General features: G+C 70.9%; 53 protein-coding genes and 1 pseudogene (2 of these 54 running past the window's edge). 31 read left to right on the plus strand and 23 right to left on the minus strand.

Features of this window, described 5'->3' with window-relative positions:
• A protein-coding gene (locus tag ACX12L_RS05205) for a riboflavin synthase subunit alpha (protein ID WP_459261621.1) crosses the window boundary here: on the minus strand, positions 1-390 show its 5' portion. The gene continues 318 nt to the left of window position 1, outside the view; the window shows 390 of its 708 coding nt (coding positions 1-390); it begins with the start codon at positions 388-390; its stop codon lies beyond the left edge, outside the window.
• 130 nt (positions 391-520) lie between these two features.
• Here ACX12L_RS05205 and ACX12L_RS05210 point away from each other — a divergent pair, with 130 nt between their 5' ends.
• A complete protein-coding gene (locus ACX12L_RS05210; RefSeq protein WP_459261622.1) occupies positions 521-1135 on the plus strand; it encodes a LysE family translocator in 615 nt (204 codons plus the stop codon).
• Positions 1136-1408: 273 nt separating this feature from the next.
• Here ACX12L_RS05210 and ACX12L_RS05215 read toward each other — a convergent pair whose 3' ends face one another.
• The 3 genes from ACX12L_RS05215 to ACX12L_RS05225 all read right to left on the minus strand — a co-directional run bounded on the left by ACX12L_RS05215 (position 1409) and on the right by ACX12L_RS05225 (position 4023).
• Positions 1409-2782, minus strand: coding sequence for an ATP-binding protein (locus ACX12L_RS05215; RefSeq protein ID WP_459261623.1), 1374 nt, complete (start codon positions 2780-2782; stop codon positions 1409-1411).
• Positions 2783-3034: 252 nt separating this feature from the next.
• Positions 3035-3706: a response regulator transcription factor gene (locus ACX12L_RS05220; protein WP_459261624.1), complete on the minus strand. Its 672-nt coding sequence runs from the start codon at positions 3704-3706 to the stop codon at positions 3035-3037.
• Positions 3706-4023, minus strand: a complete 318-nt coding sequence (locus ACX12L_RS05225; protein ID WP_459261625.1) for a PepSY domain-containing protein — start codon at positions 4021-4023, stop codon at positions 3706-3708. Before ACX12L_RS05225 ends, ACX12L_RS05220 begins: the two co-directional genes overlap by 1 nt.
• Before the next feature lie 131 nt (positions 4024-4154).
• Between ACX12L_RS05225 and ACX12L_RS05230 the strand changes: the two genes are divergently transcribed.
• The 8 genes from ACX12L_RS05230 (at position 4155) to ACX12L_RS05265 (ending at position 10950) form a co-directional block, all read left to right on the plus strand.
• Positions 4155-4469: a PepSY domain-containing protein gene (locus ACX12L_RS05230; RefSeq protein WP_459261626.1), complete on the plus strand. Its 315-nt coding sequence runs from the start codon at positions 4155-4157 to the stop codon at positions 4467-4469.
• A gap of 32 nt (positions 4470-4501) precedes the next feature.
• Positions 4502-5878 (plus strand): ferredoxin reductase family protein, encoded by a 1377-nt coding sequence (locus ACX12L_RS05235; protein ID WP_459261627.1) that lies wholly within the window; start codon positions 4502-4504, stop codon positions 5876-5878.
• 76 nt (positions 5879-5954) lie between these two features.
• Complete coding sequence (locus ACX12L_RS05240; RefSeq protein WP_459261628.1) at positions 5955-6509, plus strand: cytochrome b; 555 nt, start codon at positions 5955-5957, stop codon at positions 6507-6509.
• A gap of 48 nt (positions 6510-6557) precedes the next feature.
• Positions 6558-6863, plus strand: coding sequence for a PepSY domain-containing protein (locus tag ACX12L_RS05245; RefSeq protein ID WP_459261629.1), 306 nt, complete (start codon positions 6558-6560; stop codon positions 6861-6863).
• Between the two features lie 23 nt (positions 6864-6886).
• Entirely contained in the window at positions 6887-7366 is a 480-nt protein-coding gene (locus ACX12L_RS05250; protein ID WP_459261630.1) for a DUF2271 domain-containing protein, read from the plus strand.
• 2 nt (positions 7367-7368) lie between these two features.
• The gene (locus ACX12L_RS05255; protein WP_459261631.1) at positions 7369-9576 is read left to right on the plus strand and encodes a PepSY domain-containing protein; all 2208 of its coding nucleotides are present in this window, start codon (positions 7369-7371) and stop codon (positions 9574-9576) included.
• Positions 9557-10534, plus strand: coding sequence for an FAD:protein FMN transferase (locus tag ACX12L_RS05260; RefSeq protein WP_459261632.1), 978 nt, complete (start codon positions 9557-9559; stop codon positions 10532-10534). The genes ACX12L_RS05255 and ACX12L_RS05260 overlap by 20 nt, the downstream gene beginning before the upstream one ends.
• Positions 10535-10635: 101 nt before the next feature.
• A complete protein-coding gene (locus ACX12L_RS05265) occupies positions 10636-10950 on the plus strand; it encodes a hypothetical protein (protein ID WP_459261633.1) in 315 nt (104 codons plus the stop codon).
• Between the two features lie 9 nt (positions 10951-10959).
• On the opposite strand, the gene ACX12L_RS05270 is transcribed toward ACX12L_RS05265, so the two are convergent.
• Positions 10960-11427 carry a hypothetical protein gene (locus ACX12L_RS05270; protein WP_459261634.1) on the minus strand — a complete coding sequence of 156 codons (468 nt, stop codon included), beginning with the start codon at positions 11425-11427 and terminating at the stop codon, positions 10960-10962.
• Positions 11428-11498: 71 nt separating this feature from the next.
• Between ACX12L_RS05270 and ACX12L_RS05275 the strand changes: the two genes are divergently transcribed.
• Together ACX12L_RS05275 and ACX12L_RS05280 are read left to right on the plus strand one after the other, a co-directional pair.
• Positions 11499-14045 (plus strand): cation-translocating P-type ATPase, encoded by a 2547-nt coding sequence (locus ACX12L_RS05275; protein ID WP_459261635.1) that lies wholly within the window; start codon positions 11499-11501, stop codon positions 14043-14045.
• Between the two features lie 124 nt (positions 14046-14169).
• A complete protein-coding gene (locus tag ACX12L_RS05280; protein WP_459261636.1) occupies positions 14170-15744 on the plus strand; it encodes a diguanylate cyclase in 1575 nt (524 codons plus the stop codon).
• Between the two features lie 79 nt (positions 15745-15823).
• Here ACX12L_RS05280 and ACX12L_RS05285 read toward each other — a convergent pair whose 3' ends face one another.
• Positions 15824-16525, minus strand: coding sequence for an NAD(P)H-dependent flavin oxidoreductase (locus ACX12L_RS05285; RefSeq protein ID WP_459261637.1), 702 nt, complete (start codon positions 16523-16525; stop codon positions 15824-15826).
• Here ACX12L_RS05285 and ACX12L_RS05290 point away from each other — a divergent pair.
• The 3 genes and pseudogenes from ACX12L_RS05290 (at position 16517) to ACX12L_RS05300 (ending at position 18011) form a co-directional block, all read left to right on the plus strand.
• The gene (locus ACX12L_RS05290; RefSeq protein ID WP_459261638.1) at positions 16517-16984 is read left to right on the plus strand and encodes a CoA transferase; all 468 of its coding nucleotides are present in this window, start codon (positions 16517-16519) and stop codon (positions 16982-16984) included. The two genes, ACX12L_RS05285 and ACX12L_RS05290, sit on opposite strands and share 9 nt — an antisense overlap.
• A 143-nt stretch (positions 16985-17127) precedes the next feature.
• Positions 17128-17295 (plus strand): annotated as a pseudogene (locus ACX12L_RS05295) (alcohol dehydrogenase catalytic domain-containing protein); the annotation flags it as partial.
• Positions 17296-17678: 383 nt separating this feature from the next.
• Entirely contained in the window at positions 17679-18011 is a 333-nt protein-coding gene (locus ACX12L_RS05300; protein ID WP_459261710.1) for a hypothetical protein, read from the plus strand.
• A 219-nt stretch (positions 18012-18230) separates the two neighbouring features.
• On the opposite strand, the gene ACX12L_RS05305 is transcribed toward ACX12L_RS05300, so the two are convergent.
• From ACX12L_RS05305 to ACX12L_RS05315, 3 genes are read right to left on the minus strand one after another with little or no spacing between them, the layout of a single operon-like run.
• Positions 18231-19463, minus strand: coding sequence for an acyl-CoA dehydrogenase family protein (locus ACX12L_RS05305; protein WP_459261639.1), 1233 nt, complete (start codon positions 19461-19463; stop codon positions 18231-18233).
• Between the two features lie 13 nt (positions 19464-19476).
• The gene (locus ACX12L_RS05310) at positions 19477-20463 is read right to left on the minus strand and encodes a Bug family tripartite tricarboxylate transporter substrate binding protein (protein ID WP_459261640.1); all 987 of its coding nucleotides are present in this window, start codon (positions 20461-20463) and stop codon (positions 19477-19479) included.
• 37 nt (positions 20464-20500) lie between these two features.
• Positions 20501-21361 (minus strand): IclR family transcriptional regulator, encoded by an 861-nt coding sequence (locus tag ACX12L_RS05315; RefSeq protein ID WP_459261707.1) that lies wholly within the window; start codon positions 21359-21361, stop codon positions 20501-20503.
• Between the two features lie 84 nt (positions 21362-21445).
• Here ACX12L_RS05315 and ACX12L_RS05320 point away from each other — a divergent pair, with 84 nt between their 5' ends.
• Entirely contained in the window at positions 21446-22681 is a 1236-nt protein-coding gene (locus ACX12L_RS05320; RefSeq protein ID WP_459261641.1) for a CaiB/BaiF CoA transferase family protein, read from the plus strand.
• Here the strand turns inward: ACX12L_RS05320 and ACX12L_RS05325 are convergent.
• Positions 22678-23619, minus strand: a complete 942-nt coding sequence (locus tag ACX12L_RS05325; RefSeq protein ID WP_459261642.1) for a LysR family transcriptional regulator — start codon at positions 23617-23619, stop codon at positions 22678-22680. The genes ACX12L_RS05320 and ACX12L_RS05325 overlap by 4 nt on opposite strands.
• Positions 23620-23725: 106 nt before the next feature.
• On the opposite strand from ACX12L_RS05325, the gene ACX12L_RS05330 reads away from it, so the two are divergent.
• Positions 23726-24712: a Bug family tripartite tricarboxylate transporter substrate binding protein gene (locus ACX12L_RS05330; RefSeq protein ID WP_459261643.1), complete on the plus strand. Its 987-nt coding sequence runs from the start codon at positions 23726-23728 to the stop codon at positions 24710-24712.
• Between the two features lie 11 nt (positions 24713-24723).
• Positions 24724-26343 carry a gamma-glutamyltransferase gene (gene ggt / locus ACX12L_RS05335; protein WP_459261644.1) on the plus strand — a complete coding sequence of 540 codons (1620 nt, stop codon included), beginning with the start codon at positions 24724-24726 and terminating at the stop codon, positions 26341-26343.
• Between the two features lie 9 nt (positions 26344-26352).
• Here the strand turns inward: ggt and ACX12L_RS05340 are convergent, their stop codons facing one another.
• From ACX12L_RS05340 to ACX12L_RS05375, 8 genes are all read right to left on the minus strand, one after another.
• Positions 26353-27015 carry a hypothetical protein gene (locus ACX12L_RS05340; RefSeq protein WP_459261645.1) on the minus strand — a complete coding sequence of 221 codons (663 nt, stop codon included), beginning with the start codon at positions 27013-27015 and terminating at the stop codon, positions 26353-26355.
• Positions 27016-27136: 121 nt separating this feature from the next.
• Positions 27137-27964, minus strand: a complete 828-nt coding sequence (locus tag ACX12L_RS05345) for a siderophore-interacting protein (RefSeq protein ID WP_459261646.1) — start codon at positions 27962-27964, stop codon at positions 27137-27139.
• 16 nt (positions 27965-27980) lie between these two features.
• Entirely contained in the window at positions 27981-28502 is a 522-nt protein-coding gene (locus ACX12L_RS05350) for a PadR family transcriptional regulator (protein ID WP_094439610.1), read from the minus strand.
• A 94-nt stretch (positions 28503-28596) separates the two neighbouring features.
• Positions 28597-30261 (minus strand): FAD-dependent oxidoreductase, encoded by a 1665-nt coding sequence (locus tag ACX12L_RS05355; RefSeq protein ID WP_459261647.1) that lies wholly within the window; start codon positions 30259-30261, stop codon positions 28597-28599.
• The gene (locus tag ACX12L_RS05360) at positions 30261-31898 is read right to left on the minus strand and encodes a polyamine aminopropyltransferase (RefSeq protein WP_459261648.1); all 1638 of its coding nucleotides are present in this window, start codon (positions 31896-31898) and stop codon (positions 30261-30263) included. The genes ACX12L_RS05355 and ACX12L_RS05360 overlap by 1 nt, the downstream gene beginning before the upstream one ends.
• A 13-nt stretch (positions 31899-31911) precedes the next feature.
• A complete protein-coding gene (locus tag ACX12L_RS05365; protein WP_459261649.1) occupies positions 31912-32133 on the minus strand; it encodes a DUF350 domain-containing protein in 222 nt (73 codons plus the stop codon).
• Between the two features lie 36 nt (positions 32134-32169).
• Positions 32170-33654 carry a DUF4178 domain-containing protein gene (locus tag ACX12L_RS05370; RefSeq protein ID WP_459261650.1) on the minus strand — a complete coding sequence of 495 codons (1485 nt, stop codon included), beginning with the start codon at positions 33652-33654 and terminating at the stop codon, positions 32170-32172.
• Between the two features lie 68 nt (positions 33655-33722).
• Positions 33723-34760 carry an SPFH domain-containing protein gene (locus tag ACX12L_RS05375; protein ID WP_459261651.1) on the minus strand — a complete coding sequence of 346 codons (1038 nt, stop codon included), beginning with the start codon at positions 34758-34760 and terminating at the stop codon, positions 33723-33725.
• A gap of 169 nt (positions 34761-34929) precedes the next feature.
• Here ACX12L_RS05375 and ACX12L_RS05380 point away from each other — a divergent pair, with 169 nt between their 5' ends.
• Positions 34930-35238 (plus strand): DUF2061 domain-containing protein, encoded by a 309-nt coding sequence (locus ACX12L_RS05380; protein WP_459261652.1) that lies wholly within the window; start codon positions 34930-34932, stop codon positions 35236-35238.
• Here the strand turns inward: ACX12L_RS05380 and ACX12L_RS05385 are convergent.
• Both ACX12L_RS05385 and ACX12L_RS05390 read right to left on the minus strand, forming a co-directional pair.
• Entirely contained in the window at positions 35160-35462 is a 303-nt protein-coding gene (locus ACX12L_RS05385; RefSeq protein ID WP_459261708.1) for a flagellar basal body protein, read from the minus strand. The two genes, ACX12L_RS05380 and ACX12L_RS05385, sit on opposite strands and share 79 nt — an antisense overlap.
• An 82-nt stretch (positions 35463-35544) precedes the next feature.
• Positions 35545-36489, minus strand: coding sequence for a LysR family transcriptional regulator (locus tag ACX12L_RS05390; RefSeq protein ID WP_459261653.1), 945 nt, complete (start codon positions 36487-36489; stop codon positions 35545-35547).
• Between the two features lie 86 nt (positions 36490-36575).
• Here ACX12L_RS05390 and aptA point away from each other — a divergent pair, with 86 nt between their 5' ends.
• From aptA to ACX12L_RS05405, 3 genes are all read left to right on the plus strand, one after another.
• On the plus strand, positions 36576-37931 hold the full coding sequence (aptA, locus tag ACX12L_RS05395) for an omega-aminotransferase AptA (protein ID WP_459261654.1): 1356 nt from the start codon (positions 36576-36578) through the stop codon (positions 37929-37931).
• A gap of 69 nt (positions 37932-38000) precedes the next feature.
• Complete coding sequence (locus tag ACX12L_RS05400) at positions 38001-39518, plus strand: CoA-acylating methylmalonate-semialdehyde dehydrogenase (protein WP_459261709.1); 1518 nt, start codon at positions 38001-38003, stop codon at positions 39516-39518.
• Positions 39519-39641: 123 nt separating this feature from the next.
• Positions 39642-40757 (plus strand): sensor domain-containing diguanylate cyclase, encoded by a 1116-nt coding sequence (locus tag ACX12L_RS05405; protein WP_459261655.1) that lies wholly within the window; start codon positions 39642-39644, stop codon positions 40755-40757.
• Between the two features lie 24 nt (positions 40758-40781).
• Here the strand turns inward: ACX12L_RS05405 and ACX12L_RS05410 are convergent, their stop codons facing one another.
• Positions 40782-41618, minus strand: coding sequence for a FadR/GntR family transcriptional regulator (locus ACX12L_RS05410; RefSeq protein ID WP_459261656.1), 837 nt, complete (start codon positions 41616-41618; stop codon positions 40782-40784).
• Between the two features lie 239 nt (positions 41619-41857).
• On the opposite strand from ACX12L_RS05410, the gene ACX12L_RS05415 reads away from it, so the two are divergent.
• From ACX12L_RS05415 to ACX12L_RS05460, 10 genes are all read left to right on the plus strand, one after another.
• A complete protein-coding gene (locus tag ACX12L_RS05415; RefSeq protein ID WP_459261657.1) occupies positions 41858-43063 on the plus strand; it encodes an ABC transporter substrate-binding protein in 1206 nt (401 codons plus the stop codon).
• Between the two features lie 33 nt (positions 43064-43096).
• The gene (locus ACX12L_RS05420) at positions 43097-43957 is read left to right on the plus strand and encodes a branched-chain amino acid ABC transporter permease (RefSeq protein ID WP_459261658.1); all 861 of its coding nucleotides are present in this window, start codon (positions 43097-43099) and stop codon (positions 43955-43957) included.
• Between the two features lie 5 nt (positions 43958-43962).
• The gene (locus tag ACX12L_RS05425) at positions 43963-44946 is read left to right on the plus strand and encodes a branched-chain amino acid ABC transporter permease (RefSeq protein ID WP_459261659.1); all 984 of its coding nucleotides are present in this window, start codon (positions 43963-43965) and stop codon (positions 44944-44946) included.
• Positions 44943-45722, plus strand: a complete 780-nt coding sequence (locus ACX12L_RS05430; protein WP_459261660.1) for an ABC transporter ATP-binding protein — start codon at positions 44943-44945, stop codon at positions 45720-45722. Before ACX12L_RS05425 ends, ACX12L_RS05430 begins: the two co-directional genes overlap by 4 nt.
• The gene (locus ACX12L_RS05435) at positions 45719-46432 is read left to right on the plus strand and encodes an ABC transporter ATP-binding protein (protein WP_459261661.1); all 714 of its coding nucleotides are present in this window, start codon (positions 45719-45721) and stop codon (positions 46430-46432) included. Before ACX12L_RS05430 ends, ACX12L_RS05435 begins: the two co-directional genes overlap by 4 nt.
• Before the next feature lie 13 nt (positions 46433-46445).
• Positions 46446-47702 carry a Zn-dependent hydrolase gene (locus ACX12L_RS05440; protein ID WP_459261662.1) on the plus strand — a complete coding sequence of 419 codons (1257 nt, stop codon included), beginning with the start codon at positions 46446-46448 and terminating at the stop codon, positions 47700-47702.
• Entirely contained in the window at positions 47699-49165 is a 1467-nt protein-coding gene (locus ACX12L_RS05445) for a M81 family metallopeptidase (RefSeq protein WP_459261663.1), read from the plus strand. The genes ACX12L_RS05440 and ACX12L_RS05445 overlap by 4 nt, the downstream gene beginning before the upstream one ends.
• 147 nt (positions 49166-49312) lie before the next feature.
• On the plus strand, positions 49313-51622 hold the full coding sequence (locus tag ACX12L_RS05450; RefSeq protein ID WP_459261664.1) for an NADP-dependent malic enzyme: 2310 nt from the start codon (positions 49313-49315) through the stop codon (positions 51620-51622).
• Positions 51623-51767: 145 nt separating this feature from the next.
• Positions 51768-52172: a guanyl-specific ribonuclease gene (locus ACX12L_RS05455; protein ID WP_459261665.1), complete on the plus strand. Its 405-nt coding sequence runs from the start codon at positions 51768-51770 to the stop codon at positions 52170-52172.
• Positions 52173-52309: 137 nt separating this feature from the next.
• Positions 52310-52735, plus strand: a complete 426-nt coding sequence (locus ACX12L_RS05460) for a barstar family protein (RefSeq protein WP_459261666.1) — start codon at positions 52310-52312, stop codon at positions 52733-52735.
• A 195-nt stretch (positions 52736-52930) separates the two neighbouring features.
• Here ACX12L_RS05460 and rsmA read toward each other — a convergent pair whose 3' ends face one another.
• Positions 52931-53698 carry a 16S rRNA (adenine(1518)-N(6)/adenine(1519)-N(6))-dimethyltransferase RsmA gene (gene rsmA, locus ACX12L_RS05465; RefSeq protein ID WP_459261667.1) on the minus strand — a complete coding sequence of 256 codons (768 nt, stop codon included), beginning with the start codon at positions 53696-53698 and terminating at the stop codon, positions 52931-52933.
• A protein-coding gene (locus ACX12L_RS05470) for a peptidylprolyl isomerase (RefSeq protein ID WP_459261668.1) crosses the window boundary here: on the minus strand, positions 53695-54801 show its 3' portion. Its footprint extends 309 nt past the window's final position; 1107 of the gene's 1416 nt are visible here — the last part of the coding sequence; the start codon falls outside the window, past its right edge — the gene reads right to left on this strand; the stop codon is at positions 53695-53697. The genes rsmA and ACX12L_RS05470 overlap by 4 nt, the downstream gene beginning before the upstream one ends.

Here is a 54801-nt window from a genome sequence, read left to right on the forward strand (position 1 = left end):
GAACGGCCCGGGCACCGACACGCGCCACACGAGGTTGTTCTCCAGCTCGCGCCGCTCGGCCAGCGTGCCGGTGAAGTCGATGTGGCCCGAGAGCGGGTGGCCGCCGATCTCGGCCCCGTCCCTGGCAGCGCGCTCCACGTTCACGCGCGCGCCCACGGCATAGCCGCCCAGCGTGGTGATGTTCAGGCTTTGCAGCATCACGTCGAAGGTGGCGCGCGTGGGCGAGAGGATCTCGGTCACCGTCAGGCACACGCCATCGACGGCCACGCTCGCGCCGATGGCCAGGTCCTGGCAGAAGCCTTCGGGGAAGTCGATGGTGAAGGTGCGCAGGCCTGCGCGGTCCTCGATCGCGGCGATGGCGGCGGTGGCCTGGACGATGCCTGTGAACATGGCTGCTGGCTGGAGGTGGTGCGAAAGCCTGGGATTGTGCCAGCAGGGGTCTTCGGCAGGCCCGCCCAGCGCCATCCATGCGGCCGCGCGGGTTTACGATGGCGCACCGTTCAAACAGAGGAGACGACGCATGGCTTTGCACACCTGGCTGCTGTACCTGGTGGCGGCGCTCGGCCTGTCGCTCACCCCGGGGCCCAACAGCCTGCTGGCGCTGACCCACGGCGCCTTGCACGGCCACCGCCGCGCGCTCTACACCATCGCCGGCGGGGCGCTGGGGTTCGCCTGCGTGATCGCGCTGTCCATGGTGGGCATCGGGGCGTTGCTGCAGGCCTCGGCCCATGCGCTGCTGGTGCTCAAGTGGGTGGGCGGGGCGTACCTGGTGTGGCTGGGGGTGCAGCTGTGGCGCGCGCCGCCGCTGCGGCTGGAGGCGTCCGCGGACGCGGCCCGCGCCTCGCACCGCGGCATGATGTTCCGCCAGGGCCTGCTGGCGGCGGTGTCCAACCCCAAGGCGCTGCTGTTCTACGGCGCCTTCCTGCCCCAGTTCATCGACCCGCAGCGCAGCCTGTGGTGGCAGTTCGCCATCATGGCGGGCACGTTTTGCGCGATCGAGTGCCTGTTGGAATACCTGCTGGCCCGGATGGCGCACCGCATCCGCCCGGCCCTGCAGCGCTTCGGCAAGCGGTTCAACCGCGTCTGCGGCGGCGCCTTTGCAGTCATGGGCGCGTCGCTGCCGCTGACGCGCTGACCCTACAGAGCCTGTTCAAAGTCTTTTCATGGAGCCCGTTGCCTCGCTTGGGGCTCGGCTGCAAGGCGCAAACCGCAGCTGGGCTGGTGGCCCAGCGAGGATTTGCAACGCCGCAGACGGGCTTCAAGCGAGGCAACCCTTCGGGCATGGCAGCAAACCGCCACGCTCGTCGTTGCCCCCCTTGCCCAGGCCGCCAGCATGGGCTGCGGCAGGCGCCTGGATCGTGGCGGTTTGCTGCCATGCGGGCTCCATGAAAAGACTTTGAACAGGCTCTCAGGCCACCACCGGCAGGCACAGCCGCAGGCGCGCGCCGCCCAGGGGCGACTGCCCGGCCTGCACGCTGCCGCCATAGGTGTCGGCCAGGGCCCGCACGATGTCCAGGCCCAGGCCGGAGCCGGGGCGCCGTTCGTCGAGCTGCACGCCGCGCTCGAACATGCGCTCGCGCTCGGCCTCGGGGATGCCGGGGCCGTCGTCGTCCACCGTGAAGCACAGCTGGCCCCCTTCGCGCCGCACGTCCACCACGACGCGTGAACGCGCCCATTTGCCGGCGTTGTCGATCAGGTTGCCCAGCAGCTCGTACAGGTCCTGCGGCTCGCCGCGGAACGCCGCGTCCTGCGCGCCCTGGGCGAGCTTGAACGTCAGGCCGCGCCCGGCATGCAGGCGCTGCATGGTGCGCAGCAGCGCCCGCACGGGCTCCAGCACCGGCGTGGCCAGGCCGGTGGCGCGCACGGCGGCGGCGGCGCGCGCACGCGCCAGGTGGTAGTCGACCTGGCGGCGCGCGGCGTCCACCTGTTCGCGCACCAGCGCGCCCAATGGGCCCGGCTCCTGGGCGGCGGCGTTGGCCAGCACGGACAGCGGCGTGTGCACCGCATGCGCCAGGTTGCCGGCCTGGGTGCGGGCGCGCTGCACCATGTCGGCGTTCTCGGCCAGCACGCGGTTGAACTCGGTCACCAGCGGCTGCAGCTCCTGCGGGAACGGCCCCTGCAGCTGCGCGGCGGCGCCGCCGCGCACGGCGGCCAGCCGCTGGCGCAGCAGCTGCAGGGGGCGCAGCGCGAGCTGCAGCTGCAGCACCACGGCCAGCGCCAGGCCGGCGGCCAGCACGCCCAGGGCGATGAGCAGCATGCGGGTGAAGCCCTGCAGCGGCTCGGCCAGCAGGGCCTGGTCGCCCGCCACCACCAGGCGCAGGGGCGGGGCGGCATCGTCGGGCAGCTGCAGCGTGCGCGCCACGGCCAGCAGCCGGTGGCCCTGGGCGTCGTGCAGCGAGAGCACGCGGTAGCCCCGGGCGGGGTAGCCCTCGGGCGCGGGCGGCAGGGCCAGCGTCTGGTCCCACAGCGAGCGCGAGCGCGCCACGGCCGCACGCGGCTCGTCGCCCAGGCGGTCGATCTGCCAGTACAGGCCCGACAGCGGCTGCTTCAGACGCGAGTCTTCCGCCGTGGGGGACACGACGAGCTGTCCGTCCGCCCCCCAGTCCACCACGGCGCTGAGCTGGTCCAGCTGCAGCACCAGCTGCGCCTGCAGCTGCTGCGTGATGTGGTCCAGGAACAGGGTGCGCAGCCCCCAGCCGGCGGCGGCGATGCTGAACAGCACCCAGGCCAGCGTGCCGGCCAGCAGGCGCAGGCGCAGGGAACGTGTTGATGGTCTTTTCATGGTGCCCGTTGCCCCGCAAAGGCAGTGGATGCAAGGCGCCCACCGCAAGCCGCACTGATGTGCGGCGAGGATGGGCAACGCCGCAGACGCTGCCTTTGCGGGGCAACCCTTCGGGCAAGGCAGCAAAAAGCCGCACTCGTCGTTGCGCACCTTGCCCAGGCCGCCAGCATGGCCCGCGGCGCGCGCCTAGATTGCGGCTTTTTGCTGCCTTGCGGGCACCATGAAAAGACCATCAACACGTTCCGTCGCCCTTCATGCGCCGCCGTCCACGTCCACCAGCCGGTAGCCCAGGCCGCGCACGGTTTCTATGCAGCCCTCGGGCAGCTTCTTGCGCAGGCGGCCCACGAAGACCTCGATGGTGTTGGAGTCGCGCTCGCTGTCCTGCGGGTAGATGTGCTCGGCCAGCTCGGTGCGCGACAGCACCTCGCCCTTGCGCTGCATGAGCAGCGACAGCAGCTTGAACTCATGGCTGGTGAGCGTGAGCGGCCGGCCATCGACCAGCACGCGCATCTGGCGCGTGTCCAGCCAGATCGGGCCGCACTGCCACTGCGCGCTGGCGTGCTCGCCCACGCGGCGCAACAGGGCGCGCAGGCGCGCCAGCAGTTCCTCCATGTGGAAGGGCTTGGCCAGGTAGTCGTCGGCGCCCGCGTCCATGCCGGCCACCTTGTCCTGCCAGCTGCCGCGCGCCGTGAGGATGAGCACCGGCATGTTGCGCCCGGCGGCGCGCCAGCGGCGCAGCACCGACAGGCCGTCGAGCTGGGGCAGGCCCAGGTCGAGCACCACGGCGTCGAAGCTCTCCACGTCGCCCAGGTAATGGGCCTGCACGCCGTCGCCGGCGGACTCCACCGTGTGGCCGGCGCCGGCGATGGCCTGCACGAGCTGCGCGCACAGGGTGGGTTCGTCCTCCACGACCAGGATCCGCATCAATGGTCTCCCTTGCGCTTGATCTTCAGCACGCGGCCATCGACCGCGTCCACCTTGAGCTTGGCCATGCGTCCGTCCTTTTGCAGCAGGCGGATTTCGTAGACGTAGCGCCCGTCGTCGCGCTCGAACTCGATCTTGAGCACCTGGCCCTGGTATTCGCGCTCGACCTTGTCCAGCACCTGGCGCAGCGGCAGCACCTGGCCCTGCTGCAGCGCCTCGCGGGCCAGTTCGTGGTCGCGCTCGTCGGCATGCAGCGTGCCACCGGCGCCCAGGGTGCCGAGGACGAGTGCGAGCAGTGTGGCGGTACGGCGGTACATGGCCCTACCTTATACGCACCGCGCGATGAACCGCCGATGAATGCCGCCTTCAGCAAGGGTTCAGGGTGATTTTTCGAGAATTCCCGGCAGGCCAGGCACCGTGCCGGGCCATCCACCAAGGAGTCATCGCCATGCCACAGAACATCCGCCGCTTCCTCGCCGCCCTCGCCGCCGGCACCGCCGTGACCTGGGGCATCGCCCAGGCACAGGCCCCGGCCACGCCGGCGGCACGGGCCCCCGCGGCCGCCACCGCTCCCACGGCGGCGCAACTGACCATCCGCGACGTCTACGACCGCGTGGAGGCCGCCGGCTACCGCGACATCCGCGAGATCGAATGGGACCACGGCCGCTACGAAGTCAAGGCCAGCAACGCCCAGGGCGAACGCGTGAAGCTGTACGTGAACGCCACCACCGGCGCCGTGGAGAGCACCCGCACCCGCCGCTGAGGCACCACCCCATCCACCACGAGGAGAACGTCATGCGCATCAAAGCGGTCCTGGGCACCTGGCTGCTGGTCATCGGCCTGGCATGGATGGCGGTGGCCGGGCTGGGCGTGCAGCCGCTGGTCGATGCCCAGGGCGTCGCCTCGGGATGGTGGCGGCTGCGCCAGCATGCCCTGTACCTCACGGGGCTGTGGAGCATCGGCCTGATGGCCCTGGCCATGGTGCTGGCGCTGCGCCTGCCCTGGCTGGAGCGCCCGCTGGGCGGCATGGACCAGGTCTACCGCCTGCACAAGTGGGCGGGCATCGGCGCGGCCGTCACGGCCATCGCGCACTGGGGCGCCAAGGAATCGAGTGGCTGGATCAAGGCCCTGTGGGGCCGCGCCGGCAAGCCCGGGCACGACGCCGTGCTGCCCTGGCTCACCGACGCGCGCGGCTTCGCCAAGGACCTGGGCGAATGGGCCTTCTACCTGCTGCTGGCCATGGTGGCCGTCACGCTGCTGACCCGGCTGCTGTCCTACCGGCCCTGGCGCCTGCTGCACCGCGCCATGCCCATCCTTTTTCTGGCACTGGCGCTGCATACGGCGGCCCTGATACCGCTGGCCTTCTGGGCACTGCCGCTGGGCCTGCTCATGGGCACGCTGCTGGCGCTGGGCAGCCTGGCGGCCCTCTGGTCGCTGGCGGGCCGGATCGGCCGCGCGCGCAGCCACCAGGGGCGCATCCATGCCGTGCGCGCGCTCGGCGACGGCGGCCCGCTCGCACCCGTCGAGGTGGTCTGCGCCCTGCCCGCCAGCTGGCCGGGCCACCGCGCGGGGCAGTTCGCCTTCGTGCGCTTCAACCGCGCCGAGGGGCAGCACCCCTTCACCATCGCCAGCGCGCCCGGCAGCCTGGGCACGAGCGAGGCGGGCGAGCCGCTGCTGCGCCTGGTGATCAAGCCGCTGGGCGACTACACCCGCACCCTGGGACAGCTCCTGCGCGCGGGCCAGCGCGTGGACATCGAAGGCCCCTACGGCCGCTTCGACGGCCGGGGCCGCCGGCGGCGCCGGCAGATATGGGTGGCGGGCGGCGTGGGCGTGACGCCCTTCCTGGCGCTGCTGGAGGCGCGCCAGCCGGGCGCGGCCCCCGCGCTCGCCCATGCGCAGCCCGTGCACATGCACTACTGCACCCGCGACGCGGCGCGCGACCCGCTGCTGCCGCGCCTGCGCCAGCTGTGCGCGCAGGCCCAGCCGCCCGTGCAGCTGAGCGTGCACGACGACGCGCGCGGCCAGCGTCTCACGCCCCGGGCCCTGGAGGCCACGGCCGGGCCGCTGGACATCTGGTTCTGCGGCCCGCAGGGCCTGGGCGAGCTGCTCGCCGCGCACGCCGGCGGCGCGCGACCCTGGCGGCTGCACCGTGAATCGTTCGCCATGCGTTGACCCCGTGCAACAGGCCGAGGCCGGAAACGCAGTTATGTTTTGGACTGCGAAGCCGCATGCCCCCATTGGAGAGACCATGAAACCGCTCGACAACCGCTACCACCCCCTGCTGATCGGTGTGCACTGGGTGACCCTGGCGCTGCTGATCGCCGTCTATGCGCTGATCGAGCTGCGCGGGATCTATCCCAAGGGCAGCGCGGCCCACGACCTGATGAAAACATGGCACTTCACGCTGGGCCTGGCCGTGCTCGCCCTCGTCCTGGTCCGCCTGCCGCTGCGCCTGGCCTGGCGCGCGCCACCGATCACGCCTGCGCCACCCGCCTGGCAGCATCGCCTGGCGACGGCCATGCACGTGGCGCTGTACGGGCTGCTGCTGGTGCTGCCAGTGCTGGGCTGGCTCACGCTCTCCGCCAAGGGCAAGACGATCCCATTCTTCGCGCTGCAACTGCCGCCCCTGATCGGCGCGGACAAGGCGCTGGGCAAAAACCTGGAGCAGATCCACGGCTTCATCGGCGACATCGGCTTCCTGCTGATCGGCTTGCACGCCGGCGCCGCGCTGTACCACCACCACCTGGTGCGCGACGACACGCTGCGGCGCATGTGGCCTTCGCGCCCGGCGGCGCGGCGCTAGCGCCTTCGCCCAACGACCTGGTTCCGCTTGCAAAGAAAGGGCTCGACCATGAAATCCCTCATCCCCTGCCTGTTCGCCCTGTCCCTGGGCACCACGGCCTCCCCGGTGCTGGCCGACGACGATTGCGATGCCCCCGTCGGGCGCTGGCAGCCACGCGATGCCGTGCTGCAGCACGCGGCGCGCCAGGGCTGGCAGGTGCAGCGCCTGAAGATCGACGACGGCTGCTACGAGATCCGCGGCCAGGATGCCCAGGGGCGCGCCTTCAAGGCCCGGCTCGACCCCGAGACGCTGCGCGTGCTCAAGATGAAACGGCGCGACCACGAGCGCCGCCGCGAGCGCGGCCAGACCGAATAACCCTCCCGTACCGGAGATTCCGCATGTCCACCAAACCCCTGCTGACCACCATCGCCGCCGCCTGCGCGCTCGCCCTGCCCGCCCTGGGCCAGGCGCGCCAGGTCACCCTGACCACCCAGCTCAAGAACTACGGCGGCGACGGCGCCTACCTCGCCGTCTACCTCACCGACGCCAAGGGCACCTACGCCGGCACGCTGTGGGTGGCTGGCGGCAAGGCCAAGTACTACAAGCATCTGTCGGACTGGAACCGCCTGTCCGCCGGCGACGCCAGGCGCCTGAACGGCGTGACCGGCGCCAGCGTGGGCGCGGGGCGCACGCTGAAGGTGACGGCCGACCTGGCCGACGCGCTGATCGACGCCGGCTACGAGATCCGCGTCGATGCCGCCGCGGAGGACATGCGCGACAGCCCCGGCGAGATCCGCCTGCCCCTGACCACGCAGAACGCCGGCAAGCCCCAGCCGGGCAGGCAGTACATCCAGTCGCTGACCTACCAGCTGCAATGACCATGGGCTGGAAATCCGTCCACCGCTGGCTCGGCCTGACCCTGGGCGCCCTGACCATGGTCCTGGGCCTGTCGGGCGCGCTGCTGGCCATCGACCCGGTGCAGCAGGCCTGGCAGGCCCCGGCCGCCGCGCCCGGCCTGCCCGTGGCCACGCTGGCACAGCGGGTGCAGGCCGGCATGCCGGGCGTGGAGGAGATCCGCCGCCTTCCGTCAGGCGCCATCGCCGCCTTCGGTTTTTCCGGCGAGCAGGCGCAGGCGATGTTCGTCGATCCGGCCGACGGACAGCTGCTCGGCCCGTACCAGCCGTCGGGCATGCCGCGCTGGGTCAAGAACCTGCACCGCGCCCTGCTGCTGGGCGACGCCGGGCGCTGGGGCGCGGCGGGCGCGGCGCTGGCCATGGCGCTGCTGTCGGTCTCTGGCCTGGTGCTGCTGCTGCGCCGCATGGGCGGCTGGCGGCAGCTGGCGGGCCGGGTGCGCGGCACGCTGGCGCAGCGCCTGCACGTGCTCGCGGGCCGGGTGGTGCTGGCGGTGCTGTGCCTGTCATCGGTGACGGCGCTGTACATGAGCGCGTCCACGCTGGGGCTGGTGGCGCTCGAGTCCGAGGCCGAGCCCGAGGTGGCGTCCACCGCCGCCGACGGCGCCGCCCCGCTGTCCCCCGAACGGATTCCGCTGCTGCAGGACCTGCGCGTGGGCGACCTGCGCAGGCTCAACCTGCCCGACGCCACCGACCCCGAGGACGCCTGGAGCGTCACCACGCGCCAGGGCCAGGGCTGGATGGACCGCTACAGCGGCCAGACCCTGGCCTGGCAGGACGCGACGGCCGCCCGGCGCATCGACGACTGGGCGCGCGTGCTGCACACGGGCGAGAGCGCCTGGCCCTGGGCCGTGGCGCTGGGCCTGTCGGGCCTGAGCGTGCTGCTGTTCTGGGCCACCGGCGTGCTGATCTGGTGGCAGGAGCGGCAGGGCGCGGTGCGCATCGCGGACAACGGCCCGCCGCAGCAAGCCGACGTGCTGATCTTCGTCGCCAGCGAGGGCGGCAGCACCTGGGGCTTTGCCCAGGCACTGCACGGCGCGCTGGTGCGGGCCGGCCATCGCGTGCACAGCACGGGCCTGGAGCATTTCCAGACCACGCCCGCCACCCGGCAGGTGTTCATCCTGGCCGCCACCTACGGCGAGGGCCAGCCCCCCACGCACGCGCGCCATGCCCTGCAGCGCATCGCCGCGCAGGCCGCAGGCGCCGTGCCGGTGACGGTGCTGGGCTTCGGCGACCGGCAGTACCCTGCCTTCTGCGCCTTCGCCCAGGCCATGGAGCAGGCGCTGCGCGCCCAGGGCTGGCCCGCGCTGCTGCCGCTGGAGTGCATACACCAGCAGTCCAGCCAGCAGTTCGCCCGCTGGGGCGATGCGCTGGCGCAGGCGCTGGGCGAGCCGCTCGCGGTCGACTACCGGCCGCGCCTGCCGCCCACCACGGCGCTCACGCTGGTGTCGCGGCGCGACTACCCCGGGCAGGACGGCCGCCCCACGGCCATCCTGCGCTTCTCCTGGCCGCGGCCGCCATGGCACGAGCGCCTGCGCGGGCTCGGCCTGGCGCGCTTCGCGGCGGGCGACCTGGTGGGCATCGTGGCGCCGGGCAGCGCCGTGCCGCGCTACTACTCGCTGGCCTCCGGCAGCGCGGACGGCTTCCTCGAGATCTGCGTGCGCCAGTGGCCCGGCGGCCTGTGCTCCACGCACCTGCTGGGCCTGCGGCCGGGCGACACCGCCCAGGCCTTCATCCGCGGCAACCCGGGCTTTGCCCTGCAGGGCCGGCCGCGCAGCGTGCTGCTGATCGGCGCGGGCACGGGCGTGGCCCCGCTGGCGGGCTTCATCCGGGGCAACGGCGGCCGCACGGCCATGCACCTGTACTTCGGCGCGCGCGATCCGGCGCGCGACTATTACTTCGAGCCCGAGATCCAGCGCTGGCTCGGCGAGCGGCGCCTGGCCAGCGTGCGGACCGCCTTCTCGCGCGTTCCCGGGGGCGGCTACGTGCAGGACGCGCTGCGCCGCGACCGCGAGCGCCTGCGCGCGCTGCTGGCCGGCGGTGCCGTCGTGCGCGTGTGCGGCAGCCGCCCCATGGCGCAGGCCGTGGCGCAGGTGCTGGACGACATCCTGGGCACGCTGGGCCTGAGCGTGCGCGAGCTCAAGGCCAGGGGGCGCTATGCCGAAGACCTGTTCTGAGCCCGGCGCGCCCCTTGCGCGCCTGCAGCTGCACGGCCCCACCATGGGCACGCGCTGGTCGGTCGGCTGCGACGCGCCCGCGGGGATGGACCGCCGGGCGCTGCATGCCGCCCTGCAGGCCGCCGTGGCGCAGGTGGACGCGCAGATGTCGCCCTACCAGCCGGACAGCGACCTGCTGCGCCTGAACCGCGCACCCGCCGGCGCCTGGACCGACCTGCCCGCCGAAATGCTGCAGGTGCTCGCCCGCGCGCTGGAAGCCTGCCGCCTGAGCGGTGGCGCCTTCGACCCCGCCGTGGGCGCGCTCGTCGATGCCTGGGGCTTTGGCGCCGCGCGCGATGCGCCCGACGCGCAGGCCATCCACGCCGCCCGGGCCGCCCATGCCGCGCCCCGCCCGCCGACGCACCAGGCGCTGGAGCTGGACCTGCCCGCGGGCCGCGCGCGCAAGCACGCCCCGCTGCAGCTCGACCTGTGCGGCATCGCCAAGGGCTACGCGGTGGACCGCATGTGCGACGTGCTGCAGCGGCACGGCGTGCGCCACGCGTTGGCGGCGCTCGACGGCGAGCTGCGCGCCCTAGGCCCCCAGGCCGGCGGCCGCCCCTGGGCCGTGGCGCTGGAGAGCCCCCTGGAGGGCCGCCGCAGCGCGCAGGGCGTGATCGAACTGCAGGACCTGGCCGTCGCCACCTCGGGCGACTACCGGCGCTTCGTGCGGGTGGGCCAGGCGCGCCTGGCGCACAGCATGGACGGGCGCCGCGGCGCGCCGGTGAACAACGGCGTGGCCTGCGTCACCGTGCTCGCCCCGAGCTGCATGGACGCCGACGCCTGGGCCACGGCGCTGCTGGTGGCCGGCCCCGGCGAAGGCCTGGCCCTGGCGCAGCGCCTGGGGCTGGAGGCGCTGTGGCTGCTGCGCCGCGGCGGCGCGCTGGTGCAGCTGGGGCTGGGGCGGTTCGGCGGCGCGTGAACGGCGGATGAACCCGGCATTCAGCACCGGTTCACCGCCCCCGGCGCAGACTGCAGCCACAGTCGATCGCGACTGCAATCCATCCAGCGAAGGAGATCACCATGCGCACCACCGCCATTCTCGCCACGATGGCCATGCTGGCCGCCGCCGCCAGCCCCGCGCTCGCCGCAGACCATGGCCGCGACCGTGGGCACGGGCACGGGCACCAGCAGGCCAGCATCCGCAGCGCCGGCGGCTTCGACCACGGCATGCAGGCCGTGCCCAACGACGCCGGGCCGCAGGAACGCGCCCACGGCTGGCGCTATTTCTCCCACCCCGAAGCACGCCGCGCCGTCGTCATCAGCCCGCAGGGCGACTACTACCTCAGCCTGGGCAAGGGCCTGCGCTGGGTGGCCGGGGCGCAGACGCAGGTCTGACGCATGCGCCTACGCGCCGCCGTCCCGCAGCCCGCCCCACACGGCGGCCTGCAGGTCCAGGGGCAGCTCATGGGCCAGCCCCTGGTGCTCGCGCTCGTGGTGGTGCTCCAGCACGTGGCGCAGCGCATGCGCCGAATCGAGCAGCTGCAGCACCGCGCGGCGCCGGGCCAGTTCGCCCTGCGGGGGATGGGCGGCGGCGGCCTGCACGCGCTGCGCGTATTCATCGGCCAGCAGTGCGATGCGCTCGTGCTCCAGCAGGTACACGCGCGCGGCCCAGCGGGCGCCCTGGGGCACGTGGGGCAGCAGGCGGGTGTTCTCGATCTCGATGTGCCGCGCCAGATCCGCGCGCCAGCGCTGCAGGCGCTCCAGCGCGGCACCGAAGTCCGCGCCCACCACATCGAGCAGATGGGCCTGCAGCTGCGCATCCAGCCGTTCGTGCTGGTCCTCGAAATAAGCGGGCGGGTGGGTCGTGGCCATCAAGCAAGTCCATCGCAACAGGGAGGACGGCACTTATACACTGCCCCAAAACCCTACCGGCACCCTGCCCCATGCCAGACCGACCACCTGCCGCAGCCACCCCCTTGCCAGGCCTGAGCAGCCGCGAGGCGGCCGAGCGCCTGGCGCGCGACGGCCCCAACCAGCTGCCGGACAGCGCGCCGAAGTCCACCGCCGCCATCGTGCGCGAGGTGCTCACCGAACCCATGTTCCTGATGCTGCTGGCCGCGGGCGGCATCTACCTGGCGCTGGGCGACCGGGGCGAGGCCCTGTTCCTGCTCGGCTTCGTGTTCGTGGTCATCGGCATCACGCTGGTGCAGGAGCGGCGCACGCAGCGCGCGCTGGAGTCGCTGCGCGACCTCTCGGCCCCGCGCGCGCTGGTCCTGCGGGACGGCGCGGAGCAGCACATCGCCGGGCGCGACGTGGTGTGCGGCGATGTGCTCGTGCTGCACGAGGGCGACCGCATCGCCGCCGATGCCGTGCTGCTGGACGGCCAGCTGGAGGTGGACGAGTCGCTGCTCACGGGCGAGTCCGTGCCCGTGGCCAAGCTGCCCGATGACGCGGGCGGGCAGCGCCTGTACGCCAGCACCGTGGTCACGCGCGGCGCGGGCCTGGCGCGGGTCTGCGCCACGGCGGGCCGCACGGCCGTGGGAAGCATCGGCGCCGACCTGGCCGCCACCGAGGCGCCGCCCTCGCCGCTGCAGCAGCGCTCGCGCCGCCTGGTGCGCGCCCTGGGGGCGCTGGCGCTGGTGCTGGCCGCGGCCCAGGTGCTGCTGGGCTGGTGGTGGAACGGCCGCCCGCTGCTCGACAGCCTGCTGTCGGGCATCGCCCTGGCCATGGCCCTGCTGCCCGAGGAGATACCGGTGATCCTCACCGTGTTCCTGGCGCTGGGCGCCTGGCGCATCGCGCAGCTGAAGGTACTCACGCGGCGCATCACCGCCGTCGAGACGCTGGGCGCCATCACCGTGCTGGCGGTGGACAAGACCGGCACGCTGACCCTGAACCGCATGGCCGTGGCCGAGCTGGCGACGCCCGCGGGGCACTGGCGCGCCGCCGGGGCCGGCGAGCTGCCCGAGGACTTCCACCTGCTGGTCGAGTTCGCCATGCTGGCCACGCCGGGCGACCCGTTCGACCCCATGGAAAAGGCCATCCAGCAGTTCGGCCACGACTGGCTGCAGGGCACGGAGCACGTGCACGACGGACGCGAGCCGGTGTTCGAGTACGCGCTCTCGGGCGAGATCCTGGCCATGACGCGCGTGTACGCCACCGGCGCCCCCCACCGGCACCTGCTGGCCACCAAGGGCGCGCCCGAGGCCGTGGCCGACCTGTGCCACCTGGACGAGGCGCGCCGCGGCGCCATCCGCGCCCAGGTCGAGGCCCTGGCCGAGGGCGGCCTGCGCGTGCTGGCCGTGGCGCGCGGGCACTGGGTGGGGGCGGGCCAGGCGCAGTCCTGGCCGCCGAGCCAGCACGATTTCGACTTCGAGTTTCTGGGCCTGCTGGCGCTGGCCGATCCGCCGCGCCCCGAGGTGCCCGAGGCGCTGGCCCAATGCCGCAGCGCCGGCGTGCGCGTGGTGATGATGACGGGCGACCACCCGGCCACGGCGCGCGCCATTGCGCGGCAGGTGGGCCTGCCCGGGCACCCCGAGGTGCTGACCGGCGACGAGCTGCAGGCCCTGGACGACGCCACGCTGCGCGAGCGCCTGCGCCGCGTGGACCTGTGCGCGCGCCTCAAGCCCGCGCACAAGCTGCGCCTGGTGCAGCTGCTGCGTGCCGACGGCGCCGTGGTCGCCATGACCGGCGACGGCGTGAACGACGCACCGGCGCTCAAGGCCGCGGACGTGGGCATCGCCATGGGCGAGCGCGGCACCGACGTGGCGCGCGAGGCGGCGGCGCTGGTGCTGCTCAAGGACAGCTTCGCCCACATCGTCGCCGCCATCCGCCAGGGCCGGCGCATCGACGACAACGTGCGCAAGGCCACGCGTTTCGTGTTCGCCGTGCACATGCCCATCGTCGCGCTGGCGCTGGCGCCCACGCTGCTGCACTGGCCGGTGCTGCTGCTGCCGGTGCACATCGTGGTGCTGGAGCTGCTCATCGACCCAGCCTGCTCCATCGTCTTCGAGGCCGAGCCCGAGGCGGCGGACATCATGCGGCGCCCCGCGCGGCCCGTGGACGACTCGCCCTTCGCGCCGGGCGCGCTGCTGCTGCCCATGGTGCAGGGCCTGGGGATCGCCGCCGTGCTGCTCGCGGCGCAGGCCTGGCTGCAGGCCCAGGGCTGGAGCGTGGCCCAGGGGCGGGCCGTGGTGCTGGGCGCCCTGGTGCCGTGCGTGCTGCTGCTCATCCTCGCGCACCGCGACCCGGCGCGGCCGCTGTGGCGGCGCGGGCCGGCCGCCAACCCCTGGCTGCTGCCCATGGCGGCGGCCGTGGGCCTGCTGCTGGCGGCCGTGCTGGCCCTGCCGGGCCTGCGCCAGCTGATGGGCCTGGCCGGCGCGGGCCTGCCGACCCTGGCTGCGATCGCCACCGTGCTGGCGCTGTGCCTGGCCTGGCTGGAGCTGCTGCGGCTTGCCGCCCGGCGCCGCAGACGCGCGCGGCCCTCGTGCTGAATCGACGCGGCCGCAGGCGGGAATGCCGGGGTGCGCCGGCTCCAGCGACAATCGCATGTTTTGTTACCAAGGCGGCGCCGGACAAGTCCTCGCGTGTCGCCCTGAATTCCATGGGCGCTGACTGATGGGCTGGAAACGGTATGGGCTGGGCGTACTGCGGCGCGCGCTGTGGGCCGCGCTGTGCGGCACGGCCCCTGCTCTGGCCCTGGCCTGCGAGGGCGCACAGCACATCCACCTGCGCCAGCCGGTGCCGCTGAGCCCCCAGGAGAAGGCTGAATTCCGGGCGCTGGCGCCGCTGCGCGTGCTGTCGTCCGACGCGCCGCCCATGGCCCGCTACGACCAGGGCAGGGGAACCTACACCGGCATCAGCGTCGATGTGTGGTGCTTCATCGCCAGGGAGCTGGGCCTGCGCTACGAGATCGTTCCCGACCAGGGCCTGACCCTGGCGGACAAGCTGCAGCAGGTGCAGGCGGGCCGCGCCGATGTCTTCATGCCGCTGAGCCTGCAGCCCGAACGGGCAAGGCTGGGCCTGTTCACCCGGCCGTACTACGAAAGCTACTACGCCGTCATCGCCCGCAAGGGGCAGCACCTGTCGGTGCACGGCCTGGGCGACCTGGCGCACTACCGTGTCGGCACCATCAAGGGCGTGGCGCTGGAGGCCGCGCTCAGGAACATTGTTCCCGCCGCCCAGCTGGCCATCTACGCCCCGGCCAGCAACGAAGGCCTGTACCGGCCCGTGCGCGATGGCTCCATCGACGTTGCCGTGTTCAACCGCAGCATGTTCACCGAGGATCGCTACCGGTACGAGTATTTCGACCTGGAGGTCATCCACACCCTGCGCGAGGACCCGCGCGCCTACCGCTTCTACTTCAGTCCCTCGCCGCAGCACCAGCGCATCGTGGCGGCGTTCGACCGCTACCTGGCCGCCCTGGACGTCTCGGCGTCCATCACCGCGCACGAGGATGGCGAGCGCCAGTTCCTCGAGCGCTACATGGCGCAGCGCGGCCAGCGCACCATCCTGCAAGCCGCCAGCGTGGCGGCCGCCGTGCTGGTGCTGGTGTTCGGCCTGGCTTTCATGCGCTACCGGCGCATGGCGCGCCTGCTGGCCGGGAGCAACCAGCAGATCCGGCAGCAGCAGCAGGCCCTGGAGGCGGCCAACCGGAACCTGGGGCAGCTGAACCAGAGCCTGGAACAGCTGAGCCTGTCCGACAGCCTGACCGGCCTGGCCAACCGCCGGGCCTTCGACCTGGCGCTGCAGCGCGAGCACGCACGCCGGCAGCGCACGGGCTCGCCGCTGAGCGTGCTGCTGGTGGACGTGGACCACTTCAAGAGCGTGAACGACCACTACGGGCACGCCACGGGGGACGACTACCTGCGCGCCGTCGCCCAGGTGCTGCGGAAAACGGTGACCCGGCCCACCGACCTGGCGGCGCGCCATGGCGGCGAGGAGTTCGCCTGCCTGCTGCCCCAAACCGCCGCCGGGGACGCATGCAGAGTGGCCGAGCGCATCCGCCAGGCCACGGCGCGGCTTGCCCTGCCCAATGCCCTGGCCGGGGGGAAAACCTTGACGGTGAGCATCGGCGTCGCCACCCTGGCGCAGGGCCACGCCAGCGCGCAGGAACTACTGGAGCAGGCCGACGCCCGGCTCTACGCGGCCAAGCGCGCGGGGCGCAACCGCATCCAGGCCGTCGAGCTGTGAGAACTCGTTCGAAGCCGGAAGCTCCCAAGGTCTAGGGAGTTCCCGACACATGCATGCGCGTTTCCTCGCGGCCCTTGGGTCATGCCGTGACGAACGCGCCCAGGCGCCTCCAGGCCGCCTGCATCTCGGAAACCAGTTGCTCCATCTGCGCGGCCACCGTCGTTTCGCGCGTGATGCCGAAGACGCTCTGGCCCGCTGCCTCGTAGATCAGCGCGGCATCGCCGTGTTCATGGATCGATGCGAACACATCCCCCGTCAGCGCCTGCTGGTAGGGCATGCCCAGCGGAGCGGGTGCCTGGGGCTCGTCCCAGGCATCGATCCACGCGCTGCGCACCACCCGGCAGGGCTTGCCGCTGTGGGCGCGCGAGATCACCGTGTCATCGCTGCCGCTGTCGATCAGGCGCCGCATCAGGGCGGGAGGGGTATGGTTCTCGCGCGCCGCCATCCACAGCGTTCCGAGCCACGCCCCTTGCGCGCCCGCGCCGATGCAGCCCAGCACCTGGGCGCCCGTGGCGATGCCGCCCGCGGCCAGCACCGGCTTGCCTTGCGCGGCCTCCACGATCTGCGGCAGCAGCGACAGCGTGCCGATCGGCCCCGTGTGCCCGCCCGCGTCGTAGCCCTGCGCCACGAGCACGTCCACCCCCATGTCCAGGGCCTTGCGCGCATGCCGCTCGGTGCCCACGAGCGACATGGTCAGCTTGCCGCGGCTGCGCGCCTGCGCGATGAGGCTGGCGCGCAGGCCGATGGCCGTGACCACCGCACGCGCGTTGGATTGCAGCACCGCATCGATCTGCGCCTGGAACAGCGCCTCGGAACGTGCATGGGTGGTGAAAAAGCTCGGCGCACCGAGTGGCTCGCGGATCCGCGCTTTTGCACCGCGACGCTGCGCATCGCCCACCTGGACGCGCTCGACAACGGCATCGCCGAGTGGTTCCACCAGCGGCCGTTCGCGGACATCGCGGCCCTGCTGGAGCGGCACGAGATTCCCTTCAGCAAGGTCTACGACATCCGCGACATCGCGGCCGACCCGCACTTCCAGGCGCGCGGCGCCATCATCCGCCTGCCCGATCCGGACTACGGCAGCCTGCCTGCCCCCTGCATCGTGCCGCGCGTTCCCGGGCGCGACATGCCCATGCCGCGCACCGGCCCCGCCGTGGGGGAGCACAACGCGCAGGTGTATGCGCAGTTCGGGCTCTCCGATGCCGACCTGGCCGACCTGCGCGCCGAAGGCGTGATCTGACCGCGAGGAGCCCACCCATGCACGCACCCTTCCACGCCCTCGTCGTGCGCCAGCAGGACGGACAGGCGCACGCGGCCCTGGAGACCCTCACGGCCGACCGGCTGTCTGCCGGCGAAGTCACGCTGCGCACCCGCTATGCGGGCATGAACTACAAGGACTGCCTGTCCCTGCTGGGCAAGGCCCGCATCATTTCCAGCTATCCGCGCATACCGGGCATAGAGGCGGTGGGCGAGGTCGTCGCCTCCGACGACGCGGCCTTCAGCCCCGGCGATGCCGTGCTGGTGCACGGCTTCCAGACCGGGATCGACTTCGATGGCGGGCTCTCCGAAGTCATGCGCGTGCCCGCGCGCCACCTGCAGCATGTGCCCGAGGGGCTGACGCCGCGGCAGGCCGCCATCATCGGCGTGCCCGGCTTCACGGCCGCGATGGCGCTGGAGCGCTTCGAGACCTGGGGCCTGCGGCCCGGGGACAGCCCGATCGCGGTCACCGGCGCGGGCGGCGCCGTGGGGCGCCTGGCCATCCACATCCTGTCGCGCGCCGGCTACCGCGTGGCCGCTCTCACGCGCGACCCGGCGCAGGCGGACGCGCTGCGCGCGCTGGGAGCATCCGATGTGCTCGATGCCAGCCTCGCGCTCGCGCCCCCGCGCCCCCGCGCCCGCTGGAAAAAGCGCGGTTCGCCGCGGCCATCGACAACGTGGGCGGCGGCACGCTCGCCTGGCTGCTGCGCTCCATGCAGGACGGCGGGCTGGTGGCCTCGGTGGGCAACGCGGCCGGCAATACGTTCGACGGCAGCGTGCTGCCCTTCATCATGCGCAGGGTGCACCTGTTCGGCGTGGTCGCCAACGCCACGTGGGAAGAGCGGCTGCGCCTGTGGCACAAGCTCGCGCAGGACTGGGCGCCCGACTTCGCCGCGCTTGTGCCCGATGTGCATGAGATCGCTCTGGCCGATGTGCTGGCGCATGCGCAGCGCCAGCTGGCCGGCGCCACCAGCGGCCGGACGCTCGTGGCGTTCGGAGAGGCGGCATGAGCGCACCCCTGGCCGGCGTGCGCGTGCTGGAGCGCGGCAAGACCGAGCGCACTGGTGCCAGGTGTTCGAGGGCACCGAAGCCTGCGTGTCTCCCGTGCCGTCGCTCGGCGAGCTGGCGTCCCACCCTCATCTGCGCGCTGGGCAGCCTGGTCGAGCGAGAAGGCATCCCGCGCCCCGATTCATGCAGGCCCGCCCTGCCTGAAACGCACGCGTGCCACTTCAGTAGTCTTCCAGCGATTCGAATTTCAGGCAGGGATGCCGTTCCAGCGTGCGCACGCGGCGGATGGCGTCACGGCCGATGACGGTCTTGTGCACTTCGCTGGAGCCTTCGCCGATCTGGTTGAGCTTGGCGTCGCGAAAGAATCGCTCCAGCGGAAAGTCTTGCAGGTAGCCGCGCCCTCCCGTGAGCTGCAACGCGTCCGTCACGACCTTCATGCCCAGGTCGGTGGCCTGCAGCTTTGCCATGGAGGCGAAGATGCCCGCGCCAGGGTCGCCGCTGTCGTATTTCTCGGCTGCCAAATGCACCAGCGCGCGGGCGGCTTCGAGCTGGGTGACCATGTCGGCCACCATCCACTGCGCGCCCTGGTGGTCGCCCAGCGGTTTGCCGAACAGCCTGCGGTCGACCATGTAGGCCGTCGCGATTTCCACCGCTCCGATGGCGCGCCCCAGCGCCATCGAGGCGTGGCCCATGCGCGCACGGACCAGGGCGTCCTGGGCGAGGTCGAAACCGTCGCCCTCCGCGCCCAGGCGGTCGGAGACCTTGGCCCGCACGTCCTTGAACTGCAGCGAGGAGATCGGCACGCCCGCCCAGCCCAGCTTGCCCACCTCGGGGCTGATGGCGAAGCCCGCCGCATCGCGCGGCACCAGCACGGCGATGAAGCAGGACGGGGCATGCTCCGCGCGCCCCACGACCATGAACCAGTCGGCGGTGGTACCGCGCGTGATGAATTTCTTGCGGCCGTTGATGACGTAATCGTTCCCCTCGCGGCGGATCGTGGTGGACAGGCCCCGCACGTCCGATCCCGCGCCGGGCTCGGTCAGCGCGAAGGCGGCCTGGATATCGCCCCGGCACAGGGCGGGCAGGAGCCGCGCCTTGTTGTCATTCGACGCGCCCGCGACGATGGCGCGGCAGGACAGATCCGCTCCGGTGACGAGCGAGGCCGACGCACTGCAGACCCGGCCCAGCTCTTCGATGATGCGGATGCGCAGCACCTGCCGCGCATCGGTGCCGCCGTATTCGCGTGGAAAGGCGGTGCCGATCACACCCTCCCTGGCTAGCAGGCGGAAGTTGTCCCAGGCGAAGACGTCCCTCTGCGCGACCTCGGCGGCGCGGGGGCCGAGTGCGTCTCTGGCCAGGCGGCGCACGTTGGCGACCATGGCCTGTTCGTCCACATGCAGCCTGGACAGGAAGTGATCGCCGAAGAGACGGCCGGCGCAGGCATTTGCTGTCATCTCATGTCTCCCTTCAGTTGGGCGTGATGCCGGCCTGCTGGACGACGCGCGCCCAGGTTTCCACCTCGCTGGCAACGAAGCGGTCGAAATCCGTCCCCTTCATCGGCTGGCCCTCGATGGCCAGGTCGCGGAACTTGGCCTTCACCTCGGGCAGCGCCAGCACCGCGGCGACGTCCTGCGACAACTGGTTCAGCACCGGCTGCGGCGTCTTGCCCGGGGCCAGCAGCCCCAGCCAGGTCGCGACCTCGTAGCCGGGCAGCTTCGCCGCTTCGGCCACGGTGGGCACATCCGGCAGCGCCTGCGCGCGCTGCAGGGTCGTGACGGCCAGCGGGCGCAGCTTGCCCGACTGGATCTGAGGCAGCGCCAGCGAGGTGGACATGGGCATCATGTCCACGCGGCCCGCCAGCAGGTCGGTGATGGCCTCGGGCTGCCCCTTGTAGGGCACGTGGGTCAGCGGCACGCGCGCGGTTTGCACCAGCAGTTCGCCCGCCAGGAAGGACGAGGTGCCGATGCCCGAGCTGGCATACGTCTGCGGCGACTTGCCGCCCTTGGTGAGCGCCAGGAATTCCGGCAGTGTCTTGGCGGGCACTTGCGGTGGCACCACGATCACGTTGGGAATGGCGCCGAAGCAGGCGATGCCCTTGAAGTCGCGCACGGGGTCCCAGCCGATCGACTTCTGGAACAGCCGCGCGACGGCGAAGGAGGGCGACGCCATCAGCAGCGTGTAGCCATCGGCTGCCGATTTGGCGACGTATTCCGTACCGATGTTGCCTCCCGCACCGGGCCGGTTCTCCACGATCACAGGCTGCCCGTACTTGCCCGACAGCTTTTCGCCCACGACCCGCGCCAGCGCGTCCACCACACCGCCCGCGGGGTAGGGAACGATGATCCGGATGGGCCGGCTGGGGAAGGCATCGCTGGCATGGGCCGTGCCGAAGCCGAATGCAGCCAGGGCGGCGCACAAGGCCATCGTGAAGCGCCTGCGGCGGTACTGTGTCATGGGTTGTCTCCTGTCGTTGATGGGTGGCGAATGGAATTCAGAGCAGCCCTTGCGCTGCCTCCAGATGGCGTACGGCGCCCTTGAGCAGGGGCACCACCTTCTTGGGCAGGTACTCCGCCGCATTGCGGTGCGCGTACAGGGTGCAGTTCATGGCCAGCGCGGGCTCTCCGCTGCGCTGCGCGATCGGCACGGCGATGGCGTGGACCTCCTTGCGCCAATAGCCCGGGCCATGGCAGTAGCCGTGCTTCTCCCAGCGCTTGCGGTCTTCTTCGAGCGCACTCGCGTACTTGGCGAAGGTCTCGCCGTCCTGCACGCGCAGGAAGTTCAGCAGCGCCGTGCGCTCTTGCTTCGGCGTTGCAAAGATCAGCGCGCGCCCGATGGCGCTCGCCACCATCGGATAGGTGGCACCGATGTCCGGCATGTGCGCGTTGTCGTCGTGGGGCCGGATCGAATCGATATAGACGACGTTGGAACGGTCGCGCATGCCCAGGTTCACGGTGCAGCCCGACCGCTGTGCCAGCTCCACCATCAAGGGCCGGGCCAGTTGGCGCACCGGCATGCTCGCCAGCAGCGGATGGCCCAGCGACAGGACGCCCGCGGTCAACCGGAACTTCTGCGACACGGCCTCCCGCTCCAGCAGGCCCAGCAGACTCAGCGTGTAGGTCAGCCGGGACACTGTGGCCTTGGGCAGGCCGGTGATGTCAGACAGCTCGCGGTTGCCCAGCAGCGCGCTTTGCGCCGAGAACGCCCGCAGCACCTGCACGCCGCGCGCCAGGTTCATCGCGAACTGGCGGTCGGTACTGAGGTCGTGCGGATCGACGGATCCAGGCAAATGGATGGAGGCCACGGCGTGTTGGAATGAACGGGGTTGGCCGACATGTTCACGGCCGCCGCACACCGGCGTCAATGAATCCGGCAAGGCCGTTTTGCACAGTGGAACACCGCTTTCGCACGCCGCCCGGACGCATCAGACTGCGGCGGCATGCAACACCTCGCCGAGCCGCACATGACCTCACCCTCCTCATCCAATGGCGCCTTGCACGGGGTGCGCATCCTCGACATGGCGACGGTGCTGGCGGCCCCCGTCGGCGCCACCCTGTGCGCGGACCATGGCGCCGAGGTGGTCAAGCTCGAACTGCCGGACGGCAGCGACGCGCTGCGCGCCCTGCAGCCCGTGAAGGATGGCGTGCCGCTGTGGTGGAAGGTGGCCAACCGGGGCAAGCGCGGTATCACGCTGGACGTGCGCCAGCCCGAGGGGCGCGACGTGTTCCTCCGGCTCATCGCGCGGTTCGACGTGCTGGTCGAGAATTTCCGCACCGGCACGCTGGACCGCTGGGGCCTGGACCTGGCGGCCCTGCGGCGCGCCAACCCGCGGCTGATCGTGGTCCGCCTGACCGGCTTCGGCCAGACCGGGCCCTATGCCACGCGCCCCGGCTTCGCCCGCATCTTCGAGGCCATGAGCGGCTTCACCAACCTGACGGGTGAAAAAGACGGCACGCCGCTGCACAGCAACTACCCCGTGGGCGACTACGTGGCCGGGCTGTTCTGCGCCTTTTCCATCGCGATGGAAGTCGCACGCCTGCGCGCAGACCCAGACATGCCGGGTACCGAGGTCGACTTGTCAGCGACGGAAGCGCTGCTGCGCCTGCTCGACCCGCTGGCCGTCGAGTACGAGCAGATGGGCATCATCCGCGGCCCCGCAGGGAACCAGGCCAGCTACACCGCACCCTCGAACATGTACCGCAGCCGCGACGGCATCCACTTCTCGCTGGTGGCCTCCTCCAACCCCATTTTCAAGCGGCTGTGCGAGATCGTCGGACAACCCGGAATGGCCGCCGACCCGCGCTTCAGCACCAATCCGCAGCGGGTGAAACACGTGGATGAACTGGAGAGGGTGCTGGTCGCCTGGTTCCAGGCGCACGACTTCGAGGAACTGGCGCGCCATTTGGAGCGGGGCGGCATCCCCTTCAGCAAGGTCTACACGGTGCAGGACATCCTGCGAGACCCGCACCTGAAGGCCCGCAACGCCATCGTGCACCTGGAGGACGCCGAGTGCGGCCCCCTGCCCGCGCCCTGCATCGTCCCGCGCGTGACCGGGTACCCGCTGCCCGTGCCGCCGATCGGGCCAGCGCCGGGCGAGCACAACGAAGCGGTATTCACGCAAGCTGGATTGACGGCCAAGGATATCCAGCGCCTGCGGGCACGAAAAATCATCTAGCCAATTGCAATTGCGCCGCGCGCATGCGCCACGAGGCAGCCGATGAAGTCGCGCAGCGTGGCCGCGACGTGCTCGCGGTTCCACATCACGGTGATCGGACCGAAGCGGATGCTCGACTCGATCCTGATCTTGCGGAACATGCCGATGGAGGCCTGGTAGTCGGCCATCGACTCCGAGCACACGCCCACGTAGTCGCCCTTGTGCAGCAGGGCCTGCATCATCGCCAGCGACGCGGTCTCGGCCCGGGGCACGAGCCAGGACGCTCCCTGCTCGATCAGGAAGGCGTCCATCTGCATGCGCGTGAGCGTGCCGCCGGGTGGCATTACCCATTGCTCATGCAGCACGTCGCGGAAGCTGAGCGCGTCGCTGTGCGCCCAGTGCTTGCTGCCCTGGCCGACGACGATGGCCACGTGGTCCTCGAACAGCACCTCGTGCTCCAGCCCGGGCTGGTGGGCGCGCGCGTCCAGCACGCCGATGACGGCGTCGAGCGCGCGCGCCTCCAGTCCCTTGAGCAGGTTGTCGAACGGCCCGTCGTGGATGGAGACGGCCACGTCTGCGTGCGTGCGCTGGAAGGCGCTCACCGCCTCGGGCAGCCCGCCCGCGATGCCGGCCCAGACGCTGCCCACGTTCAGGCGCGGCACGCGCCCCTGGGCCACGGCCTGCATTTCGCGGCCGGTGCGCGAGATGTCGCCCAGCACGTTGACCGCCAGCCGCTTGAGCAGATGCCCCGCGGGCGTGAGCTGCACCTTGCGCCCGCGCACCACCAGCGGCGTGCCGGCCACGCTCTCCAGCTCGGCCAGCCAGTGCGACATGGCCGATTGCGTCATGTGCAGGCGCTCGGCCGCGCGCGTGAGCGTGCCCGCCTCGTCCAGCACCAGGAACGACTCCAGGTGCCGCACCTTGAGCCGGCGCGCCCAGGAGGCGCCGTCGCCAATCATGAACAAACCCTCATGCAGCCATTGTGCCTTTTCACTAGGCATCCGGGAGGTGCTTCACCACAATGCGCCGATCGTTTTTTCCGCCATGCCGCCGAAGGGATTGCCCATGCCAGCCACGTTCAAGAACCTCTCCAAGCTCTTCGCGGGCGCCGCGCTGGCGGCCGCCGCCACGACCGCCGCGTGGGCGCAGGGCAGCTACCCCGGCCGCCCGATCCGCCTGGTGGTCTCGCAGGCGCCCGGCGGCAGCAGCGACACCATCGCGCGCCTGTGGGCCGAGCATGCGGGCAAGGCCATCGGCGGCACCATCGTGGTGGAGAACAAGCCGGGCGGCGGCGGCATCATCGCCGCGCAGAGCGTGCTGAACCAGCCGGCCGACGGCTACACGCTGCTGTACGGCAGCGTGTCGCTGATGGTGCTCAACCAGTTCACCTACAAGCCCCTGCCCTACTCGCCCGAGAAGGATTTCACGGGCGTGGCCATGCTGACCACGGTGCCCTTCGTGCTCTCGACCAACCCGGCCACGGGCATCAAGACGCTCAAGGAACTGACCGAGCGCGCCAAGGCCGCGCCGGGCAAGCTGAACTTCGCGTCGGCGGGCCTGGGCAATTCCACGCACCTGGCGGTGGAGCTGCTGTCCAAGGCGCTGGGCATCTCGATGACGCACATCCCCTACAAGGGCGAGGCCGACGGCATCATGGCCACCATCGGCGGGCAGGTGGAGGTGATGGCGCCCGTCTACGGCACGGCGCTGCCGCACATCAAGAACGGCAAGCTCAACGCGCTGGCCGTGCTCGCGCCCCGGCGCACCGCCGAGCTGCCCGACGTGCCCACGGCCGGCGAGTTGGGCGTGAAGGGCTTCGACAACATGGGCTGGAGCGGCATCGTGGCGCGCGCGGGCACGCCGGCCGACATCGTGGACAGGCTCAACAAGGCCACCGAGGCCTTCCACAAGAGCCCCGAGGTGCAGGCCAAGCTGCAAAGCATGGGCGTGCTGCCCGTCTCGGGCCCGGCATCGCTGGTCATGGAGACCACGGTGCGCGACGCCAAGGCCTGGGGCCCTGCGCTGGACGCGCTGAACCTGAGCGCCAAGTGAGGAGCGGCGCCATGAAGAAGCAAGCCATGGTGGTCTGCCCGCAGCCCGAGGCGGCCGAATCGGGCATCGACATCCTGCGCGCGGGCGGCAACGCGGTGGACGCCGCCGTGGCCACCGCGCTCGCGCAGACGGTGGTGGACCCGCTGATGTGCGGCATCGCGGGCTTCGGCACCGCGGCCGTGTACCTGCCCGGCGCGGGCGTGCACGAATACTTCGACTTCCACTCGCCCGCGCCGCTGGCCGCGCGCGAGGACATGTGGGAAGACCTGCTCGAAGGCGAGACGCCCGACGGCTTCGGCTTCATCCTCAAGGGCCGCGTGAACGACATCGGCCCGCAGTCCATCGCCACGCCCGCCACGCTCAAGGGGCTGGAGGCCATACACCAGGCCCACGGCCGCCTGCCGTGGAGGCAGGTGGTGGAGCCCGCGATCCGCTGGGCGCAGGACGGCTTCTTCGTGCGCCCCGGCATGCACGCGTTCTGGATCGACGAGCCGACCTCGGGCCGCGTGGGCAACCTGGAGCGCCTGCAGTACAGCGAGGAGGGCCGCGCGCTCTACTGCCGCCCGGACGGCCGCCCCAAGCCCATCGGCGCGCCGCTGCGCAACGAGGGCATGGCGCGCGTGCTGCGCCGGATCGCCGACGAGGGATCGCACCCCTTCTACCAGGGCGACCTGGCGCGCGAGATGGTGGCGCACCTGCAGTCGCTCGGCGCGCTGATCACGCTCGAAGACCTGGCGCGCTACGAGGTGCAAAGGAACGTCCCCCTCGTGGGCAGCTACCGCGACCGCACGGTGACCACCAACCAGCCCCCGGGCGGCGGCGCGATGCTGCTGGAGATGCTCAACATTCTTGAGAACTTCGACCTGGGCGCGATGGAGCACAACAGCCCCGAGTACCTGCGCATCGTCTGCGAGGCGATGAAGAAGGCCACGTCGGACAAGGACCGCCACATCGGCGACCCGCGCTTCTTCGACGTGCCGCTCGACCAGCTGCTCTCCAAGGACATGGCGCGCGAGGCCGCCGCGCAGATCCGCGCGGGCCGGCGCTTCAGCGTGGAGCGCGTGAACCCCGGCGCGCCCGTGCCGCGCGACACCACGCACCTCTGCGTGGTCGATGGCGACGGCAGCTGCGTCTCGATGACCCACTCGCTCGCCATGCCCTCGGGCGTGATCACGCCGGGCATGGGCTTTCTCTACAACGGCTGCATGGGCGTGTTCGACCCGCGCCCGGGCCGCGCGGGCAGCATCCGGCCGGGCAAGAGCCGCTTCACCTCGTCGTGCCCCACCCTCACGTTCAAGGACGGCAGGCTCGACGTGGTGCTCGGCGCGCCCGGCGGCACGCAGATCGCCATGGGCGTGCTGCAGGTGCTGCTCAACGTGATCGACCACGGCATGCAGATGCAGGCCGCCGTGAGCGCGCCGCGCTTCTCGTCCACCAGCAACGCCATCGACGTGTGCAACCGCATCCCGCGCCACACCGCGCGCGCGCTGGAGGCCCAGGGCTACCAGGTCAACCGCAACCCCTACAACTACACCATCGCCTGGGTGCACGGCGTGCAGGCGCTGCCCGATGGGCTGCACGGCGGCGCCGACCCGGGGCGCGACGGGGTGGCATACGGGCTCATGCTCTGACCTGGCGACTCAGGACGCCACCAGGTCGTCCTTCAGCAGCACCGGCACGCGCCCGATGGAGCGCACGCCGTCCAGCAGGCCGGCCTCGGGCCCGGTGCGGGCGCGGAAGCGGCGCAGGAGCACGAAGCCCCCGGGGCGCAGCCGCAGGCGGTGGAAGTCGGGGCCGTCGCCGTCGGTGTCGATCTCCCAGCCGCCGATGGCCGCCCACGGCACGAAGTACTGGCCCGCGGCGTCGGCCACGCGCAGGCTGGCGATCGCCTCGGCAATGCCGCCCTCGCCGCTCAGGTTGAGCAGGGCGCTGCGCGACGCCAGCACGCCGTCGGCGCGCAGCTCGATCCAGTGGCGCGGGCCGGCGTAGCGCAGCGGCGGCGCCACGGGCGGCGCGCCCTCGGGCGGTACCAGGCGGCCATGCCGCCACTCGCCCAGCACATCCGGCGGCACCTGGCGCAGGCCGGCGCGGTGCAGGCGCCGCAGCGCCAGCAGCCCGCACAGCGGCAGCAGCGCGAAGTACAGGCCCAGGACCAGGCCCCGCTCCTCCACCTTGCCGTGCAGCGCGAAGCCGACGAAGGGGCTGAAGACGATCAGCATCCAGCACAGCATCAGCCAGCCGACCTTGCGCCGCGCGCCCGGCGGCAGGGGCGTGCGGTGGTAGACGGGGTGCGGCTGCGGCATGTGTCTCGCGTGCATCGGGGATCTGCCCCGATTCTGCCTCCTGCCCGCAGGTAGGTGCCCGCTCTTTATTCGATAGCTTGAAATTCTTGCTAATCAAGCGCTGCAGGCCTATTTTTCTCCATCATTCCTCGACCACCTCGTGCATGGCCGCGCTGCCGCGCCGCCAGTAGCCCGAGGCCCTGACCCACTTGGGATGCACGCCGCGCTCACCCACGAGGTGCGCGCGCAGCGCCTTGGCGACGCCCGTCTCGCAGGCCACCCAGGCGTGCACGTCGCCCGCGGGCAGCGCCTGCGCGCGCAGCGCGGCCAGCAGCGGTGCGGGGTCGCCGGGCGCGGCGCCGACGCGGTGCACCCAGCGGATGCGCGCATCGGCCGCCGTGGGCAGGGGCTGCTCGTCGGCCGGGCCGTCCACCTCGACGAGCGCGAGCGCGGGCGTGCCCGCGGGCAGCTCGGCCAGGCGGCGCGCGATGGCGGGCAGGGCCGTCTCGTCGCCGGCGAGTACGTAGCCGTCGAACGCCAGCGGCACGATCATCGAGCCGCGCGGCCCGCCCACGCCGATGCGCTGGCCCGGCGCGGCCCGCAGCGCCCAGGCGGTGGCGGGGCCCGCGTCGTGCAGGGCGAAATCGATGGCCAGCATGCGCGCCGCCGCGTCGTGCAGGCGCGGCGTGTAGTCGCGCATCGCGGGGCGCGGCGCCTGCGGGCCGGGCGTGCCCTGCGCGTCGAAGCGCGGCAGGTGCAGCGCGCCCGTGGCCGCGTCGGGCAGGATGAGCTTCACGTGGTCGTCGAAGCCGGGGCTGTAAAAGCCCTCCAGTTCCTCGCCCGCGAGGGTGACGCGCACGCAGTGCGGCGTGATGCACTCGGCGCTCTGCACGGTGAGGCTGCGCAGGCGCAGCTCGTGGCGCACGCGCTGCGGGGCACGGGCGGCGAGCAGTTCGGGGGTTGCGTTCATGAGGGCGTCCTTTCTTTCAGAGGCGCTCGATCTGCCGCGCCGCGGCGTCGAGCACGTCGGCGATCGCGTGGGCCTGCGCGTCGCCCATGGGCTCGCGCGCCAGGCGCATGTGCAGGGCCTGGCGCAGGTTGCCCACGGCGCGTTCCACGGGCGCGGGGCGGGCGTGGCGGCCCGTGCGCATGGCGGCGCCGCTGTCCATGCGGGCCAGCAGCTCGTCCACCTCGGCGCGGTGGGCCTGCAGGTGCTCCAGCCCCGCGGCGGTGGCGGTGTGCAGCTTGCGCCCGCCGTCGCCGGCGGCCACGGTCACGTGGCCCATCTCCTCCAGCAGCGTGAGCGTGGGGTAGATCACGCCGGGGCTGGGGCTGTAGCTGCCGCCCAGGCGCTCTTCGATGGCCTTGATGAGTTCGTAGCCGTGGCGCGGCTTGTCGGCGATGAGCCGCAGCAGCACGAGGCGCAGCCCGCCGTGGCCGAACACGCGCCCGCCGCGCCGCGTGGCGGGGTGGCCGGTGCGCAGGTCGAGGAATTCAGGGTCTTTCATGGCATCCAATTCGATATATCTATTTGTTTACGATATATCTAATTGAATGCCGGCCGCGGGCGCCCGCGCGAAGCCCCCTCGGCCGCCGTGGTTGCTACCCCGCCGCCGCCAGCCCCGCCGCGTGTCCGCGCGTGAAGGCTTCCTCGAACACCGAGTAGCCCGACCAGTCGGTGTGCGCGAACAGCAGGCGCGCGGTGCCAGGCATGGGCGGCAGCGGCACGCGCTCTCCGTTCGATAGCTGCCAGCGCTTGACTGGAAAGCGCTGGAGGCCGATTTGGCTCAAAAACGCCTGCATGCCCGGCACGGGGATGGACATGGCGTGCCCGTAGCGCGTGACCTGCATGCGCGTGGCGCGCCCGGCCAGGTCGGGGTGGGGCACGGCGAGGGCGGCGAGGATGGCGTCGCGCCAATGCGTCCAGGGCCGCCCGGCGAGCAGCGCTCGGCCATCGGGCAGGCCGCCCAGGGCCTGGTAGTAGCTCAGCACGGTGGGCCCGGCGAGCAGCGCGCCGGGATCGAGCCGCTGGTGGCCCGCATCCACGTAGCCCAGGCCGCCGGGCACGGGGTCTGAATAGAGCACGTTGTCCCACGCGGGCGCGGCGCCCTCGCGGTCGGCCAGCGGGGCATCGATGTGGATGTTGGCGACCAGCCAGGGCGCCCATTGCAGGCGGCGCGCGGCCTCTTGCACGAAGGCGGGCGCGGGCTGCACCACGCGCGCGGCGACGAACGCGGGCAGCGCGACGATGCAGCGATCGGCCTGCCAGCGCTCCACGCGGCCGCTGGCGTGGTCCAGCGCGTCCACCTCCACGCCGTGGCGCGTCTCGGCGATGCGCAGCACGCCGGTGCCGCAGCGCACCTGGCCCGCGCCCAGCGCGGCCAGGCGCCGCGCAAGCCAGCCGTTGCCCTCGGGCCATGTGAGCACGCCTTCGCGCTCCGCATCCTCTCCGTCGCCCGGCGCGTGGAAGCCATGGCGGCTCGCGAAGTAGTGGATGCCTGCCCAGGCGGACACGCGCGCGCTGCCGGCGCCGTAGTCGTCGCGGCAGCAGTAGTCCAGGTACCAGCGCAGGTAGGCGTCGTCGAGCCTCTCGTGCGCCAGCCATGCATCTAAAGTGATAGCGTCCAGCGCTTGATGGACGGGCGCCAGAGGCCGATTTTGCATCAAACCCTTGAACGACGGCATGGTGAACGGCGCGGCGCGCGCGAGCTGGGCCACGCGCGCGGAGAAGCGCCGGTACTGCGCCAGCGTGGACCCGCCCACGCCCTGCACGGGCAGCAGGCCTTCCTGCCAGTGGCCGTGCAGGAACAGGCGCTCCTGCGGGCTGTGGCACAGGTGGCGCCCCTCATCACCCCCGTACTGCCAGCGGCCGGCCACGCGGCGGCGCAGGCCCAGTTCTTCGAGCAGGTCCTGCACCTCGCCCGCATGGTCGCCGGGCACGGGCAGGTAGTGCGCGCCCAGCGGGCAGGCGATGCCGCGCACGCTGCCCGCGCGGCTGTTGCCGCCGGGTTCGTCCTCCAGCTCCAGCAGCACGCAATCGTGAACGCCCGCGAGCCGCAGCGCACGCGCCGCGGCCAGCCCCGCGATGCCGCCGCCCGCGATCACCACGCGCGTGCGGTGCGTGACGGCGGGCGCGGCGCCTTCCAGCCGGTCGCGCAGCGCATGGCCGCGCTCCATGGCGATGCCGGTGTAGCCGCCTTCGAGCCCGGGCCGCGGCGCGCAGGCCGGCAGCGCGAGGGGCGTGGCCAGGAAAGTGCGGCGGTCCATCAATGTGTCACCGCACCCCATTCCTGTTCGTAGGCGTGCACCAGCACCTGGTTGGACAGGCGGTTCACCTCGGCCGGCACGCGCGCCATGTCGCGCGGGAAGTCGAACAGCAGCGGCAGGCTCTGCGCGTCGAGGAAGCGCAGCCCCTCGGGCAGCGCGGCGCTCGCGCGCCAGGGCCTGCGGCCGGCGATCACGAAGCCCCATTCGCCGAAGCTCGGCACATGCGCGTGGTAGGGCCGCGCCATCAGGCCCACGGATTCGATGGTTTGCACCACCGTCCAGAAGCTGCGGCGCGCGACCAGCGGCGAGGTGGTCTGCACGACGGCGTAGCCGCTCGCGGCCAGGCGCTGCTCCAGCAGCGCGTAGAAGCTGTTGGTGTAGAGCTTGCCGATGGCGAAGTTGGTGGGGTCGGGGAAGTCCACGACGATCACGTCGAAAGTTTCGTGTGCCCCCACGCTCCCCGCTTCGCGTGGTTCGCTGCCCCCCGAGGGGGCCCTCGCGCCTTGGGGCGGCCCGGCGGCACTCGAATCCGTACCCTCCTGCAGCCACTGGAACGCGTCGGCGTTGACGATGCGCACGCGCGGGTCGGACAGCGCGCCCGCGTTCAGCCGCCGCAGTGCCGGGTCTTGGGTGAACAGGCGCGTCATGGCCGGGTCCAGCTCCACCAGCGTGACCGATTCGACCGAGGGGTACCTGAGAATCTCGCGCACCGCCATGCCGTCGCCGCCGCCCAGCACCGCCACGCGCCGGGGCGCGCCGTGCGCGGCCATGGCGGGGTGCACGAGCGCCTCGTGGTAGCGGTACTCGTCGCGCTCGGCGAACTGCAGGTTGCCGTTGAGGTACAGGCGGTGCCCCTGCCGCCCGTGGGTGACCACGATGCGCTGGTAGGGCGACGCGGCGCTGACCACAATGCGGTCCTGGTAGAACTTGTCCTCCGCGAAGCGCGTGATGTGCTCGGCCCCCAGCAGCCCCGCGAGCAGCGCGCCCACCACCGCCGCGCAGGCCACGGCATGCGCGCGAAAGCGCCGCAGCTCATGCCGGAACAGCCACAGCGCCCACACGGCCACGGCCGCGTTCATGAAGCCGAACAGCAGCCCCGTGCGCACCAGCCCGAGCTGCGGCACGAGCAGCAGCGGAAACGCGAGCGACACGGCCAGCGCGCCCAGGTAGTCGAAGGTGAGCACCTGCGACACCAGGTCCTTGAGCCGCACGTTGCGCTTCAGGATGCGCATGACCAGCGGAATCTCCAGCCCCACCAGCGTGCCCACGAGCAGCACCATGCCGTACAGCAGCACGCGGAACGCCCCCGGCGCGTAGGCGTTCGCAAGGAACAGCACGGCCGGCAGCGCCCCGCCGACGAGGGCCACGAGCAACTCGATGCGCAGGAAATGCGCGGGCAGCTGCCGCTCGAAATAGCGCGACAGCCACGATCCCACGCCCATGGCGAACAGGTAGGTGCCGATGACGGTGGAGAACTGCAGCACCGAGTCGCCCAGCACGTACGACGCGAGCGCGCCCGCCGCCAGTTCGTACAGCAGCCCGCAGGCCGCGATGACGAAGACGCTGGCGAGCAAGGCGATGTCGGTGGGGCGCGCGGCGGGCGGGGCGGCGCCCGCCGCTTCGGGTGCGGCGCTCATGCGCGCGGGCCGGTCAATGGATCGCCGCCGCCACGATGATGCTGATGCCCAGGCACATGGCCGCCACCACCAGGGCCAGCGCGCGGTTCTGCTTCTCGACGATCTCGGCCCACAGGTCGTAGGGCGTGATCTTGTCGACGATGAGAAAGCACAGCCAGAAAACGACGACGCCGATCAGCGCGTAGAGGATGGACCCGAGGAAGGCCGCGGGCCGGAGCCATTCGATTCCGATCATGGCGTTTGCTCCTTGTGAAGGTGGTTCTTGGTCATGTCACTTGTGGCCGCCGCCCGAGGTGTAGCCGCCGAACGAGCCGCCCGGGCTGCGGTAGCCGCCGCCCGACGAGCCCGCGCAGTTGCTCATGAGCACCAGCAGGACCAGCAGCACGACGGCGGCGAATATCAGCGTGCTGCAGCCTATGCCCGGGTTGCCGGCCACGGGGCCCGCGTCCTGGCGGCGGAACAGGGCGGCCTTGTCGCCGAGGCGGAAGGCCTGGGCGACGGCGCTGCTGTCGATGCGCTCGCCGTGCGACCAGGTGACCTCGCCGCGCGACTGCTCGCGCGAGAGGAGGCCCCTGCCGCCGATGGCGGCGAAGTCGGCGTTGCTGGTCTTCTGGCCACGCTCGACGGGCCAGTAGAACTCGCCGAGCACGTAGTCGGTCTCGGCCGTGTAGGTGGACGCGAGGCGGTACTGCGTGCCCAGGTAGCTCGCGATCTGCGCGCCGTTCTTGTACTGGGGCGCGCCGGTGGCGGGGCGCACCAGGCTCCAGCCGTCGCTCGCGTCCACGAGGAAGACGAAGCCGCGCCGGGCGTTGTAGAGCAGGTATTCGTCCCAGCCGAACTCCTCGTCGTCGCCTGGCTCCCGCCCCATGCGGTGCTGGAAGCCCACGGCCTGCCACTGCGCGCCCTCGAACCGGCCCACGCTGCCCAGCGGGATCAGCGGCGCGACGGGCTCGTGCTGCACGGCGTGGCGCAGCTCGCCGCCCACGCCGGCGCTCAGGTCGATCAGGCTGTTGCACGCGGGGCAGGTGCAGCTCTTGGTGGTGGCCAGCTGCACCTGCACGGGCGCGCCGCAGTGGGGGCAGCTGAACTGGCGGCCCTTCTCCTCCCTGGCCGATTCGTCCTCCAGGCCCTGCATCTGCAGGTCTTCCAGGCGCACGGCGCGGCCGCGCTGCACCTGGGGCGGGCTGCTCCCGTAGTCGATGGCGAGCACCTCGCCGTCGCTGCTGCGCAGCTCGACCACGTCGAAGGGCTGGCCCGGCGGCGGCAGCCGGGGCAGCTCGCCCTCGGCCGCGACGAGCTGCGCGCGCAGGTTGGCCGCCACGCTGAAGGGCTTGCCGCCCACCGCGGTGGTGGCGCCCACGCGCAGCCGCGCGGCGTCCGGCGGCTCGCGGCCCAGGGTGGCGGGGCGCGTGAAGACGTAGGCGCCGTTGTCCTCGCTCAGCGTGGCGGTGCTGCCGTCCTGCAGCCAGGCGATCCACTCGGTCCAGCCGCCCTCGTCGCCCTTGTATTGCAGGCGGCCGATGAGGGTGAAGGGCTGGTCCCCGAACCTGCCGCTGGCCATGAGCCGCAGCGGGCTGTGGTCGTCGAAGACCTCGGCCATCCGGCCCGCGCGCCGCAGCACCTCGCCGCTGCGCACCACGGTGCTGTGGCAGTAGGGGCAGACGGCGTGGGTGGATTGCGCGCTGCGGAACTCGACGGGCGCGCCGCAGCCGGGGCAGGGCGCGCGGTAGTGGCGCTGGGTGCCGCTTTCGGCCATTGGATGTTTTGGGTGTTTTTGGCCTCCAGCGCTTATCCCTCAAGCGCTGGCAGCTACGGAAACAATAGTCAGACGAGTTTCTTGAGCAGCTCGGTCTTCTTGGCGTCGAACTCTTCCTGCGTGAGGATGCCCTTGGCCTTGAGGTCGGCCAGCTTCTCCAGCGTGGCCATCACCTCCTCGGGCCGCACGCCCACGGCGGCTGCGGCGGGCGCCGCCTGCGCGCCGCCGCCCTGCAGGCCCTGCTGCAGGTTCTGCGCCAGCACCTGGCCCAGCGCCACGCCGGCGCCCAGGCCCATGGCGTCGCCCGCCACGCCGCCGCCCTGGGCCCCGCCTTCGGCGAACTTCGGGATGGCCTGCGCCGTCTGGTACTGCATGAAGCGGCCCATGTCGTTGCCGACCATGCCCATGCCGATCTTCTGGTCGAGCACCTTCTGCAGCTCCTCGGGCAGCGAGACGTTCTGCACCGTGATGGTTTCGAGCTTCAGGCCGATGCGGGCGAACGCGGGCGCGAGCTCCCTGGCGAGCGCGTCGGCGAACATGGCCTGGTTGGCCGCCAGGTCCAGGAAGGGCACGCCGCTGGCCGCGATGGCGTTGCTGATGTTCTGCAGCACCAGGCCGCGCAGCTGGCCGTCCAGGTCGGCGGCCGGGTACGCGTCGCGCGTGCCCGAGATCTCGCCGTGGAACAGCTTGGGATCGGCCACGCGGTAGGCGTAGTTGCCGAAGGCGCGCAGGCGCACGGCGCCGAAGTCCTTGTCGCGGATGGAAATGGGCTGGGGCGTGCCCCACTTCTGGTCCACCTGCTGGCGCGTGCTGAAGAAATACACGTCGCTCTTGAACGGGGACTCGAACAGCTTGTCCCAGTGCTTCAGGTAGGTCAGCACGGGCAGCGTCTGCGTGGTGAGCTTGTAGGTGCCGGGGCCGAACACGTCGGCCACCTGGCCCTCGTTGACGAACACGGCCATCTGCGACTCGCGCACCACCAGCGCGGCGCCGTTCTGGATCTCCATGTCCCGCATCGGAAAGCGCCAGGCCAGCGTGCCGTCGCCCTCTTCCGTCCACTGGAGGATGTCGATGAACTGTTTCTTGATGAAGTCCATGAGGGCCATGCGCGTGCTCCCGTCGGGCGGAAAAGGTGGAGGTAAAAGGGAAGCAGCCATCATAGCGAGCGACGGCATGCGCGGGCGCCCTGCTGCTATCGCGGGGGTAGGAACGATCAATTGGCGGACTCAAATGAGAATAAATATCATTTGATAAACCTATCCCGAGGAGCCCGCCATGTCCCGCATCCGCACCGTCGCCCGCCACAACCTGCCCACGCTGATGAAGACCGGCAGCTACTACGTGATCCACGTCTGCGTGGCCGCCCTGGTGGCCTACGCCGTCACGGGCAACCTGATCGCCTCGCTCACGCTGAGCCTGCTGGAGCCCACGGTGCAGGCCGTGGCGTTCTTCTTCCACGAGAAGGCGTGGGAGCGCGCGCTGCGCCGGCGCGAGGCCGCCGCCGCTCAGGCGCGCACGTCGAGCAAGGCGCCGGCCATCTCGTCGGCCGTGCGCAGCACCAGCAGGTTGGCCTTGAAGGCGTAGGTGGCCGCCATCTGCTCCACGGCCTCGGCCTCCAGGGCGGCGCCGGGCTGCCCCGGCCGCGCCACCTGCGCCTGCACGCCGCCCAGGGCGGGCGCGGCCTGCTGGTCCACCGCCTGGCGCGCGAAGCCCGGCGTGCCCAGGTTGGCGACGTTGTGGGCGCTGCTGTCCAGCCGCAGCTGCGCGGCCTGGAGGCCGGATCGGGCGATGGAGGCGAGCGGGGTCATGGTCTCCATGGTATCGGCCATTCACGCCGGCACTTGAGCGGCGCTTTGTTTTCGATAGCTGTCAGCGCTTGACTGGCAAGCGCTAGAGCCCGTTTTGATGCGCGTCCAGCAGGCAGCGCCCGAACAGCTGCGCCGCGCGGCTGGGCTCGGGCGAGCGGCGCGCCAGGCTCACGAAGCGGCAGTCGTAGCGGAACAGGTCGGGCCGCACGGCGCGCATGCGGCCCTGGCGCTCGAAGCCCTCGGCATAGTGGTCGGGCAGAAAGCCCAGGAAGCGCCCCGACAGCACCAGCGTGGCGATCGACTCCTGGTCGAACCCCGTGGCGCTGCGCGTCAGGCGCGCCTCGTGGCTCAGCTCCATGTTGGGCGAGTGGTAGCCCAGGCCCGCGAAGGGGTAGGCGCGCACGGCGTCCCAGTCCAGCCCACCGTGCGCCGCGCCGAACAGCGCATGGCCCGCGCCGCAGTAGAGCAGCATGGCCTCGCCGAACAGGTCGGTGTAGACCAGGCTCTGCGAGCTGCGGTGCGCGGGGATGATGCCCGCCTGGTAGCTGCCGTCGATCACCCCGCGCTCGATGGCGTTGATGCTGGCCACGTGCAGCTGCAGCTGCACGTCCGGCGCCTGCGTGGTGAAGGCGGCGATCGCCTGGTGGATGCGCGCGGCCGGGTTGCTGGCGGTCTTGTCGAACACCGCCACGGCCAGCTGCCCGCCCATGCGCGCGTGGATGTCGTCGATGCTGCCCAGGAACCCCCGCACCGAGGCCAGCAGGCGCAGCGTCTCCTCGTACACGCGCTGCCCCTCGGGCGTGAGCGCGAAGCCCGCGCGCCCGCGCCGGCACAGCGTGAGGCCCAGGCGCGTCTCCAGGTCCTTCACGTGGCGGCTCACGGTGCTGGTGCCGATGTTCAGCTCCAGCTCGGCCGCGGCCATGCCGCCGCACTCGACCACGGCCTTGAACACCTGCAGGAGGCGCAGGTCCATGTCGGAGAGCTGGCCCAGCACGGCGCGCGGGCGGGGGGCGGTTTTTACTTGCATGAACTGGCAAGCGAACGTGGATATTTGTTGCTTCAACGGATTATCGCCGCAGCCAACAATCGGCGCATACCCATCAGGAGACCGCCATGTCCTTTGCCGTCATCGACGCAAACACCGCCGCCATCCGCCAGGACGCCGCCTGGCTGGACGCCCACTGGATGCCCTTCACCGGCAACCGCAACTTCAAGGCCAGGCCGCGCATGATCGTGGGCGGCCAGGGCGCCTACTACACCGACGCCGAGGGGCGCAAGATCTTCGACGGCCTGTCCGGCCTGTGGTGCTCGGGCCTGGGCCATGGCCGCAGGGAGGTGGCCGAGGCAATCGGCCAGGCCGCCGCAAATCTGGACTACGCCCCCGCCTTCCAGTTCGGCCACCCGGCCTCGTTCGAGCTGGCCAACCGCATCAAGGACCTGACGCCCGCGGGCCTGGACTACGTGTTCTTCACCGGCTCGGGCTCCGAGGCGGCCGACACCTCGCTGAAGATGGCGCGCGCCTACTGGCGCGCCAAGGGCCAGGGCGGCAAGACGCGCCTGATCGGCCGCGAGAAGGGCTACCACGGCGTGAACTTCGGCGGCATCTCGGTCGGCGGCATGGTGGGCAACCGCAAGCTGTTCGGCCAGGGCGTGGAGGCCGACCACATCCCGCACACGCAGCCGCCCCTGGGCTCGTTCCAGCGCGGCATGCCGGCTACCGACGGCCGCGCGCTGGCCGACAAGCTGCTGGACGTGATCAACCTGCACGACGCCAGCAACATCGCCGCCGTGATCGTGGAGCCGTTCTCCGGCTCGGCCGGGGTGGTGATTCCGCCGGCCGGCTACCTGCAGCGCCTGCGCGAGATCTGCACGCAGCACGACATCCTGCTGATCTTCGACGAGGTCATCACCGGCTTTGGCCGCTGCGGCGGCTGGACGGGGGCCGAGGTGTTCGGCGTCACGCCCGACATCATGAACTTCGCCAAGCAGGTGACCAACGGCGCCCAGCCCCTGGGCGGCTGCATAGCCAGCAAGGACATCTACGACACCTTCATGGCCGCCGGCGGGCCCGAGTACATGCTGGAGTTCGCCCACGGCTACACCTACTCGGCCCACCCCGTGGCCTGCGCGGCGGGCAACGCGGTGCTGGACATCCTGCAAAAGGAGGACATGCCGGCGCGCGTGCGGGCGCTGGCGCCCGTGTTCGAAAACGCCGTGCACGGCCTGAAGGGCGCCAGGCACGTGCTGGACATCCGCAACTACGGCCTGGCCGCGGGCTTCACCATCGCATCGCTGCCGGGCGAGCCGGCGCGCCGCCCCTACGAGGTCGCGATGAAATGCTGGGACAAGGGCTTCTACGTGCGCTACGGCGGCGACACCATCCAGCTCGCGCCCCCCTTCATCAGCACCGAGGCCGAGATCGAGCGCCTGGCGAGCGCGCTGGGCGACGCGCTGGCCGAAACCGCCTGACACTCATTTTTGATAGCTTCCAGCGCTTGACCGATAAGCGCTGGAGGCAAATTCTTGCCTGAAAACACCATGCACAACGACAAGTCCGTCGCCTCCACCGTCGGCCACCTGATCGACGGCCAGATCGTCGCCGACACCGAGCGCACCCAGCCCGTGTTCAACCCCGCCACGGGCCAATCGACCACCAACGTGGCGCTGGCCGGCAAGGCCACCGTGGAGGCGGCCATCGCCTGCGCAGCGCGCGCCTTCCCCGCCTGGCGCGACACGCCGCCGCTCAAGCGCGCGCGCGTCATGGGCAAGCTCAAGCTGCTGCTGGAAGAACATGCCGACCAGATCGCCGCCATGATCACCGCCGAGCACGGCAAGGTGCTGGCCGACGCCCACGGCGAGCTGCAGCGCGGCATCGAGAACGTGGAATACGCGGGCTACGTGCCCGAGCTGCTCAAGGGCGAGATGAGCCGCAACGTGGGCCCGAACATCGACTCGTGGAGCGAGTTCCAGCCCCTGGGCGTGGTGGCCGGCATCACGCCCTTCAACTTCCCGGCCATGGTGCCGCTGTGGATGTGGCCCATGGCCGTGGCCTGCGGCAACTGCTTCATCCTCAAGCCCTCCGAGCGCGACCCGAGCAGCGCCCTGTTCATCGCGCAGCTGGCGCTGCAGGCGGGCCTGCCGCCCGGCGTGCTCAACGTGGTCAACGGCGACAAGCTGGCCGTGGACACCCTGCTCGCCGACCCGCGCGTGAAGGCCGTGAGCTTCGTCGGCTCCACGCCCATCGCCGAGCACATCTACGCCGAGGGCTGCAAGATGGCCAAGCGCGTGCAGGCCCTGGGCGGCGCCAAGAACCACGCCGTGGTCATGCCCGACGCCGACATCGCCAACGCCGTGAACGCCCTCATGGGCGCGGCCTTCGGCAGCTGCGGCGAGCGCTGCATGGCCGTGCCGCTGGCCGTCTGCGTGGGCGACGCAGCCGCCGACGCGCTGATCGCCGGCCTGTCGGCGGAGATCGCCAGGATGAAGGTCGGCCCCGGCACCGACGACGGCAACGACATGGGGCCGCTGGTCACCCGGCAGCATTACGAGAAGGTGAAGGCCTACGTGGACAGCGGCGTGATCGAGGGCGCCCGGCTGCTCATCGACGGCCGCGGCCTGCGCGTGGCCGGCCATGAGGAGGGCTACTTCCTCGGCCCCTGCCTGTTCGACCACGTCAGGCCCGGCATGAAGATCTACCAGGAGGAGATCTTCGGCCCGGTGCTGGGCATCGTGCGCGTGCAGACGCTGCAGGAGGCCATGCAGCTCATCGACGACCATGAATACGGCAACGGCACCTGCATCTTCACGCGCGACGGCGAGGCCGCGCGCTGGTTCACCGACCACATCCAGGTCGGCATGGTGGGCGTGAACGTGCCCCTGCCCGTGCCCGTGGCCTACCACTCGTTCGGCGGCTGGAAGCGCAGCCTGTTCGGCGACCTGCACGCCTACGGCCCCGACGCCGTGCGCTTCTACACCCGGCGCAAGACCATCACGCAGCGCTGGCCCAGCGCGGGCGTGCGCGAGGGCGCGGTGTTCAGCTTCCCGAGCAGCCGCTGATCCGCCGCGAGCAGGCCGCCGGCGCCCCTGCCGCGCACCGGCCTTGCCGGGCGCGGCCTTCGCGCATGCGGGACACGGGGCCCGCACGCCCTGCTACAGTCGCGGGCAACAAACGGCCCGCCGATGAAACTGACCCCTGAGCCCTCCCGCCGGGACGGCGTGCACTGGACGGTGCGCATGAACCGGCGCAACCGCAGCGTGTTCTACATACTGCTGTTCCTGGCCATGGGCTCGCACCTGCTGGCCACCGGCGCCCCGGCGTGGGCCTGGGCTGCGCTGGCCCTGAACTACCTCGTCTACCCCCAGGCCGCCTACTGGCGCGCACGCCGCGCGCCCGACCAGCGGCGCGCGGAGATGCACAACATGGATGCCGACATCGTCCTGGCCGGCATCTGGGTGGGCGCGCTCGGGTTTCCGCTGTGGATCACCTTCATCCTGTGCGCGTCCGGCTGCATCAACATGGTGGTGTTCCATGGCGCGCGCGGGGGCGTGCGCCTCGTCGTGTGGATGGCGGCGGGCATCGCGCTCGCGGCCACCGCGGCCCTGCCGTCGTGGCACCCCGATACGGACCTGCGCACTTCCCTGCTCTGCATGCTCGCGCTGGGGCTGTACCTCTTCGCGTTCGCGCGCGACGGCTACGACCGCGCCTTGGCGCAGCACCAGGTGCATGCGCAGCTGCGCGGGCAGTTCGACGAGATCCGCTCCCTGCAGGCGCAGCTGCGGGAGCAGGCGCTGCGCGACCCGCTCACGGGCCTGTTCAACCGGCGCCAGCTCGACGCAGCGCTGGCGCCCGCGCTGCGGCGCTGCCGCGAGCAGGGCACGCCCCTGTCGGTGCTGCTGATCGACATCGACCACTTCAAGCGCATCAACGACGCCCACGGCCACGCCGCGGGCGACTCGGTGCTGCAGGCGCTGGCCCGGCTGCTGCTGCGCCATGCGCGCCCGCAGGACCTGGCGTGCCGCCTGGGCGGCGAGGAATTCCTGCTGGTGCTGGACGGCACGCCGGTGGCCGCGGCCATCGAGCGGGCGCAGGCGCTGCGCCTGGCATTCGAGGCGCTGCGGGTGCAGTCGGCCGGCGGCGAGCTCGCGGCCACGCTGTCGTGCGGCGTGGCGGCCTTCCCCCAGCACGCGGACCAGCCCCAGGCGCTGCTTGCCTGTGCCGACCAGGCCCTCTACGCGGCCAAGGAGCAGGGCCGCAACCGCGTCGTGGCGCAGGGCAGCGCCGCCGCCGCGGCCTGATCCGCGGCGGCGCCGCGCGCCCGCTCATTCGGCGGCGGCGGTGCGCTTGCCCGGGCGCCTGGCGGCGGGCGCCGCGCGCGGGCGGCGCAGCGTGTCGGCGTCGAGGATCAGGCGGCCCTGGATGCGTCCCTTCATGCGCTTGACGCTGCTGGCCGCGTCCTGCATGTGGCGCTGCATGAGGGCGCGGACCTTCTCGGCGTCGCGCGCGCGCGCGGCCTGCACGATGTCGCGGTGGAACTGCGCGTTGGCCTCGCCGAAGCGCCGGTGCTCGGTCTGCGGCGTGCGGTTGCCGAACACGATGAGCTGGCGGATCATCTCGTTGATCAGCTCGCACGTGAAGCGCAGGAAGGGGTTGGGATTGGCCGCCGCGAGGATGTCGTGGAAGTTCACGTCCTCGCGCCGCTGGCTCAGCAGATCGCCCTGGCTTTGCGTGGGGTCGCAGCAGGCGATGCTGTGCTCCAGCGCGTCGAAGTCGGCATCGGTCAGGTGCGGCACGGCGCCCGCGGCCAACTCGGGTTCGAGCATCTGGCGCACGGTGTAGATGTCGTCGATCGTCACCTCCTGGAAGAACAGGTAGTTCTGCATGAACTGCAGCGTGCGGTCGAGCGGCACCTCGACGATGGTGCCGCCGCCCGAAGGCCCCGTGGAGATGGTGACGAGCCCCTGCACCTCCAGCGACTTGAGCGCCTCCCGGATCGTGCCCTTGCTGACCTGGAACTGCGCCTGCAGCTCGCCCTCGCGCGGCAGGCGGTCGCCGGGGCTCAGGTTCTTCTCGGTGATCAGCCGCTTGATCTCCCGGGCCACGAGATCGGAGCGCTTGAGCTGCTTGATCGCCATGGAAGACGGGTTCTGTATAGCCATTGTCGTGTTTTCTCCAGGGTATGCGGACGCGCTGCTCCCTCTGACCGGTATCGCCAGGCCAGTATGCACCGCAAGCGTGGGCGCCGCGACGGCCTTCAGGGTTTGTACGCGTCATATTCATTCTATTTGTCACTATAAATATGACCCAAGGGCGCGCGCATCTCCATGGGCTGGCACGCATCGCGCCCTGACACGAGCCGGGCCGATTGCGCCTTCACCAACCCACAACGGAGTCCCCCATGCAACGTCGCCACTTCCTGCAGCTGTCCGCACTGGGCGCATTGCCCGCATCGATGGGCCTGTCGCCCGCCGCCTGGGCCCAGGCCCAGGGATCCATCCAGTTCGGCTGCCCCGTGCCCATGTCGGGCCCGTTCGCGGCCAACGGCAAGTTCGCCGACCTGGGCACCAGGCTCGCCATCGAGCAATACGGCAAGGTGCTGGGCCGGCCCCTGGCCTGCACGCTGCTGGACACCGAGGGCAAGCCCGCCACCGCCGTGCGCAAGGTGCAGGAGGCGGCGCAGCAGCAGGGCGCACGCTTCTTCGTGGGCGGCATCCTCTCGTCCGAGGCGCTGGCCATGGGCAAGGAGGCCGAGAAGGCCGGCGGCCTCTTCATCACCACCGCGGGCGCCGACGAGCTCACGGGCACGGACTGCAACAGCGCCACCTTCCGCTGGTCGGTGCCCACCTTCGGCGCCATCGAGCAGACGGTGCGCCCGCTGCTCGACGCCAACCCGAAGGCCAGGCGCTGGTACACCATCACGCCGCAGTACGTGTTCGGCGACGGCCTGCTCACCGCCGCCAAGAACATCTTCAAGGAAAAGGGCGTCGAGCACGTGGGCAACAGCTACCACTCGCTGACAGAGAAGGAGTTCAGCGGCTACCTCACCAACGCCATGGCCGCCAAGCCCGACGTGCTGCTGCTGCTGAACTTCGGCGCGCAGTCGTCCGACACGCTGCGCCAGGCCATCAGCTTCGGCATGCACAAGAACATGACCATCCTGATCGCCTGGGCGTCGGGCCTGGAGCAGTTCGAGTCGCTGGGCGCCGACCTGTGCGACGGCGTGTACTTCGGCGCGCAGTACTGGCACACGGCCGACACGCCGCTCAACCGCGACCTCGTCAAGCGCTGCCAGGACAAGTTCAAGTCCAACCCCAACTACAGCCTGGCGGGCCACTACATCTGCACCAAGCTGCTGATCGACGGCATCGCCAAGGCGGGCTCCACGGACCAGAAGGCCGTGATCGCGGCGCTCGAAGGCATGAAGTACGACGGCCTGACCGGCGAGGAGGAAGTGCGCAAGGCCGACCACCAGGTGCTCAAGAACTACTACCTGCTCAAGGGCAAGGCCAAGTCCAAGATGAAGAACAAGGACGACTACGTGGACGTGATCAGCTCCGGCAAGTCCTTCCTGCCCGTCGACAAGACCGGCTGCAAGCTGGCCTGACCCCTGCCGCCCAGAGCGTCCCGGAACCGCCGTATGAGCATCTACCTGCTGCAGACCATCAACGGAATCGGCATAGGCATGCTGTATTTCCTGCTGGCCGTGGGCCTGTCCATCGTGTTCGGCCTGCTGCGCTTCGTGAACTTCGCGCACGGCGCCTTCTACCTGCTGGGCGCGTACTTCTGCTACCAGATGATGCGCTGGGGCCTGAGCTTCTGGCTGGCGCTGGCCGTCGTGCCGGTCGTGGTGGGCGCGCTGGGCTGGCTGACCGAAAAGCTCATGCTGCGCCACGTGTACGCCAAGCCGCACGAGTTCCACATCCTGGTCACCGTGGGCCTGGCGCTCGTGGTGCAGGAGCTCGTGATCCTGCAGTGGGGGCCGCTGGGCGACACCGTGGCCACGCCCGATCTGCTGCAGGGCGTGGTGATGTGGGGCGGCTTCGTCTACCCCAAGTACCGGCTGTTCGTGATCGGCTTCACCGCCGTGCTCGCGGTACTGCTGTGGTGGGTGCTCGAAGGCACGCGCCTGGGCAGCGCGGTGCGCGCCGGCAGCGAATCGACCGAGATGGTGTCGCTGCTGGGCCTGAACGTGTTCGGCATCTTCAGCCTGGTGTTCGCGCTGGGCGCGGCCACGGCGGCGCTGGCGGGGGTGCTGGCCGCGCCCATCCGCGGCGCCGAGCCCTTCATGGGCATCGAGGCTCTGGGCGTGGCCTTCGTCATCGTGGTCGTGGGGGGGCTGGGCAGCTTCAGCGGCGCGCTGGTGGGCGGCATTCTCATCGGCGTGGTGCAAAGCGTGATGAGCACGCTGTGGCCCGAAGGCGCGCGCATCATGATCTACGTGGCCATGGCCGCCGTGCTGCTGCTGCGCCCCCATGGCCTGCTGGGCCGCAAAGGATGATCCCCATGACCAGGCACTCCCATCTTCTTCTCGCGCTGGCCATCGTGGTCGCCATGCCGCTGTTCATGCATTCGGGCTCGCTCGCGAGCGAGGTGCTGATCTTCGCGCTGGCCGCCATGGGCTGCAACCTGCTGCTGGGCTACACGGGGCTGCTGTCGTTCGGACAGGGCATCTTCTTCGGCCTGGGCAGCTACACCATCGCGCTGCTGCTCACGCGCTGGCCCCTGCCCATGCCGCTGGCGCTGCTGGCGGCCATCGCCATGGGGGCCGCGGGCGCGGCCGTCGTGGGCTGGATCGCGATCCGCCAGCGCGGCACGTATTTCGTGATGCTCACGCTGGCGTTCGCGCAGATGTTCTACTTCATCGCCTACTCGCTGCCCGGCCTCACGGGCGGCGACAACGGCCTGCTGGACATCCCGCGCCCGTCGCTGGCCATCGCGGGCCACACGCTGTGGCCGCTGGCCTCGCCCTGGCAGTACTACGGCTTCGTCGCCGCGCTGTTCCTGGTGGCGTTCTGGCTGCTGCGCCGCGCGTGCGACTCGGTGTTCGGCCGCACGCTGCTGGCCGTGCGCGACAACGAAGAGCGCGCCGCCGCCGTGGGATACGACCTGCGCCTGCTGAAGCTGCAGGCCTTCGTGATCTCCGGCGCCGTCACGGGCCTGGCCGGGGCGCTGCATGCGATGATGACCGGCATCGCGCCCCTGTCCAACGCCGAGTACCACACGAGCGAGATGATCATCGTGATGACGGTGATCGGCGGCACCGGCAACCTGCTGGCCTCGGTGCTGGGCGCGGCGTTCTACGTGCTGCTGGGCGACTGGCTCTCCACGCTGTGGCCGCGCTGGCTGCTGCTGCTGGGGGTGGTGCTCATGGTCGTGAGCCTGGGGCTGCAGCGCGGCCTCTGGGGCCTGGGCGAGAGCCTGTGGGGCATGCTGCGGCGCAAGGGGCCGCGGCCCTCCGGCGCGGGCGCGGCGGGAGAGCACGCATGAGCGCCGCGGCATCCCCCATCCTGCTCGAAGCCCAGGGCGTCGAGAAGCGCTACGACAAGTTCGTCGCCCTGGGCGGCGTGGACCTGAAGGTGCGCGCCAACACCGTGCACTCGGTCATCGGCCCCAACGGCGCGGGCAAGACCACGCTGTTCCACATGCTCACGGGCACCAAGGGCGTGAGCGGCGGACGCATCCTGTTCGACGGCCACGACGTGACGCGCGAGCCCGACCACCGGCGCGTGCGCCGCGGCATGGCACGCTCGTTCCAGGTCACCAGCCTGTTCCTCACCCTGCCCGTGCGCGAGAACCTGCGCCTGGCCGCCCAGGGCGTGGCGCCCGCGATGGCGCTGAACTGCTGGAGCCCGCCCGTGGGCAGGCGCTCGTGCGCCGACACGGTGGCCAGCGTGCTCGCGCGCGTGGGCCTCGCGCGCCATGCCGACACGCCCGCAGGCAACCTTTCGCACGGCCAGCAGCGCCGGCTGGAGGTGGGCATGGCGCTGGCCGCGCGCCCGAAGGCCATCTTCCTGGACGAGCCGACATCGGGCATGGGCATCGACGACCTGGACGACATGAAGCGGCTGATCCAGGGCCTCAAGGACGAGCACACCGTGGTGCTCATCGAACACAACATGGGCATCGTCATGGACATCTCCGACACCATCACCGTGATGCAGCAGGGCCGCGTGCTGGCCGAGGGCCTGCCGCACGAGATCCGCGCCGACGAACGCGTGCGCAGCGCCTACCTGGGCAACATGATCACCGGAGGCAAGGCATGAGCGCAGCACCGCTTCTCTCGGTGGAGGACATCCACGCCCACTACGGCAAGAGCCACGTGCTGCAGGGCGTCTCGCTGCGCGTAGGCGATGGCGAACTCGTCACCCTGCTGGGCCGCAACGGCGCGGGCAAGACCACCACGCTCAAGTCCATCGCGGGCGTGATGCAGCCCACGCAGGGGCAGGTGCGCTTCGGCGGCGAGGCCACGCACCGGCTCGCCACGCACCAGGTGGCGCAGCGCGGCATCTGCCTCGTGCCCGAGCACCGCGGCATCTTCAAGCTGCTCACGGTGGAGGAGAACCTGATGCTGGCCCAGCGCAAGAAGTCGCCCTGGCAGCTCGACGACGTATACCGCATCTTCCCGCGCCTGAAGGAGCGCCGCGGCAACGGCGGTGGCCAGCTCTCGGGCGGCGAGCAGCAGATGCTGGCCATAGGCCGCGCGCTCATGAACGCGCCGCGCCTGCTCATGCTCGACGAGCCGGTCGAGGGCCTGGCGCCCGTGATCGTCGAGGAGATCGTGGCGCAGCTCAAGACCATCAAGGCCGCGGGCGTGTCCATCCTGCTCGTGGAGCAGAACCTGGAAGTCTGCACGCAGCTCGCCGACCGGCACTACATCATCGAACAGGGCGTGGTCGCGCACGAGGCGACGAACGCCGAATTCCTGGCCGACGCCGCCGCCCTGGACCGCTATCTAGGCGTCGGCCTGGTGTGACAAGGGGACTCTCATGGACATGCAATCTTCACCCATCGCCGCGCTGCGCATCGACGGCGCGCGCCTGTGGCAATCGCTCATGGATCTGGCGCGCATCGGCGCCACGCCCAAGGGCGGCGTATGCCGCATCGCGCTCACCGAGCTCGACCGCCAGGGCCGCGACCTGTTCGTGCAATGGGCGCGCGAGGCCGGCTGCAGCATCCGCGTGGACGCCATCGGCAACATCTTCGCGCGCCGCGCGGGTACCGACGACACCCTGCCGCCCGTGATGACCGGCAGCCACATCGACACCCAGCCCACGGGCGGCAAGTTCGACGGCAACTACGGCGTGCTCGCGGGCCTGGAGGTGGTGCGCACGCTCAACGCCGCGGGCATCCGCACGCACGCGCCCATCGAGGTCGCCGTGTGGACGAACGAGGAAGGCTCGCGCTTCGTGCCCGTGATGATGGGCTCGGGCGTGTTCGCCGGCGCCTTCACGCTGGAGCACGCGCTGGCGCAGCGCGACGCGCAGGGCGTGAGCGTGGGCGAGGCGCTCGCGGCCATCGGCTACGCGGGCGAAAGCGGCCCAGCGCACGCCGTGGGCGCGTACTTCGAGGCGCACATCGAGCAGGGCCCGGTGCTGGAGAAGCACCAGCGCGTGATCGGCGTGGTGCAGGCCGCGCTGGGCCAGCGCTGGTACGACGTGACCGTGCAGGGCATGGAGGCGCACGCGGGCCCCACGCCCATGGAGCTGCGGCGCGACGCGCTGCTGGCCGCGAGCCGCATCGTGGCCGAGGTCAACAGCATCGCCGTGGAGCGCATGCCGCACGCGCGTGGCACCGTGGGCTCGCTCGAAGTGTTCCCCAACTCGCGCAACGTGATCCCCGGCCGCGTGAAGTTCAGCGTGGACCTGCGCGCGCCCGACGACGCCCAGCTGCAGGACATGGACGCCGCGCTGCGCGCCGCCTGCGCGCGCATCGCCGCCGAATGCCAGGTGCAGGCCGCAGTGGAGCAGGTGGTGTACTTCCCGCCCCAGCCCTTCACACCGCACCTGGTGCAGGCCGTGCGCGCCGGCGCCGCCGAACTGGGCTACAGCAGCATGGACACCGTCAGCGGCGCGGGCCACGACGCCGTGTACGTGGCGCGCGTGGCGCCGGCCGCGATGATCTTCGTTCCCTGCGCCGACGGCATCAGCCACAACGAGATCGAGGATGCCGAGCCCGCCCACCTGGAGGCCGGCTGCAACGTGCTGCTGCGCGCCATGCTCGCGCAGGCAGAGGTCGCCGCATGAGGATCCTGATCGCGCGCCTCAACCACGAGACCAACACCTTCTCGCCCGTGCCCACGCCCATCGAGGCGTTCTCGCCCACCTATGGCGCCGACGCCTACCGCGCCAACAAGAGCATGCGCACGGCCATGGCCGCGTTCATCGAACTCGCCGAAGGCCTGGGCGCCACGCTGGTCACGCCCGTCTCGGCCACCGCCAACCCGAGCGGCCCCGTGCACGCCGCGGCCTACGACACGCTCACGCGTCGCATCGTCGATGCCGCGCCGGGCTGCGACGCCATCCTGCTCGACCTGCACGGCGCCATGGTGGCCGAGCACACCAGCGACGGCGAGGGCGACCTGCTCGAACGCGTGCGCGCCGCCGCGCCCGGCGTGCCCGTGGGCGTGGCGCTGGACCTGCACGGCAACGTCACCGAAAAGATGGTGCAAAACGCCGACGTGATGGTGGGCTTCAAGACCTACCCGCACATCGACATGTACGAGACCGGCGAGCACGCGGGCCGCCTGCTGCTGCAGATACTGCGCGGCGAGGCACGCTTTCGCGTGTGCTGGCACCGCCTGCCGCTCATGAGCCACACGCTGCGCAGCACCACGCTCGAAGGCCCCATGCGCGACGCCGTCGAGAACGCGCGCGCGCTGGAGCGCTCGGGCCTGCCCGCCGTATCGGTGTTCGGCGGCTTCTCGCTGGCCGACATCGAGGCGCCGTGCATGAGCGTGGTCGCCACCTGCCGCACCGAGGACGCCCCTGCCACCCAAGCCGCCGTGGACGGCCTCGCCCGGCAGATCTGGCAGCGGCGCGCCGAGTACGTGTACCGCAGCGAGCCGCTGGCCGATTCGCTGCGCCGCGCCCAGGGCCTGGCCGAGGGCGCCACCAAGCCCGTGCTGCTGCTCGACCATGGCGACAACTGCATGTCGGGCGGCACCTGCGACACCATGGACGTGCTGCAGGCGGCACTGGCGCAAGGCATGACCGGCATCGCCGTGGGGCCGCTGTGCGACCCCGAGGCCGCAGGCCGGCTGATCGCGGCGGGCGAAGGCGCCGAGGTCGAGATCGACCTGGGCAACAAGGTGCCGCTCACCAGCATCGGCCTGGCCAAGCAGCCGCTGCGCCTGCGCGGCACGGTGCGCGCGGTGAGCGACGGCAGCTACACCGTCACGGGCCCGATCTACACCGGCCAGCGCTGCCACATGGGCCGCACGGTGTGCTTCGACACGGGCGCCGCGCAGATCGTGGTGACCGAGCAGACGCACGAGCCCTGGGACCTGGGGGTGTTCCACTGCGTCGGGCTGGACCCCACGCGTTTCCGCTTCCTGCTGCTCAAGTCGCGCATGTATTGCCGGCCGGTGTTCGTGCCGCTGTCCGCCGGGCTGGTGGAATGCGACAGCCCCGGGGCCACGACCTCGGACTACGCGCGCTTTCCGTTCACCCGGGTGCACAGGCCGGTCTTCCCGCTCGACGCGCTCTGACGCCTCCTGATTGGACGCTGCCGGATCACAACTGTTTCGCCTGCGGCTGTCCCCGAGGCGACGGGCCTACAATCGGCTCCCCCTAATGTCGGCGGCGTGCCCATGCGGCGATGCGGCCGCCGCCCCTGTCTTTGCTGGAGACGCTTGATGCCCGAGAACACGGCCCCCGACACCACCGACAAACGCGCCCTGCTGCGCCGTGCGGCACTGGAATACCACGAGTTTCCCCAGCCCGGCAAGATCACCATCGCGTCCACCAAGCAGATGATCAACCAGCACGACCTCGCGCTGGCCTATTCGCCCGGCGTGGCCGCGCCGTGCGAAGAGATCGTGAAGGACCCGGCGGCCGCCTTCCGCTACACCGCGCGCGGCAACCTCGTGGGCGTGGTGACCAACGGCACCGCCGTGCTGGGCCTGGGCCACATCGGCGCGCTGGCCGGCAAGCCGGTCATGGAGGGCAAGGGAGTCCTGTTCAAGAAGTTCTCGGGCATCGACGTGTTCGACATCGAGATCGACGAACTGGACCCCGACAAGCTCGTCGAGATCATCGCCGCGATGGAGCCCACCTTCGGCGGCATCAACCTCGAGGACATCAAGGCCCCCGACTGCTTCTACATCGAGCGCAAGCTGCGCGAGCGCATGAAGATCCCGGTCTTCCACGACGACCAGCACGGCACGGCCATCGTCGTGGGCGCGGCCATCCTCAACGGCCTGAAGGTGGTGGGCAAGGATCCGAAGCAGATCAAGCTCGTGACCTCGGGCGCCGGCGCGGCGGCCCTGGCCTGCCTGGGCCTGCTGGTCAAGCTCGGCATCCCGCGCGAGAACATCTGGGTCACCGACCTGGCCGGCGTGGTCTACGAGGGCCGCACCGAGCTCATGGACGAAGACAAGGCCCAGTTCGCCCAGAAGACCGGCGCGCGCACGCTGTCCGAGGTGATCGAAGGTGCCGACGTGTTCCTGGGCCTCTCGGCCGGCGGCGTGCTCAAGCAGGACATGGTGCGCAAGATGGCCGCCAGGCCGCTGATCCTGGCGCTGGCCAACCCCAACCCCGAGATCTCGCCCGAGGACGTGAAGGCCGTGCGCGACGACGCCATCATGGCCACGGGCCGCACGGACTACCCCAACCAGGTCAACAACGTCCTGTGCTTCCCCTACATCTTCCGCGGCGCGCTGGACTGCGGCGCGACCACCATCACCACGGAGATGGAGATCGCCGCCGTCCATGCCATCGCCGAGCTGGCCCAGGCCGAGCAGAGCGAGGTCGTGGCCAAGGCCTATGCCGGCGAGCCCCTGGCCTTCGGGCCGGAGTACCTGATTCCCAAGCCCTTCGACCCGCGCCTGATGATGAAGATCGCGCCGGCCGTGGCCCAGGCCGCCTTTGATTCCGGCGTCGCGCAGCGCCCCATCGCCGACATGGACGCCTACCGCGACCACCTGCAGACCTTCGTCTATGCCTCGGGCACGACCATGAAGCCCATCTTCACGGCGGCCAAGATGGCGGCGAAGAAGCGCGTGGCCTACTCCGAGGGGGAGGAGGAGCGCGTGCTGCGCGCCGCGCAGATCGTCGTGGACGAGCGCATCGCACGCCCCACGCTGATCGGGCGCCCCACGGTCATCGCCGAGCGCATAGAAAAGTTCGGCCTGCGCCTGAAGGAAGGGCGGGACTACGACGTGGTCAACGTCGAGAACGACCACCGCTACCGCGACTTCTGGCAGACCTACCACCGCATGACCGAGCGCAAGGGCATCACGGTGCCCATCGCCAAGATCGAGATGCGCCGGCGCCTCACGCTGATCGGCACCATGCTGCTGCACAAGGGCGAGGTGGACGGCCTGATCGTGGGCACCTGGGGCCACACCACGCACCACCTGCAGTACATCGACCAGGTGATCGGCAAGCGCGCGGGCGTGGACACCTACGCCTGCATGAACGCGCTGATGCTGCCCGACCGCCAGATCTTCCTGGTGGACACCCACGTCAACTACGACCCCACGGCCGAGCAGCTCTGCGAAATCACCATCATGGCGGCCGAGGAAATGATGCGCTTCGGCCTCAAGCCCAAGGCGGCGCTGCTGTCGCACTCGAACTTCGGCAACAGTAACCAGCCCAGCGCCGTGAAGATGCGCCAGACGCTGGAGCTGCTGCGCGTGCAGGCGCCGTGGCTGGAGGTGGACGGCGAGATGCATGGCGACGTGGCGCTCAACGGCAAGGCGCGCGTGGCGCTGATGCCCCACAGCACGCTGGCGGGCGACGCCAATCTGCTGATCATGCCCAACATCGACGCCGCCAACATCTCCTACAACCTGCTCAAGACGACGGCGGGCGGCAATATCGCCATCGGGCCGGTGCTGCTGGGCGCGGGCGCCCCCGTGCACATCCTCACCCCCAGCGCGACGGTGCGGCGCATCGTGAACATGACCGCGCTCACGGTGGCGGACGCCAACGCCTCGCGGTAAATTCCCCCGCAGAGCGCAAGCAGCCCGTATTAACCCTCGTGCGCCTGCCCATTTTTTGGGCAGGCGCTTGCCTTTTGGCGGTCTTTTTGTCACACTACCGGGTCGAAATTTCGGGTTAACCCGTAGTTTCTGAAAGGTGTAGTGGATGTTGAAGGCTGTCGCCATCCGGGCGTACAAGGCAGTTGTAGCGTGTGCTCTGGGTGCGGCGGTCGTACTTGCGCCGGCTGTCGCGTCCGCGCGACAGGCCCCGGAAACTGCAGCCCCCCCTCCCATAGCGCTGGCCGACCTGCCCCCCCAGGGGCGCGCCACCTACGCGCTGATTCGTGAGGGTGGGCCGTTTCCCTACGACAAGGATGGCTCGGTCTTCGGCAATCGCGAACGGCAGCTGCCCGCGAAAAAGCGCGGCTACTACCGTGAATACACCGTGCGCACGCCGGGGGTGGCCCAGCGCGGCGCGCGGCGCATCGTCTGTGGCGGCGCTGCGCGCGCGCCCGATGCCTGCTACTACACCAGCGATCACTACACGAGTTTTCGAGAGATCAGGCAATGAACCCGGTAGCGCCCGACAGGGCAGATTTCATGGCGGAGCCGGATGGGTCGCGCCATGCGTTTTTTCATTCGCAGGCCCACTCCTACGGCCTTGCGGACATGTCGATTCGTGGACCTCTAAGAGAAAGAGCAGCGGAGATGGAAACGCCACTTCGTAAAGACCAGGAAACGCTGTTGCGCGGCGTGCGCCCCAACATCGTGCAGTCGATCCGCGCGTTCCGCGTGCACGACCTGCAGGAGACGGCGCGCGTCCTGGGCCACCATTTCCTGTACGCCAATCTGGCGCATGCCCAGTCCAAGCAGGACATCCTGGAGCTCATCGCCACGCAGTTCACGTTCCCGGCGCATTTCGGCAAGAACTTCGACGCGCTGTACGACTGCATGACCGACCCGCTGCACAAGTCGGGGCCGCAGCCGGGCTTCATCGTGGTGCTCGAACAGATCCCCACCACGGCCAAGTTCGACAAGGAAGCGCGCGAGCAGCTGCTGGACATTTTCCGCGACGCCGCCGACTACTGGGGCGACCGCAAGATCGCGTTCCGCTGCTTCTATTCTTTTCTGTAGCCCGTTCCGCAACCGCCGGCCAGGCGGAACGGGCCATCGAGGCGCACCCCGGTGCCGCTTCCCAGGCCATAGAGATAGAGATCGACGCCTCGGGCGAGAAGATGCCCACGGACAAGCTCGTGGACGTGTCGCCCCTGGCGCTGCGCATGAGCAGCCCGTTCAACGCCGGCTACTGGCTCGCCGCGGCATAAGGCATCACGCCGGCGCCAGCTCCTGCGCCAGGGCCACGTAATGTGCCACGGGCACCTCCTCGGCGCGGCGCTGGGTGTCGAAGCCTCCCGCGTAGCCGCGTCCCTCCAGCCACCGGCCCAGGGTGTGGCGCAGCAGCTTGCGGCGCTGGCTGAAGGCCACCTGCACCAGTTCCGACAATAGCGCCTCGTCCACGGCCGCGGGCCGGGCGTGGGGCAGCATGCGCACCACGGCGCTGTCCACGCGCGGCGGCGGGTCGAAGCTTTCGGGGGGCACGAACAGCACGTCCTCCATGGCGTAGCGCCATTGCAGCATCACCGACAGGCGGCCATAGGCGGCCGTGGCGGGGGCCGCGACCATGCGGTCTATGACTTCCTTCTGCAGCATGAAGTGCTGGTCCTCTATGACCTGCACGTGCGCCATCAGGTGGAACAGGATGGGCGTGGAGATGTTGTAGGGCAGGTTGCCCACCACTCTGATTTTAGGAGCTGCCAGCGCTTGCGCCACCTGCGTGAAGTCGACTTTCAGCACATCGGATTCGATGACGTCGAGCTGGCCGTGCTGGCGCAGGCGCGCGGCCAGGTCGCGGTCGAGCTCGATCACGGTGAGCCGGCCCAGGCGCTCGACCAGCGGCTGGGTCAGCGCGGCCAGGCCGGGGCCGATCTCGACCATGGGCTGGCCGGGGCGCGGCGCGATGGCGCGCACGATGGCGTCGATGATGCCGGGGTCGCTCAGGAAATGCTGGCCGAAGCGCTTGCGGGCGATGTGCTTCATTGCGGCGCTTCGCGGTATTCCACGTAGGCGCGGGCGCGCGCCTCCTGGATCCAGGTGGCGAAGGCCTCGTCGAGCTTTTTCTCGCGTACGGCGTCGCGCACCATGTCGCGCTGTTCGCGCTGCGTCAGCTTCGCCTCGCGGCGCTCGAGCAGCTGGATCAGGTGCACGCCGAAGCGCGACACCATGGGCTGGCTGATCTCGCCGGGCCGCAGCGCGTTGAGCGCCTCCTGGAATTCGGGCACGTAGCGTCCGGGCGCGGCCCAGCCCAGGTCGCCGCCGTCCTTGGCACTGCCGTCCTGCGAATACTCGCGCGCCAGCGTGGCGAAGTCGGCCTGGCCGCGCAGCACGCGCTGGCGCAGGTCTTCCAGGCGCTCGGCCGCCTGGCGCTCCGACAGCCCGGAGCCCACGCGCAGCAGGATGTGGCGCGCATGGCTTTGCACGGCCATCGTGGGCACGCCGCCCTGGCTCCGGTCCACCACCTTCAGGATGTGGAAGCCCGCGGGCGAGCGCAGCGGGCCGACGATGCTGCCCACCGCCGCCTGCTGCACGGCGCCCACGAACAGCTCGGGGTAGCGGTCGAGCGGGCGCAGGCCCAGCAGGCCGCCGCCGGAGCCCTCGGGCACATCGGAATACTCCTGCACCAGCACGCCGAAATCCCCCCCCGCGCGCAGCTTGTCCAGCACCTCCTGCGCGCGGGCCGCGCGCCTGGCCACCTCTTCGGGGTCGGCGTTCTCGGGAACCTTGACGAGGATATGGCCCAGGTTGATTTCCATCTTGCCGGGGCCGACGGTCTTCTGCTGGTCCTGCAGGTACTGGTCCACCTCCAGGTCGCTCACGCGCACGCGCGACTCCACGTCGCGCTCGCGCACGCGCAGGGCCAGCAGCTGGTTGCGCAGATCCTCGCGGAAACGCTCTTTGCTGATGCCGTCCACGGCCAGGCGCCGGTGCATCTCTTCCACGCTCACGTCGTTCTGCCGGGCCACGTTCTGCTCGGCCTGGTTGACGGCGTAGTCGTCCACCTTGATGCTGCCTTCCTTGGCGAGCTGGACCTGGATTTTTTCCAGGATCAGGCGTTCGAGCACTTCCTTGACCAGCAGTTCGTG

Source organism: Alicycliphilus sp. T452, from assembly GCF_054512775.1.

Bases quoted from the DNA above. Each gene is read 5' to 3' on its own strand.
- ACX12L_RS05210 (WP_459261622.1), top strand. From the start codon at position 521: ATGGCTTTGCACACCTGGCTGCTGTACCTGGTGGCGGCGCTCGGCCTG.
- ACX12L_RS05215 (WP_459261623.1), bottom strand. From the start codon at position 2,782: ATGAAAAGACCATCAACACGTTCCCTGCGCCTGCGCCTGCTGGCCGGC.
- ACX12L_RS05220 (WP_459261624.1), bottom strand. From the start codon at position 3,706: ATGCGGATCCTGGTCGTGGAGGACGAACCCACCCTGTGCGCGCAGCTC.
- ACX12L_RS05225 (WP_459261625.1), bottom strand. From the start codon at position 4,023: ATGTACCGCCGTACCGCCACACTGCTCGCACTCGTCCTCGGCACCCTG.
- ACX12L_RS05230 (WP_459261626.1), top strand. From the start codon at position 4,155: ATGCCACAGAACATCCGCCGCTTCCTCGCCGCCCTCGCCGCCGGCACC.
- ACX12L_RS05235 (WP_459261627.1), top strand. From the start codon at position 4,502: ATGCGCATCAAAGCGGTCCTGGGCACCTGGCTGCTGGTCATCGGCCTG.
- ACX12L_RS05240 (WP_459261628.1), top strand. From the start codon at position 5,955: ATGAAACCGCTCGACAACCGCTACCACCCCCTGCTGATCGGTGTGCAC.
- ACX12L_RS05245 (WP_459261629.1), top strand. From the start codon at position 6,558: ATGAAATCCCTCATCCCCTGCCTGTTCGCCCTGTCCCTGGGCACCACG.
- ACX12L_RS05250 (WP_459261630.1), top strand. From the start codon at position 6,887: ATGTCCACCAAACCCCTGCTGACCACCATCGCCGCCGCCTGCGCGCTC.
- ACX12L_RS05255 (WP_459261631.1), top strand. From the start codon at position 7,369: ATGGGCTGGAAATCCGTCCACCGCTGGCTCGGCCTGACCCTGGGCGCC.
- ACX12L_RS05260 (WP_459261632.1), top strand. From the start codon at position 9,557: ATGCCGAAGACCTGTTCTGAGCCCGGCGCGCCCCTTGCGCGCCTGCAG.
- ACX12L_RS05265 (WP_459261633.1), top strand. From the start codon at position 10,636: ATGCGCACCACCGCCATTCTCGCCACGATGGCCATGCTGGCCGCCGCC.
- ACX12L_RS05270 (WP_459261634.1), bottom strand. From the start codon at position 11,427: ATGGCCACGACCCACCCGCCCGCTTATTTCGAGGACCAGCACGAACGG.
- ACX12L_RS05275 (WP_459261635.1), top strand. From the start codon at position 11,499: ATGCCAGACCGACCACCTGCCGCAGCCACCCCCTTGCCAGGCCTGAGC.
- ACX12L_RS05280 (WP_459261636.1), top strand. From the start codon at position 14,170: ATGGGCTGGAAACGGTATGGGCTGGGCGTACTGCGGCGCGCGCTGTGG.
- ACX12L_RS05305 (WP_459261639.1), bottom strand. From the start codon at position 19,463: ATGACAGCAAATGCCTGCGCCGGCCGTCTCTTCGGCGATCACTTCCTG.
- ACX12L_RS05310 (WP_459261640.1), bottom strand. From the start codon at position 20,463: ATGACACAGTACCGCCGCAGGCGCTTCACGATGGCCTTGTGCGCCGCC.
- ACX12L_RS05320 (WP_459261641.1), top strand. From the start codon at position 21,446: ATGCAACACCTCGCCGAGCCGCACATGACCTCACCCTCCTCATCCAAT.
- ACX12L_RS05325 (WP_459261642.1), bottom strand. From the start codon at position 23,619: ATGATTGGCGACGGCGCCTCCTGGGCGCGCCGGCTCAAGGTGCGGCAC.
- ACX12L_RS05330 (WP_459261643.1), top strand. From the start codon at position 23,726: ATGCCAGCCACGTTCAAGAACCTCTCCAAGCTCTTCGCGGGCGCCGCG.
- ggt (WP_459261644.1), top strand. From the start codon at position 24,724: ATGAAGAAGCAAGCCATGGTGGTCTGCCCGCAGCCCGAGGCGGCCGAA.
- ACX12L_RS05340 (WP_459261645.1), bottom strand. From the start codon at position 27,015: ATGCCGCAGCCGCACCCCGTCTACCACCGCACGCCCCTGCCGCCGGGC.
- ACX12L_RS05345 (WP_459261646.1), bottom strand. From the start codon at position 27,964: ATGAACGCAACCCCCGAACTGCTCGCCGCCCGTGCCCCGCAGCGCGTG.
- ACX12L_RS05350 (WP_094439610.1), bottom strand. From the start codon at position 28,502: ATGAAAGACCCTGAATTCCTCGACCTGCGCACCGGCCACCCCGCCACG.
- ACX12L_RS05355 (WP_459261647.1), bottom strand. From the start codon at position 30,261: ATGGACCGCCGCACTTTCCTGGCCACGCCCCTCGCGCTGCCGGCCTGC.
- ACX12L_RS05360 (WP_459261648.1), bottom strand. From the start codon at position 31,898: ATGAGCGCCGCACCCGAAGCGGCGGGCGCCGCCCCGCCCGCCGCGCGC.
- ACX12L_RS05365 (WP_459261649.1), bottom strand. From the start codon at position 32,133: ATGATCGGAATCGAATGGCTCCGGCCCGCGGCCTTCCTCGGGTCCATC.
- ACX12L_RS05370 (WP_459261650.1), bottom strand. From the start codon at position 33,654: ATGGCCGAAAGCGGCACCCAGCGCCACTACCGCGCGCCCTGCCCCGGC.
- ACX12L_RS05375 (WP_459261651.1), bottom strand. From the start codon at position 34,760: ATGGCCCTCATGGACTTCATCAAGAAACAGTTCATCGACATCCTCCAG.
- ACX12L_RS05380 (WP_459261652.1), top strand. From the start codon at position 34,930: ATGTCCCGCATCCGCACCGTCGCCCGCCACAACCTGCCCACGCTGATG.
- ACX12L_RS05385 (WP_459261708.1), bottom strand. From the start codon at position 35,462: ATGACCCCGCTCGCCTCCATCGCCCGATCCGGCCTCCAGGCCGCGCAG.
- ACX12L_RS05390 (WP_459261653.1), bottom strand. From the start codon at position 36,489: ATGCAAGTAAAAACCGCCCCCCGCCCGCGCGCCGTGCTGGGCCAGCTC.
- aptA (WP_459261654.1), top strand. From the start codon at position 36,576: ATGTCCTTTGCCGTCATCGACGCAAACACCGCCGCCATCCGCCAGGAC.
- ACX12L_RS05400 (WP_459261709.1), top strand. From the start codon at position 38,001: ATGCACAACGACAAGTCCGTCGCCTCCACCGTCGGCCACCTGATCGAC.
- ACX12L_RS05405 (WP_459261655.1), top strand. From the start codon at position 39,642: ATGAAACTGACCCCTGAGCCCTCCCGCCGGGACGGCGTGCACTGGACG.
- ACX12L_RS05410 (WP_459261656.1), bottom strand. From the start codon at position 41,618: ATGGCTATACAGAACCCGTCTTCCATGGCGATCAAGCAGCTCAAGCGC.
- ACX12L_RS05415 (WP_459261657.1), top strand. From the start codon at position 41,858: ATGCAACGTCGCCACTTCCTGCAGCTGTCCGCACTGGGCGCATTGCCC.
- ACX12L_RS05420 (WP_459261658.1), top strand. From the start codon at position 43,097: ATGAGCATCTACCTGCTGCAGACCATCAACGGAATCGGCATAGGCATG.
- ACX12L_RS05425 (WP_459261659.1), top strand. From the start codon at position 43,963: ATGACCAGGCACTCCCATCTTCTTCTCGCGCTGGCCATCGTGGTCGCC.
- ACX12L_RS05430 (WP_459261660.1), top strand. From the start codon at position 44,943: ATGAGCGCCGCGGCATCCCCCATCCTGCTCGAAGCCCAGGGCGTCGAG.
- ACX12L_RS05435 (WP_459261661.1), top strand. From the start codon at position 45,719: ATGAGCGCAGCACCGCTTCTCTCGGTGGAGGACATCCACGCCCACTAC.
- ACX12L_RS05440 (WP_459261662.1), top strand. From the start codon at position 46,446: ATGGACATGCAATCTTCACCCATCGCCGCGCTGCGCATCGACGGCGCG.
- ACX12L_RS05445 (WP_459261663.1), top strand. From the start codon at position 47,699: ATGAGGATCCTGATCGCGCGCCTCAACCACGAGACCAACACCTTCTCG.
- ACX12L_RS05450 (WP_459261664.1), top strand. From the start codon at position 49,313: ATGCCCGAGAACACGGCCCCCGACACCACCGACAAACGCGCCCTGCTG.
- ACX12L_RS05455 (WP_459261665.1), top strand. From the start codon at position 51,768: ATGTTGAAGGCTGTCGCCATCCGGGCGTACAAGGCAGTTGTAGCGTGT.
- ACX12L_RS05460 (WP_459261666.1), top strand. From the start codon at position 52,310: ATGGAAACGCCACTTCGTAAAGACCAGGAAACGCTGTTGCGCGGCGTG.
- rsmA (WP_459261667.1), bottom strand. From the start codon at position 53,698: ATGAAGCACATCGCCCGCAAGCGCTTCGGCCAGCATTTCCTGAGCGAC.